At 31.7% G+C, this 57,671-nt stretch carries 53 protein-coding genes, 2 tRNA genes and 1 pseudogene (1 of these 56 running past the window's edge); 29 read left to right on the top strand and 27 right to left on the bottom strand.

The window, feature by feature from the left end:
• Both HMPREF2715_RS00455 and pepF read left to right on the top strand, forming a co-directional pair.
• On the top strand, positions 1-96 hold the 3' portion of the coding sequence (locus HMPREF2715_RS00455) for a competence protein CoiA (protein WP_070581479.1). Its footprint begins 864 nt before the window's first position; the window shows 96 of its 960 coding nt (coding positions 865-960); the start codon falls outside the window, past its left edge; it ends in the stop codon at positions 94-96.
• Positions 97-160: 64 nt separating this feature from the next.
• Positions 161-1,969, top strand: coding sequence for an oligoendopeptidase F (pepF, locus tag HMPREF2715_RS00450; protein ID WP_070839131.1), 1,809 nt, complete (start codon positions 161-163; stop codon positions 1,967-1,969).
• A 408-nt stretch (positions 1,970-2,377) separates the two neighbouring features.
• Here pepF and yjbH read toward each other — a convergent pair whose 3' ends face one another.
• The 3 genes from yjbH to HMPREF2715_RS00435 all read right to left on the bottom strand — a co-directional run bounded on the left by yjbH (position 2,378) and on the right by HMPREF2715_RS00435 (position 4,233).
• Entirely contained in the window at positions 2,378-3,175 is a 798-nt protein-coding gene (gene yjbH, locus HMPREF2715_RS00445; RefSeq protein WP_070581477.1) for a protease adaptor protein YjbH, read from the bottom strand.
• A gap of 23 nt (positions 3,176-3,198) precedes the next feature.
• A complete protein-coding gene (locus HMPREF2715_RS00440; protein ID WP_070441354.1) occupies positions 3,199-3,564 on the bottom strand; it encodes a truncated hemoglobin YjbI in 366 nt (121 codons plus the stop codon).
• 87 nt (positions 3,565-3,651) lie between these two features.
• Positions 3,652-4,233, bottom strand: a complete 582-nt coding sequence (locus HMPREF2715_RS00435; protein WP_070581476.1) for a CYTH domain-containing protein — start codon at positions 4,231-4,233, stop codon at positions 3,652-3,654.
• A 245-nt stretch (positions 4,234-4,478) separates the two neighbouring features.
• Between HMPREF2715_RS00435 and HMPREF2715_RS00430 the strand changes: the two genes are divergently transcribed.
• The 7 genes from HMPREF2715_RS00430 to fabI all read left to right on the top strand — a co-directional run bounded on the left by HMPREF2715_RS00430 (position 4,479) and on the right by fabI (position 11,551).
• Positions 4,479-4,826: a UPF0738 family protein gene (locus HMPREF2715_RS00430; RefSeq protein WP_011276223.1), complete on the top strand. Its 348-nt coding sequence runs from the start codon at positions 4,479-4,481 to the stop codon at positions 4,824-4,826.
• Positions 4,827-4,842: 16 nt separating this feature from the next.
• Positions 4,843-5,472 (top strand): GTP diphosphokinase, encoded by a 630-nt coding sequence (locus HMPREF2715_RS00425; RefSeq protein ID WP_011276222.1) that lies wholly within the window; start codon positions 4,843-4,845, stop codon positions 5,470-5,472.
• Positions 5,473-5,484: 12 nt separating this feature from the next.
• Positions 5,485-6,294, top strand: a complete 810-nt coding sequence (locus tag HMPREF2715_RS00420) for an NAD kinase (protein ID WP_070441351.1) — start codon at positions 5,485-5,487, stop codon at positions 6,292-6,294.
• The gene (locus HMPREF2715_RS00415) at positions 6,291-7,154 is read left to right on the top strand and encodes an RluA family pseudouridine synthase (RefSeq protein ID WP_070441348.1); all 864 of its coding nucleotides are present in this window, start codon (positions 6,291-6,293) and stop codon (positions 7,152-7,154) included. Before HMPREF2715_RS00420 ends, HMPREF2715_RS00415 begins: the two co-directional genes overlap by 4 nt.
• 21 nt (positions 7,155-7,175) lie before the next feature.
• A complete protein-coding gene (gene mgtE / locus HMPREF2715_RS00410) occupies positions 7,176-8,561 on the top strand; it encodes a magnesium transporter (RefSeq protein ID WP_070485483.1) in 1,386 nt (461 codons plus the stop codon).
• A gap of 9 nt (positions 8,562-8,570) precedes the next feature.
• The gene (locus HMPREF2715_RS00405; protein WP_070581475.1) at positions 8,571-10,415 is read left to right on the top strand and encodes a monovalent cation:proton antiporter family protein; all 1,845 of its coding nucleotides are present in this window, start codon (positions 8,571-8,573) and stop codon (positions 10,413-10,415) included.
• Between the two features lie 365 nt (positions 10,416-10,780).
• Positions 10,781-11,551, top strand: a complete 771-nt coding sequence (fabI, locus tag HMPREF2715_RS00400) for an enoyl-ACP reductase FabI (RefSeq protein WP_037535483.1) — start codon at positions 10,781-10,783, stop codon at positions 11,549-11,551.
• A gap of 121 nt (positions 11,552-11,672) precedes the next feature.
• Here fabI and cozEa read toward each other — a convergent pair whose 3' ends face one another.
• Complete coding sequence (gene cozEa / locus HMPREF2715_RS00395; protein ID WP_070441342.1) at positions 11,673-12,758, bottom strand: lipoteichoic acid biosynthesis protein CozEa; 1,086 nt, start codon at positions 12,756-12,758, stop codon at positions 11,673-11,675.
• Positions 12,759-13,045: 287 nt separating this feature from the next.
• Between cozEa and HMPREF2715_RS00390 the strand changes: the two genes are divergently transcribed.
• Positions 13,046-13,810, top strand: coding sequence for an esterase family protein (locus tag HMPREF2715_RS00390; RefSeq protein WP_070581474.1), 765 nt, complete (start codon positions 13,046-13,048; stop codon positions 13,808-13,810).
• Between the two features lie 179 nt (positions 13,811-13,989).
• Positions 13,990-14,499: a YjcG family protein gene (locus HMPREF2715_RS00385; protein ID WP_070581473.1), complete on the top strand. Its 510-nt coding sequence runs from the start codon at positions 13,990-13,992 to the stop codon at positions 14,497-14,499.
• A gap of 88 nt (positions 14,500-14,587) precedes the next feature.
• On the opposite strand, the gene ltaA is transcribed toward HMPREF2715_RS00385, so the two are convergent.
• Both ltaA and HMPREF2715_RS00375 read right to left on the bottom strand, forming a co-directional pair.
• Complete coding sequence (ltaA, locus tag HMPREF2715_RS00380) at positions 14,588-15,784, bottom strand: lipoteichoic acid biosynthesis MFS flippase LtaA (RefSeq protein WP_070581550.1); 1,197 nt, start codon at positions 15,782-15,784, stop codon at positions 14,588-14,590.
• Entirely contained in the window at positions 15,762-16,937 is a 1,176-nt protein-coding gene (locus tag HMPREF2715_RS00375) for a diglucosyl diacylglycerol synthase (RefSeq protein WP_037557760.1), read from the bottom strand. Before HMPREF2715_RS00375 ends, ltaA begins: the two co-directional genes overlap by 23 nt.
• A 415-nt stretch (positions 16,938-17,352) precedes the next feature.
• Here HMPREF2715_RS00375 and HMPREF2715_RS00370 point away from each other — a divergent pair, with 415 nt between their 5' ends.
• The 7 genes from HMPREF2715_RS00370 (at position 17,353) to HMPREF2715_RS00340 (ending at position 26,908) form a co-directional block, all read left to right on the top strand.
• Positions 17,353-18,837, top strand: coding sequence for a UDP-N-acetylmuramoyl-L-alanyl-D-glutamate--L-lysine ligase (locus tag HMPREF2715_RS00370; protein ID WP_070581472.1), 1,485 nt, complete (start codon positions 17,353-17,355; stop codon positions 18,835-18,837).
• Positions 18,827-19,078 (top strand): YueH family protein, encoded by a 252-nt coding sequence (locus HMPREF2715_RS00365; RefSeq protein WP_070581471.1) that lies wholly within the window; start codon positions 18,827-18,829, stop codon positions 19,076-19,078. The genes HMPREF2715_RS00370 and HMPREF2715_RS00365 overlap by 11 nt, the downstream gene beginning before the upstream one ends.
• Before the next feature lie 3 nt (positions 19,079-19,081).
• Complete coding sequence (locus tag HMPREF2715_RS00360) at positions 19,082-20,644, top strand: peptide chain release factor 3 (protein WP_070581470.1); 1,563 nt, start codon at positions 19,082-19,084, stop codon at positions 20,642-20,644.
• Between the two features lie 298 nt (positions 20,645-20,942).
• Entirely contained in the window at positions 20,943-21,740 is a 798-nt protein-coding gene (locus HMPREF2715_RS00355) for a TerC family protein (protein WP_070581469.1), read from the top strand.
• Positions 21,741-21,989: 249 nt separating this feature from the next.
• On the top strand, positions 21,990-23,906 hold the full coding sequence (locus tag HMPREF2715_RS00350) for a S1C family serine protease (protein WP_070581468.1): 1,917 nt from the start codon (positions 21,990-21,992) through the stop codon (positions 23,904-23,906).
• Between the two features lie 18 nt (positions 23,907-23,924).
• On the top strand, positions 23,925-25,283 hold the full coding sequence (locus HMPREF2715_RS00345) for a TrkH family potassium uptake protein (RefSeq protein ID WP_070581467.1): 1,359 nt from the start codon (positions 23,925-23,927) through the stop codon (positions 25,281-25,283).
• Positions 25,284-25,396: 113 nt separating this feature from the next.
• Positions 25,397-26,908 (top strand): bifunctional metallophosphatase/5'-nucleotidase, encoded by a 1,512-nt coding sequence (locus HMPREF2715_RS00340; RefSeq protein WP_070441306.1) that lies wholly within the window; start codon positions 25,397-25,399, stop codon positions 26,906-26,908.
• A gap of 83 nt (positions 26,909-26,991) precedes the next feature.
• On the opposite strand, the gene HMPREF2715_RS00335 is transcribed toward HMPREF2715_RS00340, so the two are convergent.
• Complete coding sequence (locus HMPREF2715_RS00335) at positions 26,992-27,594, bottom strand: CPBP family glutamic-type intramembrane protease (RefSeq protein WP_011276203.1); 603 nt, start codon at positions 27,592-27,594, stop codon at positions 26,992-26,994.
• Positions 27,595-27,610: 16 nt separating this feature from the next.
• Positions 27,611-27,787, bottom strand: a complete 177-nt coding sequence (locus HMPREF2715_RS00330) for a YkvS family protein (RefSeq protein ID WP_070441302.1) — start codon at positions 27,785-27,787, stop codon at positions 27,611-27,613.
• Positions 27,788-27,987: 200 nt separating this feature from the next.
• Here HMPREF2715_RS00330 and HMPREF2715_RS00325 point away from each other — a divergent pair, with 200 nt between their 5' ends.
• On the top strand, positions 27,988-28,977 hold the full coding sequence (locus tag HMPREF2715_RS00325) for a lipoate--protein ligase (protein ID WP_070441299.1): 990 nt from the start codon (positions 27,988-27,990) through the stop codon (positions 28,975-28,977).
• 47 nt (positions 28,978-29,024) lie between these two features.
• Here HMPREF2715_RS00325 and HMPREF2715_RS00320 read toward each other — a convergent pair whose 3' ends face one another.
• The 4 genes from HMPREF2715_RS00320 to HMPREF2715_RS00305 all read right to left on the bottom strand — a co-directional run bounded on the left by HMPREF2715_RS00320 (position 29,025) and on the right by HMPREF2715_RS00305 (position 30,740).
• A complete protein-coding gene (locus tag HMPREF2715_RS00320; RefSeq protein ID WP_070839128.1) occupies positions 29,025-29,576 on the bottom strand; it encodes an Ltp family lipoprotein in 552 nt (183 codons plus the stop codon).
• Positions 29,577-29,836: 260 nt separating this feature from the next.
• A tRNA-Ser gene (locus HMPREF2715_RS00315) sits at positions 29,837-29,925 on the bottom strand.
• 3 nt (positions 29,926-29,928) lie between these two features.
• Positions 29,929-30,003, bottom strand: a tRNA-Asn gene (locus tag HMPREF2715_RS00310).
• Between the two features lie 152 nt (positions 30,004-30,155).
• On the bottom strand, positions 30,156-30,740 hold the full coding sequence (locus tag HMPREF2715_RS00305) for a competence protein ComK (protein WP_011276196.1): 585 nt from the start codon (positions 30,738-30,740) through the stop codon (positions 30,156-30,158).
• Positions 30,741-30,954: 214 nt separating this feature from the next.
• Here HMPREF2715_RS00305 and HMPREF2715_RS00300 point away from each other — a divergent pair, with 214 nt between their 5' ends.
• Positions 30,955-31,173 carry an IDEAL domain-containing protein gene (locus HMPREF2715_RS00300; protein ID WP_070441293.1) on the top strand — a complete coding sequence of 73 codons (219 nt, stop codon included), beginning with the start codon at positions 30,955-30,957 and terminating at the stop codon, positions 31,171-31,173.
• 76 nt (positions 31,174-31,249) lie between these two features.
• On the opposite strand, the gene HMPREF2715_RS12170 is transcribed toward HMPREF2715_RS00300, so the two are convergent.
• Both HMPREF2715_RS12170 and HMPREF2715_RS00295 read right to left on the bottom strand, forming a co-directional pair.
• Entirely contained in the window at positions 31,250-31,351 is a 102-nt protein-coding gene (locus tag HMPREF2715_RS12170; protein ID WP_011276194.1) for an SAR1012 family small protein, read from the bottom strand.
• A 79-nt stretch (positions 31,352-31,430) separates the two neighbouring features.
• Positions 31,431-31,661, bottom strand: coding sequence for an NINE protein (locus HMPREF2715_RS00295; RefSeq protein ID WP_070441290.1), 231 nt, complete (start codon positions 31,659-31,661; stop codon positions 31,431-31,433).
• Between the two features lie 185 nt (positions 31,662-31,846).
• Between HMPREF2715_RS00295 and HMPREF2715_RS00290 the strand changes: the two genes are divergently transcribed.
• Positions 31,847-32,401, top strand: a complete 555-nt coding sequence (locus HMPREF2715_RS00290) for a GNAT family N-acetyltransferase (RefSeq protein ID WP_070441287.1) — start codon at positions 31,847-31,849, stop codon at positions 32,399-32,401.
• 99 nt (positions 32,402-32,500) lie between these two features.
• On the opposite strand, the gene HMPREF2715_RS00285 is transcribed toward HMPREF2715_RS00290, so the two are convergent.
• Positions 32,501-33,439 carry a 1,4-dihydroxy-2-naphthoate polyprenyltransferase gene (locus HMPREF2715_RS00285; RefSeq protein WP_070441284.1) on the bottom strand — a complete coding sequence of 313 codons (939 nt, stop codon included), beginning with the start codon at positions 33,437-33,439 and terminating at the stop codon, positions 32,501-32,503.
• 177 nt (positions 33,440-33,616) lie between these two features.
• Between HMPREF2715_RS00285 and HMPREF2715_RS00280 the strand changes: the two genes are divergently transcribed.
• Genes HMPREF2715_RS00280 through menB form a run of 4 tightly spaced genes read left to right on the top strand, consistent with a single transcriptional unit; the run spans position 33,617 to position 38,245 of the window.
• Entirely contained in the window at positions 33,617-34,984 is a 1,368-nt protein-coding gene (locus HMPREF2715_RS00280) for an isochorismate synthase (RefSeq protein ID WP_070441282.1), read from the top strand.
• Positions 34,974-36,644 carry a 2-succinyl-5-enolpyruvyl-6-hydroxy-3-cyclohexene-1-carboxylic-acid synthase gene (gene menD, locus HMPREF2715_RS00275; RefSeq protein WP_070678333.1) on the top strand — a complete coding sequence of 557 codons (1,671 nt, stop codon included), beginning with the start codon at positions 34,974-34,976 and terminating at the stop codon, positions 36,642-36,644. The genes HMPREF2715_RS00280 and menD overlap by 11 nt, the downstream gene beginning before the upstream one ends.
• Entirely contained in the window at positions 36,631-37,434 is an 804-nt protein-coding gene (gene menH, locus HMPREF2715_RS00270; RefSeq protein ID WP_070441276.1) for a 2-succinyl-6-hydroxy-2,4-cyclohexadiene-1-carboxylate synthase, read from the top strand. Before menD ends, menH begins: the two co-directional genes overlap by 14 nt.
• Positions 37,427-38,245 (top strand): 1,4-dihydroxy-2-naphthoyl-CoA synthase, encoded by an 819-nt coding sequence (menB, locus tag HMPREF2715_RS00265; protein ID WP_011276187.1) that lies wholly within the window; start codon positions 37,427-37,429, stop codon positions 38,243-38,245. Before menH ends, menB begins: the two co-directional genes overlap by 8 nt.
• A gap of 102 nt (positions 38,246-38,347) precedes the next feature.
• Here the strand turns inward: menB and HMPREF2715_RS00260 are convergent, their stop codons facing one another.
• A complete protein-coding gene (locus HMPREF2715_RS00260) occupies positions 38,348-39,511 on the bottom strand; it encodes an aminotransferase class I/II-fold pyridoxal phosphate-dependent enzyme (protein WP_070839125.1) in 1,164 nt (387 codons plus the stop codon).
• Between the two features lie 126 nt (positions 39,512-39,637).
• A complete protein-coding gene (locus HMPREF2715_RS00255) occupies positions 39,638-40,645 on the bottom strand; it encodes an acyltransferase family protein (protein ID WP_070441270.1) in 1,008 nt (335 codons plus the stop codon).
• Between the two features lie 240 nt (positions 40,646-40,885).
• On the opposite strand from HMPREF2715_RS00255, the pseudogene HMPREF2715_RS00250 reads away from it, so the two are divergent.
• Together HMPREF2715_RS00250 and HMPREF2715_RS00245 are read left to right on the top strand one after the other, a co-directional pair.
• Positions 40,886-41,324: pseudogene (locus HMPREF2715_RS00250) on the top strand (TspO/MBR family protein).
• A gap of 180 nt (positions 41,325-41,504) precedes the next feature.
• On the top strand, positions 41,505-41,924 hold the full coding sequence (locus HMPREF2715_RS00245) for a MarR family transcriptional regulator (RefSeq protein WP_037535525.1): 420 nt from the start codon (positions 41,505-41,507) through the stop codon (positions 41,922-41,924).
• A gap of 284 nt (positions 41,925-42,208) precedes the next feature.
• On the opposite strand, the gene HMPREF2715_RS00240 is transcribed toward HMPREF2715_RS00245, so the two are convergent.
• The 4 genes from HMPREF2715_RS00240 to HMPREF2715_RS00225 all read right to left on the bottom strand — a co-directional run bounded on the left by HMPREF2715_RS00240 (position 42,209) and on the right by HMPREF2715_RS00225 (position 48,852).
• On the bottom strand, positions 42,209-46,291 hold the full coding sequence (locus HMPREF2715_RS00240; RefSeq protein ID WP_070678330.1) for a glucosaminidase domain-containing protein: 4,083 nt from the start codon (positions 46,289-46,291) through the stop codon (positions 42,209-42,211).
• Between the two features lie 252 nt (positions 46,292-46,543).
• Entirely contained in the window at positions 46,544-46,966 is a 423-nt protein-coding gene (locus HMPREF2715_RS00235) for a GNAT family N-acetyltransferase (protein WP_070441264.1), read from the bottom strand.
• Between the two features lie 140 nt (positions 46,967-47,106).
• Positions 47,107-47,577, bottom strand: a complete 471-nt coding sequence (locus HMPREF2715_RS00230; protein WP_070441261.1) for a DUF2538 family protein — start codon at positions 47,575-47,577, stop codon at positions 47,107-47,109.
• 18 nt (positions 47,578-47,595) lie between these two features.
• Positions 47,596-48,852 carry an LCP family protein gene (locus tag HMPREF2715_RS00225; protein WP_070441258.1) on the bottom strand — a complete coding sequence of 419 codons (1,257 nt, stop codon included), beginning with the start codon at positions 48,850-48,852 and terminating at the stop codon, positions 47,596-47,598.
• A gap of 452 nt (positions 48,853-49,304) precedes the next feature.
• Between HMPREF2715_RS00225 and HMPREF2715_RS00220 the strand changes: the two genes are divergently transcribed.
• The gene (locus tag HMPREF2715_RS00220; protein ID WP_070839122.1) at positions 49,305-50,480 is read left to right on the top strand and encodes a serine hydrolase domain-containing protein; all 1,176 of its coding nucleotides are present in this window, start codon (positions 49,305-49,307) and stop codon (positions 50,478-50,480) included.
• Positions 50,481-50,543: 63 nt separating this feature from the next.
• On the opposite strand, the gene rihC is transcribed toward HMPREF2715_RS00220, so the two are convergent.
• The 6 genes from rihC to HMPREF2715_RS00190 all read right to left on the bottom strand — a co-directional run bounded on the left by rihC (position 50,544) and on the right by HMPREF2715_RS00190 (position 56,193).
• The gene (rihC, locus tag HMPREF2715_RS00215) at positions 50,544-51,443 is read right to left on the bottom strand and encodes a ribonucleoside hydrolase RihC (RefSeq protein ID WP_070441252.1); all 900 of its coding nucleotides are present in this window, start codon (positions 51,441-51,443) and stop codon (positions 50,544-50,546) included.
• Positions 51,444-51,585: 142 nt separating this feature from the next.
• On the bottom strand, positions 51,586-51,876 hold the full coding sequence (qoxD, locus tag HMPREF2715_RS00210; protein WP_011276176.1) for a cytochrome aa3 quinol oxidase subunit IV: 291 nt from the start codon (positions 51,874-51,876) through the stop codon (positions 51,586-51,588).
• On the bottom strand, positions 51,873-52,478 hold the full coding sequence (gene qoxC / locus HMPREF2715_RS00205) for a cytochrome aa3 quinol oxidase subunit III (RefSeq protein WP_037535537.1): 606 nt from the start codon (positions 52,476-52,478) through the stop codon (positions 51,873-51,875). The genes qoxD and qoxC overlap by 4 nt, the downstream gene beginning before the upstream one ends.
• Entirely contained in the window at positions 52,468-54,456 is a 1,989-nt protein-coding gene (qoxB, locus tag HMPREF2715_RS00200) for a cytochrome aa3 quinol oxidase subunit I (protein ID WP_070581460.1), read from the bottom strand. Before qoxB ends, qoxC begins: the two co-directional genes overlap by 11 nt.
• A complete protein-coding gene (qoxA, locus tag HMPREF2715_RS00195) occupies positions 54,456-55,580 on the bottom strand; it encodes a cytochrome aa3 quinol oxidase subunit II (RefSeq protein ID WP_070441247.1) in 1,125 nt (374 codons plus the stop codon). The genes qoxB and qoxA overlap by 1 nt, the downstream gene beginning before the upstream one ends.
• Positions 55,581-55,875: 295 nt before the next feature.
• Positions 55,876-56,193 carry a DUF5011 domain-containing protein gene (locus HMPREF2715_RS00190; RefSeq protein WP_011276172.1) on the bottom strand — a complete coding sequence of 106 codons (318 nt, stop codon included), beginning with the start codon at positions 56,191-56,193 and terminating at the stop codon, positions 55,876-55,878.
• 262 nt (positions 56,194-56,455) lie between these two features.
• On the opposite strand from HMPREF2715_RS00190, the gene HMPREF2715_RS00185 reads away from it, so the two are divergent.
• Positions 56,456-57,601 (top strand): globin domain-containing protein, encoded by a 1,146-nt coding sequence (locus HMPREF2715_RS00185; protein WP_070581459.1) that lies wholly within the window; start codon positions 56,456-56,458, stop codon positions 57,599-57,601.
• The last annotated feature ends 70 nt before the right edge of the window (positions 57,602-57,671 follow it).

The raw sequence follows: 57,671 nt of genomic DNA, 5'->3' as shown, positions 1-57,671 counted from the left end.
AAAGCCTTTCTTAAATTTAGACAGATGTACCTTAACACTATTTCTATGGATTGTGTTGTCTCAGAACTCATTAATCATTACATTAAATATAGTTAAAACGTGCAATTTATAGGGAATAATGAGAAAATTATAACATTAGTTATTATAGGAGGTTTACTATATGAGTCAACAATTAACAAGAGAAAAGCAAGAACGTAAATATCCAAATGATACGTGGGATTTAACAACGATTTTTAAAAGTGATGAAGCTTTTGAAGAAGCATTAAAAGAGGTTGAAGGTTATCTAGGTAAAGAAGAGCAATTTAAAGGGCACTTAGCAGATAGTGCTGATACATTATATGATGCGCTTGCATTAGAAGATGAAATTGGTACTAAACTAGAGAAAGTATATGTCTATGCACATTTAAAACAAGACCAAGATACTTCAAACGATAAATATACAGGATTCGAGTCACGCGCACATCAACTTATAATTAAAATTAGTTCAGCATGGAGTTTCTTAGTACCAGAAATTCTTCAAATTGATGAAGATAAACTTCAATCATTTATCGAAACTAACGACAACTTAAAACGTTATGAATTTGATTTAAAACTTATCAATGAAAAACGACCACACATTTTAGATGCCGAGCAAGAGAAATTACTTACTGAGGCTCAAGATGCCCTATCTACACCAAGTAATGTGTACGGTATGTTTAGTAATGCAGATTTAGAATTTGAAGATGCAGTAGATAAAGATGGTGAAAAACATCCATTAACACAAGGAACTTTTATCAAATATTTAGAATCTGATGATCGCGAGTTACGTCAATCAGCATATAATAATTTATATAAAGCTTACGGTGCTTATAATAATACTCTAGGTTCAACATTAGCAGGGGAAGTTAAGAAGAATGTCTTTAATGCTCGAACACATAACTATAAAACAGCTCGTGAGCGTGCGTTAAGTAATAATCATATACCAGAAGAAGTTTATGATAATTTAGTAAAAACTTTGCATAAATATTTACCGTTATTGCACAGATACACGAAACTAAGAAAAGAATTATTAGACGTTGATGAGCTGAAAATGTACGATTTATATACGCCAATGGTTAAGGACGTTAAATTCGAAATGCCTTATGAAGAAGCAAAAGAATGGATGTTAAAAGCGTTAGAACCTATGGGTGAAGAGTACCTTGATGTAGTAAAAGAAGGTTTGAATAATCGATGGGTCGACGTTTATGAAAATAAAGGCAAACGATCAGGCGGTTACTCATCTGGTGCACATTTAACTAACCCATTCATTTTATTAAATTGGTCAGATACTGTATCTGATTTATATACGCTAATTCACGAATTTGGTCATTCAGCACATAGTTATTTCAGTCGTAAACATCAACCATCTAATTCTAGTGATTATTCAATCTTTGTTGCTGAAGTTGCATCAACTTGTAATGAAGCATTACTAAGTGATTATATGGATAAACATTTAGACGATGAACGTCGTTTATTATTATTAAATCAGGAACTTGAAAGATTCAGAGCGACTTTATTCCGTCAGACTATGTTCGCAGAATTCGAACATAAAATTCATCAAATTGAAGAAGCAGGCGAACCATTAACTGCAACACGTATGAATGATGAATATGCTAAATTGAATAAACAATACTTTGGTGATGTTGTTGAAACAGATGACAATATTAGCAAAGAATGGTCAAGAATCCCTCATTTCTATATGAATTACTATGTATATCAATATGCTACCGGATATAGTGCAGCACAAAGTTTAAGTCATCAAATTTTAACTGAGGGTAAACCTGCAGTTGAAAGATATATTAATGAATTCTTGAAAAAAGGAAGTTCTAATTATCCAATTGAGATTCTGAAAAATGCCGGTGTGGATATGACTTCACCAGAACCTATTGAGCAAGCTTGTGAGGTCTTTGAACAAAAATTAGATGCTTTTGAAAAACTTATGAAAGCTTAGAATGACTGTATCCGTTTACAATATGTCAAGTTTGTGACAATTTTGAAATAAGGGGTCTTTAATATTGAAATACCTATATTAGCGTGTTATATTATGAGCATGAAATTAATCACATAACAAACATACCCCTTTGTTTGAAGTGAAAAATTTCTCCCATCCCCTTTGTTTAGCGTCGTGTAATCAGACACGGCGTTTTTTTATGCTCTTTTTTAATAACTACCACTATCAATTAATTCCCCATTGTTGATAAATTTTATCATTGTACTTCGACGCCATTACTATACATTGCAATTGATTTATATAACAATAATAGAAACAGAGTCGTTCAATTTTAAATTGATGGGTACACAAAAATAAGCCATCCAATGCATGAATATAATCATCATTGAATGGCTATTGTTAGCTATCCTATATTCTAGGCATTTTTGATTGCCAAAAATCTCCTTCAGGATATTGAAGTTTTTCTACTTTTTGTTGTAACGCCAATTTCTTAAGTTCTTTTGTCATTAACTTTTCGGGCCACTCATATATGGTCAATAGTTCTTCCATAGTAACGAGTTGTTTCTTTTGAATATAATGCTCAATTTTAGGTGGAAGATTTTTTTCAATTGGCGTACCCATTAATTCATTAATAATATATGTGTAAATGTGATATGGATATAATCCTTCTACTTTCAGGCCTTCCTCATGAATATCTTCACTGAAAAATACGAGTGAAGGTGCTTGCTCAATTTCCATTTCTCGAGCAATGTGTAAATCTATTTTTAAACTTTCGGTTAATTTGCTTTTTTGTAAATCTTCTTTGAATTCATTGTAATCTAAACCTGCATTAATGATGCAGTCACAAATCATTTCTTCCGTAATAATATCCTTCTTAGGAATAATTTCATTTTGCATTAAATGGATGAAACGTTCCGCTCTTAAACGACCTTGTAATTCAGCCGCTTTATAAGCTAAGGCGATATTATCAAAATCAGATGTACTTTGTGCTTGGCACTTAGTAAGTACTTTCAATGAAGGGTTTAGAATATGTCTGATACGGATATATTGATTATATTCAATTCTTAATTTAGAAATAATCGCTGATAATTTAAAGCAATCTGTATTAAATGGATCAAAAAATGAATAAATTTCAATTTTATTTACAGGTGACAGATTAGCATCTTCACGACTTCTATTGTCTACAATTTTTAGTTCTTCAGCCATGTTTTACTCACCTTCAATTATATTTAGGAATTTACCATGTGGTTTGCGGTTAGACGTAAACGTTCATATAAATAGTCTCCAACACCAGCTGGAAACTGTGCTTCGGTTATTGCAGTATGCATATTTTCTAACCATGCATCTCTCTCATAAGTTGTAATTTTAAATTCCATATGTCTTTTTTTTAACATCGGATGTCCATGTTCTTTAGTATATAGGTTCGGTCCACCTAGAAATTGAGTGAGAAATTGCTTTTGTTTTCTACTCGTTTCAGCAAAATCTCCAGGGAACAAATGATTGATTCTGTCATCTTTCTCAACTAGAGCATAGAAATGATCAATCATATTATAAAGTGCTGTTTCACCTATAATATCGTATGGCGTTTTAGACATAATATCACCAATTTCCGTTAATATATTACTAATATAACATGAATTTTTACATTTAAAAGTAATTTGACTTTTTACAGCGACGTACTGCTACTTGTCAATTTGATTCTTATAGTCAAAGAAACGTTGAACTTTATTGTTAGGTACGGTGTGCTTAAGATTAAATTCTTCTAATAAACTATGGAATTTTTTCAATCCATTGTTATAGTCAGTAACTTCAAATTCTAACTCATAATCAACTTTGTCGAAATAATCACTTCGATCTAATACTAACAATTCATTTTTATAGTTCGTTTCTAAACGAGCTGTTCTCAATGCGCCTAATATAGTTAATTCATTGTCATTAATACCATATGATTCGACAATTTCTCGTATATCTTCTGGTAGTGAGTTATTGGATATTATATCACCTGTTTTAGGTATATATTTGACCATATGATTATATTCCATCAAACCTACGTCGGCTGGCACTTTTAAGGTCATTTCATATGTGTCGTTTTTAACACGGATTCGTAATGCAGATTTATGATCTCGCAATATGAAGTTAGGAGTATCAATATAGTAGTTTATTTGAATAAAAGGTTCTTTATGTTCAAAAAAAGTATATTTAAATTTATCGTACACATCTTTACTTAGTAATTGTTTGAATTCTATTTCATTATTTGCTGCCATAATTTGCACCTCTAAATCCATTTATTTTAGTTCATTATGACTGAGTTATATAAATATTTAAAGTAATTATATATGAATGAAAGAGTAAATCTGAGTACATAAGTATAGTTTATAAATTGATTTGATTTGTCACAACATAATGAGCTTCGTTCAATAGTGTATAGACGAGTAAGAAGTGCATTTCAAACGTGTGTTATACAGTTAAATTATGTTAAACTAATAAAGAATAATAAGGAGGAACAAGCATGCGTATTTATGTAAATGAAATTAAAATTAAAGATGATGGCATTTATTGCTACTCAGAAGATCCAACTGATGGATTAGTAGAAGTAGGACAAATGCTTGTTGATAGTGATAATTACGGATTTGCCTACTTATTAGATGACGGACAATCATATGATTACTTGATTTTCGTTCAAGAAACATGGTCCATGTTGCATGAGAATAGAGGCAAGAAACTAATAGTAAACGATGACTTGGTTTTAGAACATTTTCAAGAGGAATTAGATTACATACTTGAGAATGTTGAAGGAAATAATAACTATGGTAAGGAGTTTGTTTCAGCTGTTGAAGAAACTTTTGACCTAAAGTGAAGCGGAGTGAAACAATATGAATCAATGGGATCAATTTTTAACACCATATAAACAAGCCGTTGATGAATTAAAGGTAAAATTAAAAGGTTTGCGTAAGCAATATGAAGTTGGAGAAGATGCTTCACCCATTGAATTCGTTACTGGTCGAGTAAAACCAATTACGAGTATTATTGATAAGGCGAATAAAAGGGGGATACCATTTGATAGACTACGTGAAGAGATGTACGACATTGCTGGTCTTAGAATGATGTGTCAATTTGTGGACGATATCGATGTGGTTGTTAATATGCTTAGACAACGACAAGATTTCAAAGTGATTGAGGAACGTGACTACATCAATAACACAAAACAAAGTGGTTATCGTTCATATCATGTGATTATTGAATATCCAATTGAAACATTAAACGGTCAGAAAGCTATTTTAGCGGAAATACAAATACGAACATTAGCAATGAATTTCTGGGCTACAATTGAGCATACATTAAGATATAAATATGACGGGGATTATCCAGCGGAAATTCAGCATCGTCTTGAGCGTGCAGCTGAAGCGGCATATCTTCTAGATGAAGAGATGTCTGAGATTAAAGATGAAATTCAAGAAGCACAGAAATATTATTCTCAAAAACGTGCAAAAAAACATGACTAATGAGGTGTGGGGATGCGTTATACTATCTTGTCTAAAGGTGATTCAAAATCCAATGCTTTAAAGCATAAAATGATAAATCATATGAAAGATTTCCACATGGTAGAAGATTCCGTTAATCCAGAAATTGTTATTTCTGTAGGTGGAGATGGAACTTTATTACAAGCCTTTCATCAATACAGCCACATGCTTTCTCAAGTGGCATTTGTAGGTGTACATACAGGACATTTAGGTTTTTATGCTGATTGGTTACCTCATGAAGTTGAGAAATTAATTATTGAAATTAATAACTCTGAATTTCAAGTCATTGAATATCCATTATTAGAAATTATTGTCAGATACAATGATAATGGTTACGAAACACGTTATTTAGCTTTAAATGAAGCAACAATGAAAACGGAAAATGGTTCAACACTTGTAGTTGATGTGGGCATTCGTGGTAAGCAATTTGAACGTTTTAGAGGTGACGGTTTATGTATATCAACTCCTTCAGGTTCAACTGCTTATAATAAGGCATTAGGTGGAGCACTAATACATCCCTCACTTGAAGCTATGCAGATTGCAGAAATAGCCTCTATCAATAATAGAGTATTTAGAACAGTGGGTTCACCACTTGTTTTGCCAAAGCATCATACATGTTTAATTACACCTGTTAATCATGATACCATTTTAACAACAATTGATCATGTTAGTTTAAAACATAAAAATGTCAATGGTATTCAGTTTAGAGTGGCTAATGAGAAAGTGCGTTTTGCTAGATTTAGACCTTTCCCATTTTGGAAAAGAGTACATGATTCTTTCATTGAAAGTGAAGATGGACGATGAAATTTGAATACGTGATACAGCATAATGAAATGCTTAAGTCTTTTTTGCAGCGTCATCAATATTCTAAAAAGACAATTAGCGCCATTAAACATAATGGCGCTTTAATTATTAATAACAGTCATGCAACTGTCAGAAAAATGATGATGCCAGGTGATGAGTTAACTATTGCGTTACCTGATGAAACACCTAGCTCATATTTGATTCCATCACGTAATCCAATTGAAATATTGTATGAAGATGATTATTTAATTATTGTGTCAAAACCAAACTATTTAAATAGCACTCCGTCAAGAGAACATCCGCACGATAGTTTGATAGAACGTGTACTTTATTATTTAAATGTTGGTCAGTTAATCGATACATTGATCGTACCGCATATTGTTACACGTTTAGACCGTAACACTAGAGGCATTGTAATATTTACTAAGCATGGGCATATCCATCATTTAATGACGACGAGTGCAATAGATAAAAGGTATATGTGTGTATGTTATGGTCAAATGCTATTGAATGGTGTTATAGAAGAACCGATTGCTAGAGATAGCCAGAGTATTATTACTAGGAAAGTTGATGCTTCAGGAAAATACGCAAAGACTTCATATGAAACAGTAATGGCCAAACCTGAAGCGAGCTTATGTGAAATTAAATTACATACTGGAAGAACGCATCAAATACGCGTTCATTTTAATTATATAGGACATCCTCTTGTTGGTGATGATTTATATGAAGGAAGTCATCCTGAAATTCATACGCAATCTTTACAATGCTATAAAGTGACATTCATACATCCAATTTATAATAGAGAAATTGAGATAGAAATAGATTATAAATGGCTACAAAACATTTTTGCAGAATTATAATAAGATTTGGAGGTGTTGACGTTGTCATTAGAAACAGAAAATAATGACTATAATACTGACGAAGTGTATAACCAAAATTTGTTAGATGATCTATTAAAACAAGACGATATTGATCGTTTTAGAGAAGAATTTCTAGCAATGCACGAATATGAACAAAGTGAATATTTTGAAGACACTACGAATGAAAATAGACAAAAGATATTTGAATTTTTATCACCTCAAGAAGTAGGGGAATTCTTTGAACAATTAGAAATAGATGATGAAGCATATGAGGACCTTTTTGATACGATGAATGCACATTATGCTAGTAAAGTTTTAGAAGAGATGTCTTCGGATAATGCTGTAGATATATTAAATGAACTTTCGAAACCGAAAGTAGCTAGTTTGCTAACGTTAATGAACCGTGACGATGCTAATGAAATTAAGCATCTATTACATTATGAAGAAGATACAGCTGGCGGTATCATGACGACGGAATATATCTCATTAGATGCCAATACTCCAGTTAAAGAAGCATTAATGTTAGTAAAAGAACAAGCACCAGATGCCGAAACGATTTATGTTATTTTTGCCATTAATACCGATGGACAATTAGTTGGAGTATTATCTTTAAGAGATTTAATTGTAGCTGAAAATGATGCATATATAGAGGATATAATGAGTGGGCGTGTGATTAGCGTTAATGTAGCAGATGACCAAGAAGATGTAGCTCAAAAGATGAGAGACTATGACTTTATTGCAATGCCAGTAATAGATTATCAACAACATTTACTTGGTATTATTACAATTGATGATATTCTAGATGTTATGGATGAAGAGGCAAGTGAAGACTACTCTCGTTTAGCTGGGGTATCTGATATTGACTCAACAAATGATTCTGTTGTGAAGACTGCTACTAAACGATTACCGTGGCTTATCATTCTTACATTTTTAGGAATGATTACCGCTACTATATTAGGTGGTTTTGAGGCAACATTATCACAAGTTGCATTATTAGCTGCATTTATACCTATTATTAGTGGTATGTCCGGAAATTCTGGTACACAATCACTTGCGGTGTCTGTACGTAATATCTCTACTGGGGAAATTGATGAACAAAGTAAATTTAAGGTTGCATTGAGAGAAGCGGGAAGTGGCTTGCTTTCAGGATTAGTTTGTGCCACTGTTTTATTTATTATCATCGTTGTTATATATAGACAACCATTTTTAGCACTAATAGTTGGAGGCAGTCTTACTATTGCAATGACGGTTGGTACGTTAGTTGGTTCTATGATTCCGTTATTTATGAATAAACTGAATATTGATCCAGCCGTAGCCAGCGGACCATTTATTACAACAATTAATGATATTGTAAGTATGTTAATTTACTTTGGTTTAGCAACAACATTCATGTCATATTTAACATAGGGGGACAAAATGGAGTTCTTTTCACTAGTCATTGTAGTTCTAGCAGCATTTTTTACACCAATTATTATAAATAGACTGAACATCAATTTTTTACCAGTGGTTGTAGCCGAAATCATCATGGGTATTATTATTGGACAGTCTTTCTTAAATCTAGTACATAAAGATAGTATGCTTAATATATTATCAACGTTGGGCTTTATCTTTTTAATGTTTTTAAGTGGTTTAGAGATTGACTTTAGCACTTTTAAAAAAGATAAGAGAAATCGACAAGGTACGAACAAACATGAAAAAGATGTACCAAGCCATCTTAATTTAGCGCTAACCGTATTCGCATTTATTATGATTATATCAGTAATATTAGCTTACGCGTTCAAATGGTTAGGACTCGTAGATGATGTGTTATTAATGATAATTATCATATCAACGATATCACTAGGTGTCGTAGTGCCTACTTTAAAAGAAATGAATATAATGCGTACAACTATCGGTCAATTTATATTATTAGTAGCCGTATTGGCTGACCTAGTAACGATGGTACTGTTAACTATTTACGGTGGTATCAATGGTAGTGGTAATGGTTCAGTTTGGCTTTCAGCAATTTTACTTGTATTTACTGCTATTTTCTATATACTAGGTGTTGTATTTAAGCGTATGAAATTTTTACATCGCTTAATTGGTGGTACTACACAAATAGGTATAAGAGCAATCTTTGCATTAATTATTCTATTAGTTGCACTTGCAGAGGGTGTAGGTGCTGAATATATACTAGGCGCATTCTTAGCTGGTGTGGTTGTATCCTTACTGAAACCAGATGAAGAATTAGTGCATACACTCGATTCATTTGGATACGGGTTCTTTATACCAATCTTCTTTATTATGGTTGGTGTTGATTTAAATATTCCGTCATTAATTAAAGAACCATCATTATTATTAATTATTCCAGTGCTCATTCTAGCTTTTATTATTTCAAAATTAATTCCAGTTTTCTTTATTAGACGTTGGTTTGATAATAAGACAACGATAGCATCAGCATTTTTACTTACTTCAACATTATCATTAGTTATAGCATCTGCTAAAATTGCAGAGCAATTAAATACAATATCATCTGAAATGTCAGGCATTTTGATTTTAAGTGCAATCATCACGTGTTTGTTTGTACCGATTATTTTCAAGAAAGTGTTTCCAATTCCAGATGAGGCTAATCGTAAAATTGATATTGCATTAATTGGCAAGAATCAATTGACGATTCCAATTGTGCAAAACTTGTCACCACACTTATATAATGTGACATTATATTATCGCAAAGATTTAGGAGATAAGCGTAATTTATCTGACCATATAACTGTTGTAGAAATAGCGAATTATGAAGAACAACTCCTAGAAAGATTAGGGCTATTCAATCAAGACATCGTAGTTTGTTCTGCTAATGATGATAGTCTTAACCGTGATGTGGCAAAATTAGCCAAAGCACATGATGTTAAACGCGTAATTTGTCGACTTGAAAATAGTAACGAAGATGAAGAAATGAAAGGTGAAGGTATTGAAGTATTCAGTAATTTCATTAGTAATAAAATCTTCCTACAAGGCTTAATTGAAACACCAAATATGTTAAACATTTTAAGCAATGTTGAAACATCATTGTATGAAATTGAAATGTTAAATCATCAATATGAAAATATTCAACTACGTAATTTCCCATTTGGTGGAGATATTATCTTCGTTCGAATTATTCGTAATAATGAATCAATCGTGCCTCATGGTGATACACAACTTAGATACAAAGATAGACTTATCGTAACGGGTTCAAAAGAATACGTAGATGAATTAAAATCAGATCTAGAATTTTATTATTGATTTAGAAAAATCAATAACAGGCGTCAGGGGTGGGACAGAATTCTTTTTAAATTCATGGTCCCACCCCAACTTGTTTATCTTGTAAAATTTCTTTATAAAAATCTTTCTTTCTAGGGCACCGCTCGAGAGGATGACTATAACTGAGAATACGCAATTTTTTGGCTCTCTCAGTTCAGTCAGCTTCTGCGAATTTGAAAAATAGCATCATTATATTATTTATGGACCAAGCTCTCATGTATGACCAGGTAATAATATTGCTTTATCATTATGAAGCAAAAATGGTAAAATGATAACGTTAGATTAGTCTACATTGTTTGTACAGTGAGATTAAGATATAAAAAACGATGATTAAGGAGTTATTTCGAATGATTAATCTTGAAAATAAAACCTTCGTAATTATGGGTATTGCTAATAAACGTAGTATCGGATTTGGTGTTGCAAAGGTATTAGATCAATTAGGGGCTAAACTTGTTTTCACATATCGTAAAGACCGTAGCCGCAAAGAATTAGAAAAATTATTAGAACAATTAAACCAAGAAGATCCAAAATTATATCAAATCGATGTTCAAAAAGATGAAGATGTAGTAAATGGTTTCGCTAAAATTGGCGAAGAAGTAGGCAATATTGATGGCGTTTATCACTCTATCGCATTTGCAAATATTGAAGACTTACGTGGACGTTTCTCTGAAACATCACGTGAAGGTTTCTTACTTGCGCAAGATATCAGTTCATATTCATTAACAATTGTTGCGCACGAAGCGAAGAAAATAATGCCAAACGGTGGTAGTATTGTTGCAACAACATACCTTGGTGGTGAATTTGCCGTTCAAAACTATAATGTAATGGGTGTAGCTAAAGCAAGTTTAGAAGCTAATGTTAAATATTTAGCTTATGATTTAGGCCCGGACAACATTCGAGTAAATGCTATTTCTGCTGGTCCAATTCGTACATTAAGTGCTAAAGGTGTTGGTGGTTTCAACACAATCCTTAAAGAAATTGAAGAACGTGCACCATTAAGACGAAACGTGGATCAAGAAGAAGTAGGTAAAACAGCTGCTTACTTATTGAGTGATTTCTCAAGTGGCGTAACTGGTGAGAATATCCATGTAGATAGTGGTTTCCACGCAATAAAATAATAAATTAATTCAATTACTTGGTGTGTATAGCACCAAGTTTTTTTGTTTACAAAAAGAAGTGAACTTGAATGCATTGTAAATTCAAGTTCACTCCTGAAACGTTTTTTAAATTTATATTAATCTAGTCTTTAACGTCGCTATTAGCTTTATCAATAATGCGTTGACGATATTTAAAGACATTGCTCGCAATAGTCTTAAGTACTGCATAGAGTGGTACGGCAATTAAAATAAGTGTGAAACCACCTAAATCTCCTGCGGCTAAAATAACAACAATTATTGTAAGTGGGTGAATACTTAAAGATTTACCCATAACATTTGGTGTAATCACATTACCCTCAAGTTGTTGAGCGATTAATGTAACAACACAAACCCAAATAAATGTAGTAGGACTATCTATGATACCGAGCACAGCTGCAGGTGCAAATGATAACCATGGTCCTAAGAAAGGTATTAGGTTAGCTACACCAGCAAATAGTACTAATAAAGGTGTATATGGTAAACCAATAATGGTATAACCAATATATAAAATGACACCTAAAATAACACTTACAGTCACTTGTCCTTGAATGTATGATTTTAATGTGAAGTTTAAATCTTTCATTAAGTCGACTACAAATACTTTACGTTCTCCCTTGAAAAATTTAGCAAGAGCAGGAATAAATTTTTCATGATCTTTTAACATGTAAATTAAGAAGAACGGTACCATGATAAGTAAGAAGACAGTTGAAATAAATGACGTTAAGTATGTAAATGAATTAGCCAAAATTCCAGTCATACTATCACCAATTGATTTTACAGCAGAATTAATTCTATCTGTTACATCGCTTGGAAGTTTATCCATTTGCGTAAGTGAGAAGTTAACAATTTGTTCAGCTTCTTTTTGCAGTGATGGTGTTGCTTTGATTAAACTATTCACGTTAGAGATAATAATTGGTGCTATAAATGCGACTACGATAGCAATAATAGCAATTAAACCAATAAAAATTGTAGTGATACTTGCCCAACGCGGGAAACCCCACTTTTCAAGAATACTTTGGAAAGGTAAGCAGATATAGAATAAAAATCCGCTAATCATAAATGGAAGAAATACAGAACCGATAATGGTTACAATAGGTGCAAAAACACTTTGTACTTCCATAAACAATTTAATTAGCACGAACAAGATAACTAGGGCAATTCCTGTTCGGAACCAAACTTTGTTAAGCATAAGCTTACGTCCTCCTATTTTCATTTGATCATTATTTAATTAGTATATATCAATTAAGACGCGTTAAAAAGGGAAATTTTGACTTCTAGAGAGATACACTGAGATTAATGAAGTTCATATTTAATATTGTAATTAATAAATATAGAGCTACATTTTGAAAAAAGTGTTATAACTATGTATAAATTACCAAATTTCGTGAGTATGAAACATTAGATTTTTATCAGAGATTTAAAAGTCATCATTATCTTGATACAATAAGTATATTCTATTTAGGGGGCGTCAATATTATGTCGAATTTCAAATCAGGCAAAATTAATAAATATATATTACATAGTAATATCTTAGAAAGAGATGTTACATTATCAGTATATTTGCCTGAAGATTACTCTGAATTATTTAAGTATCAAGTCATTATATGTTTTGACGGGCTAGATTTTTTAAGATTTGGAAGACTTCAACGTGAATATGAACGGTTGAGAAGAGAAGATGAAATTCAACGAGCCATTATAGTTGGATTTCATTATGAAGATGTTGATAAACGTAGAGAAGAATTTCATCCACAGGGTACTAGAAGTCATAAAACCGTACAAGCTATTGGTAAAGAATTGCTGCCATTTATTGATAAGACGTTTCCAACTTATAAAGTAGGTAATGCCAGAATTTTAATAGGAGATAGTCTTGCTGGTAGTATAGCACTTTTAACCGCATTGACTTACCCAACTATTTTCAGTCAAGTAGCAATGCTTAGCCCGCATTCAGATGAAATTGTAATAGATAAATTTAATAAGTGTATACAATATAGTGAATTGTCTATTTGGCACGCTATTGGTTTAGAAGAAGAAGATTTTGCTTTGCCAACAACTGGAGAACGTGCAAACTTTTTAACACCAAATAGAGATTTAGCAACAGTCATTAAAGACAAAGAGCTCACATATCATTATTTAGAATTTGAGGGTGGACATAACTGGAAATCTTGGAAACCGCTATTATCAGACATACTTAAATATTATTTAAGCGATGAAGTAATTACACAAGAGTCAAATGAAGTTTAATTACTTGTATTTTTAATAGTATCATCAATGCTAAGATTTAATTGAGATAATTAAATGTACAATACTACGAAATAAAATGTTTAGATAATGTAAACATTTTCAAAAAATTCTGCTAACTAATAACGTAATATATAGAATTTTGCTATAATAGTAATATGTTAAACAAAGGAGGAATTTCAATGAATATAGGATTAGCATTAATTCCGTCAAAATCATTTCAAGATGAAGTGAATGGTTATCGTAAACGTTATGATACTGAGTATGCACGTATCATGCCTCATATTACGATCAAATCACACTTTGAAATCAATGATGATGAATTAGATTCAGTAAAAGAAGAAGTTAAAAAAAGATTAGAAGGTTTTGGACCTGTAGATGTTCATGCTACAAAAGCTTCAAGCTTTAAACCAACTAACAATGTAATTTATTTTAAAGTTGCTAAAACTGATGAATTAGAACAACTTTTCAATTTATTTAATACTGAAGATTTTCATGGTGAAGCTGAGCATCCATTCGTGCCACACTTTACGATTGCTCAAGGTTTAACAAGCCAAGAATTCGAGGATATATTTGGTCAAGTAGAATTAGTAGGGGTAGACCTTAAAGAAAAAATTGAAGAACTATCATTATTACGCTATGACGAAGAAGAGGATAAATGGAAAGTGATTGATTCTTTCAAGTTAGCGTAAAATTAAATAATATGTAAAATAAAAATCTAGCTAATGTACAATGTATGATGTACATTAACTAGATTTTTAGTATTTTATCTACTTTTTATTAGAAACGATTTGCTTTGCCTCGATACTTTACAAAATAAACACCGTAGAATATCGCTAATACTAAAAAGATTGTTGCAGAAAAATAAAATGTATTATTTAAACCATTAGAAAACTGAGCGATTAAGCCTCCAAATAAAGGACCTATCATAGAACCAAATCCTTGAACACTATTAAATACGCCCCAAGTTTCTTCTTGTTCAGCGGGTTCAATTTGCCCTGCCATAAATGTATTCCATGCAGGCAATAATATCCCATACATTAAACCTATAAATATCGCTACAATCCAAACGATAAGGATATTTGTTACTAAAGATAAACCAAAGATAAACGCTGTGAATAGTATAAAGCCTGTAAAAATAACTGCATACATAAAGCCGTTACTATTTTTATCAATAATCTTAGATAAAAATAACATTGCAAAGGCACAACCGGCGCCACCTATAGCGATGGCAATGGTATACTCAATAGTACTTACGCCTACTACCTTTGTAGCATATGTAGGTAGTATAGGTAGTAATGCTGAAATAGAAGCACCTTGTAATAAAATACCAGGGAATAACACTAAGTGACGTTTCATAACATTAACGATTTGTTCTAATTGTTCACTAACAGGTTTAGTATTGTAATTTGTTAATTTAATATCAACAAAATAATACAATACCCATGCAATGACTACAACAAGTGACATCATAAATGCAAATCGAGTAGGATGTAATTTAACTAGAACATTCATAAATGCCCATCCTACGAGTAATCCTAATAACCAAGCAAAGTAAACATAGCCCATTTGTTTACCACGTTGTGCTTCCTCTACACTAGATAACATGATAACCCATATAGGACTAACAGCAATACCCAACATGATAGCACTCAAAATGATAACTATTGGATTAGTTGGGAACCAAATGACTAAGAATAAACTAATAAAAGCTAATAAAAAACCTAAGGTTAATACTAGCTTAGTACCAAATTTTTTCAAAAGAAATCCGATGACAAAATTCGTTGCCGCATCGGATATAAAGTGAATTGATAATGCCGCTGAAGTCACTGCAACAGCAATAGAGGTAACGGTTGGTAAATAATTAACGTAACTTAATACATACATTCCCCGTGCAAACTCCATTAAGAACAAAATAACGAGCATTATCTTGAAGTTCTTACTAATTCCTTTATTACTTAACGAAGAATCTGGCATATAAAGGAACCTTTCCATATATTTCTTGTTGTTGTGATGAACTGTCTAAGATATTTAATAAATCGGTACATAGTCTATAAGTTGAATGGTTAACCTTTTCTTCAGTCATTTTATTAGTCATAGCTTGTAAGCGGTACTCGTGATTTGTTAAATCAGAAACAATATCTATAGCTTCTTCAGGTGTATTCGCGATTTTGCCATATGATTTATCTTGGAAATATAATGCATTTTCAAGCTCTTGACCTGGAGCCGGATTCAAGAAGATCATTGGTAAACTACGTGTTAAACCTTCGGAAATCGTTATGCCACCTGGTTTTGTAATCATAAGTTGACTTGATGCCATCCATTCATTCATATGTTTTGTATATCCTAGAATAAGGACATTGTCATATGATTTAAATTGCATTTCTAAAGTACGTTTTAACCCTTTGCTACGACCACAAACCATTACGATTTGTGATTGTGGACTTTTCTGAAGGATGTTATCAATCATATAGTCAAATCCTTTTGATACACCAAATGCCCCGGCAGACATCAGAATAGTTGGTTTATCAGGATTTAAATTATGTTTCTTCAACCAAGCAACTTTATCGATGTCAGATTCAAATTTATCGGAAATAGGTATTCCAGTCACTTTTATATCAGAAGCAGGGATACCAACATTTACGAAATCACGTTTGGTATCGTCAGTAGCTACATAATATCTATGAGAGTTAGGCGTTATCCAGTTTTTTTGTAGACGGTAATCTGTCATAACAGTTGCGATTGGAATATTTATGTTAAATTGCTCTGTTAGCACTGACATTACTGGAGTAGGGAATGTCAATAAGATTAAGTCTGGTTTTTCTTTAAGTAGTAGATTGATTAATTTATTTAATCCATAATATTTATAAAAACATTTATCTAATTCATCAGGGCGACTATAATAAAAGTTTTTATACATATTTCTAAAATACTTAAAGCTATTGATATACCATTTTTTGCAAATAGAAGTTAAGATTGGGTGTGCTTCCATAAACAAATCATGCTCAATAACTGATAGATGAGACAAGTTCATTTCATTGAGTTGATTAACAACACTTTGTGTCACTTGTAAATGTCCATTTCCAAATGAGCCGGTAATAATCAATATCTTTTTATTTTGAGTAACCATTAATAGTCACCCTCCATTAATTTAAATTTAAAACACGCAATAACTTATTCTGATTTAACTATAGTAGCAATAAACATACTTGCATAGTTATCATAATATATATACCCTTTTTTGAAAGTATAAAATTCATTTATAGTGCATTATAGCATATTAAGGAATTTAACATCATCTTTATATAACTATCCTAGCATTAATAGATTTAAAAGTATTGAATTAAAGTGATATATATAGGAAATTTTAAAATAATTAACTATTAATTAATAATTCCTTCAATTATATTAATGAAATCTTTAGTTTGAGGTGTAAAACATATCAAGTTCGTATTAAATCTAATCAATATTTTAATGATTATAAATTTATCAACAACTTCAAAACGTGTATAATAAAATTATTGTAAAAAAAGGAGCGATACATTTTGAATGCGAATGAGTTGTTCGAAAAAATACGAGTTAAACAAGTAATAGGTACTTTAGATATAAATGTTACTGATATCACTACAGATTCACGTACCGCTAGTGAAGGGAGTATATTCGTCGCATCAAAAGGCTATACAGTTGATAGCCATAAATTTTGTCAAAATGTTGTTGATCAAGGTGCAAAAGTCATTGTGGTTAACCATCAACAAGACATTAACAGTGACGTGACGCAGGTTATCGTACCAGATACATTAAGAGTTGCTAGCCTGTTAGCACATACTTTATATGATTATCCTAGCCATCAATTAACTACAATAGGTGTAACAGGCACTAATGGCAAAACTTCAATTGCTACTATGATTCATCTTATTTATAGAGGTTTAGGTAAAGGAAGCGCATATTTAGGAACAAATGGTTTCCAAATAAATGAACATAAAACTAAAGGTGCCAATACAACACCAGAAACAGTGTCTTTAACTAAAAAGATTAAGCAAGCGGTTGATGAAAATGCGGAAGCTATGACTATGGAAGTATCTAGTCACGGTTTATCACTAGGGCGATTAAGAGGTGTAGAATTTGATGTTGCGATATTCTCAAATTTAACTCAAGACCATTTAGATTTTCATGGCACAATGGAAGCCTATGGACATGCTAAATCATTGTTATTTAGTCAACTGGGAGAAGACTTATCGAAAGAGAAATATGCAGTTTTAAATAATGATGATGATTTCTCCAAATATTTAGCATCAGTTACACCATATGAAATATTTACATATGGAATAGACCATGACGCTCAATTTATGGCTAAAAATATTCAAGAATCTTTACAAGGTGTTCAATTTGATTTCGATACGCCTATAGGTACATACAGTGTTAAAACACCATATGTAGGTAAATTTAATATTTCAAATATTATGGCTGCCATGATTGCCGTCTGGAGTAAAGGAATATCTATGGAAGATATCGTCAGAGTAGTTGAGAATTTAGAGCCAGTTGAAGGGCGTTTGGAAGTTCTAGATCCTTCGCTACCAATTGATTTAATTATTGACTATGCGCATACTGCTGACGGAATGAATAAACTTATAGATGCAGTAAAACCCTTCGTGAAACAAAAATTAATCTTTTTAATTGGAATGGCTGGAGAACGTGACTTAACTAAAACACCTGAAATGGGCGCAGTAGCTTGTAGAGCAGATTACGTAATATTTACGCCAGATAATCCTGCTAATGATAATCCAAAAATGTTGACTGCTGAACTAGCAAAAGGCGCAACTCATGATCGTTATGTTGAATTTGATGACAGAGCTGAAGGGATCAAACATGCCATTGATATAGCTGTACCGGGCGATACAGTTGTATTAGCTTCTAAAGGAAGAGAACCATATCAAATCATGCCTGGACATATTAAAGTGCCACATAGAGATGATTTAATTGGACTTGAAGCGGCATACAAAAAATTTGGCGGTGGCCCAAGTGAAAATTAAACAATTATCTATAAATGACGAAATTGTTAATGTTTACTTTTATATAATTGAAGATAAAAATCAAATCATGTTGGCTATTCCAGATATATTTTGGTCAATAGAACTTGATTTGGATATGGACAGTAATGAGGTTAAGGAAGAATTGGTAATGCAATTATTTGCTTTTATCGAGGAAAATGAAGCAAACAAAATTGCTTCGAATTTAACAAACTGGATTGTGAATGATTTTAAAGGAGATTAATAGATGAGTTTAAAAGAAGAAGTTGAATCAAGAAAAACGTTTGCCATAATATCTCACCCGGATGCTGGTAAAACGACACTGACTGAGAAGTTATTATATTTTAGTGGTGCAATTAGAGAAGCGGGTACAGTTAAAGGTAAAAAAACAGGTAAATTTGCAACTAGTGACTGGATGAAAGTGGAGCAAGAACGTGGTATTTCAGTAACGAGTTCAGTGATGCAATTTGACTATGATGATTACAAAATTAATATATTAGATACACCAGGACACGAAGATTTCTCAGAAGATACTTATCGTACTTTAATGGCAGTAGATAGTGCAGTGATGGTTATTGACTGTGCTAAAGGTATTGAACCTCAAACTTTAAAGCTATTTAAAGTTTGTAAAATGAGAGGAATTCCAATTTTTACATTCATTAATAAATTGGACCGCGTAGGTAAAGAGCCATTTGAATTATTAGATGAGATTGAAGAAACATTAAACATTGATACTTACCCTATGAACTGGCCAATTGGTATGGGTCAAAATTTCTTTGGTATTATCGATCGTGAGTCTAAATCTATAGAGCCATTTAGAGATGAAGAAAATGTTTTACATTTAGATGATGATTATGAACTACAAGAAGAGCATGCTATTCGTAATGACAGTGCATTTGCTCAAGCTATCGAAGAATTTATGCTTGTAGAAGAAGCAGGTGAAGAATTTGATAATGATGCGCTATTAAATGGTGAATTAACACCCGTATTCTTTGGTTCTGCATTAGCTAACTTCGGTGTTCAAAACTTCTTGAATGCATATGTTGATCATGCACCGATGCCTAATGCACGTCAGACAAATGAAGAAGTTGAAGTAAGCCCATTTGATGATGAATTTTCTGGATTTATTTTCAAAATTCAAGCTAATATGGACCCTAAACATCGTGATAGAATTGCATTTATGCGTGTTGTTAGCGGTGCATTCGAACGTGGTATGGATGTAACATTACAACGTACGAGCAAAAAACAAAAAATTACGCGTTCAACATCATTTATGGCTGACGATAAAGAAACTGTTAACCATGCAGTAGCTGGAGACATCATTGGTTTATATGATACAGGTAATTATCAAATTGGAGATACTTTAGTTGGTGGCAAGCAAAAATATAGTTTCCAAGATTTACCTCAATTCACACCGGAAATATTTATGAAAGTTTCAGCTAAAAACGTAATGAAGCAAAAACATTTCCATAAAGGAATTGAACAGCTTGTTCAAGAGGGAGCAATCCAATATTATAAAACGCTTCACACTAATCAAATTATTTTAGGTGCCGTTGGTCAATTACAATTTGAAGTGTTTGAACATCGAATAAAAAACGAATATAACGTTGATGTTGTTATGGAACCTGTTGGTAGAAAAATTGCGCGTTGGATTGAAAACGAAGATGATATTCAAGATAAAATGAACACGTCTCGTTCAATATTAGTGAAAGATAGATATGATAATTTCGTCTTTTTATTCGAAAATGAATTTGCAACACGCTGGTTCGAAGAAAAATTCTCAGAAATTAAATTGTATAGTCTTTTATAAGATTATGATTGAAAATAATGGGTATTTAAAAATATCTCTTTAAATAGACAATTTGTTAAACGTTAATTGTTTATTTATATTAAGTATAGTGTATAATACACTTAACAAATGAATACCTATGACAATCTGTCAGAGGGGAGTAACTTGAAGACCATTAACTACTTGATGGTTAGCGCTTTATCGTCATTACGAAGTATTATCTTCCGGTAAAGTGGGCATTTATTTGCTAAGTGAGACCTTTGCTATTATTTAGCATAGGTCTCTTTATTTGTATTAAAACAAAAAGGAGCTGTCCACTATGGATCCGAGTTTAATTTTACCTTACCTATGGGTAATTCTCGTTCTTGTATTTTTAGAAGGGCTATTAGCAGCTGATAATGCGGTTGTAATGGCTGTTATGGTAAAACATTTACCACCTGAACAACGTAAAAAAGCGTTATTTTATGGTTTGCTAGGTGCATTTGTATTCCGTTTTCTTGCCTTATTCTTAATTAGTATTATCGCAAATTTCTGGTTTATCCAAGCACTTGGTGCCGCGTATTTAATTTTTATGTCAATAAGAAATCTCTGGCAATTCTTCCACAAAAAACATGAAGATCAACCTGAGGGTGACGACCATCATTTTGACGAGTCTGGCGTAGAGAAAAAAGTCGGACCTATGCAATTTTGGGGCACTGTTTTAAAAGTTGAATTTGCAGATATAGCTTTTGCAATTGACTCAATGTTAGCAGCGATGGCAATTGCTGTAACATTACCTGAAGTTGGCATTCATTTTGGTGGCATGGACCTAGGTCAATTCTCAGTAATGTTTATTGGCGGAATGATCGGTGTTATTCTAATGCGTTTTGCCGCTACATGGTTTGTTGACTTACTAAATAAATATCCTGGATTAGAAGGAGCTGCCTTCGCAATTGTAGGTTGGGTAGGTATTAAATTAGTTGTTATAGTACTTGCTCATGAAGATATAGGTATTTTACCTGAAGATTTCCCTCATAGTACATTATGGCAAGCTATCTTCTGGACAGTTATGATTCTTTTAGTCGTAATCGGTTGGTTAACGTCAGTACGTAGCAACAAGAAGAAAGCCAATAAATAGTATTAAATAAGTGATTCGAGCCTTTTAGATTTGATGTGTATCATCAAGTTTAAAAGGCTTTATTATTATAAATTGTGCAATTTAGTGATTTGATAAGAAAAATTCAATTTTGAACCTTCAATTCATTGCTAATTGGCGATATTGATATTAAACTTTAGTTAATGAATAAATTAAATAATGCCACAACCACAAAACATAATTTAACGTTAGCATGATAGATTGTGAGTTAGTCGATAGGAGTGGACACCTTTGGATAATGATAAAAAACACGTAATACCACGTGAACAGTATCGTCGAAAACGACATGAGTATTTCCATAATGAAGAACGCGAAGAACGATTAGAACGTGAGAGAGAACAACGTGAGAGACTTGCCAAAAAAGAGCAAGAACAAGCAAAAGTTAATGAAGAACGTGTTAAAGATAACATGCGAAAAGCAAGAATTGAGAAATTAACACAAGAAGAAATTCACCAGCAACAACATCTAGCTAAATTACGATCTGATAATGAATCTGATCAAGAATTAAATGATACTAACACGCATCATTTAACACTACCTGAAGAGCAACAACTAAAAAATGAACATAAAGAAAATAATGATAAGGTAACTAAACCTACTGACGAAGTGGAAAAACAAGAGAAAGAAGACAATAATTTTACTCCTTCCAAACATGCTGAAATAGAACCCAAATATAGTAGAGGTGAAAAGAATAAAGGAAAACAACAAGTTAATATTAATATAAGTGAAGTTAATCATCTTGATAAAAGTGAACAAACTAAAAAACAAAAAGAGACTAAATCATCATCGAAAGACGTTTTAGAAATAAATGAAAGTCGAAAAATTGAACAAAAGGAACAAAAAGCAAGTTCTAATGAAAATTCTAACCAGGAATTAAATTCACATACTAAAGATAAAAGCAATGAAGTTGAAGATAATCAAGACATAAAGAGTGCATCTAGTCAAAATTTAGCTCATTCTAATAAGTCAGAAGAAAATGAACACTCAGAAGATAAGCCTAAGAGCAATGATACGATGGACAAAGTAAAAGACTTTTTAAAATTGCATTGGCTTAAAATAGTCATAGTAGTTGCAATCATATTAATTGTTATACTAATTAGTGCAATTATCTCAACGATTAATCAAAATAGTAGTATTGAACAAAGTAGTAACAATGATACGAAATACACAACAACAATGAAGAATGCAGAAACAGCTGTTAAATCAGTGGTAACAATTGAGAATGACACACCTAAGAACATAACAACACAAACAATTGATAAAACAAATACAAACTCAAATAATGAAGTTGGTTCAGGTGTCGTCTACAAAGCTGTAGACGATACTTTTTTTATTTTAACCAATACACATATAGTTGGAAGTAATAAAAGAGTAAACATTACATATGATGATGATAAAACAGCTACTGCTACAGTTGTTGGGAGAGATATGTGGTCAGATATTGCAGTGCTTAAAGCAACGATAAAAAATAAAAACGTGCAGCCAATTAAAATAGGTCATTCAAAACATTTAAAGCTAGGTGAATCCATCCTAGTTGTTGGTAATCCACTTGGAAATGATTTTAAAAATACAGTGACGAAAGGTATTATTTCCGGATTAAATAGGGCAGTACCTGTCGACTTCGATAAAGATAATAAGAATGATGAATTGGTTAATACATTTCAAATTGATGCTTCAGTTAACCCAGGTAATTCAGGAGGTGCTGTCGTCAATAGAGTTGGAGAATTAGTAGGCTTAGTATCGTTAAAAATAAATATGCCTAATATTGAAGGCATGGGCTTTGCAATTCCAATTGATGATGCACGAGAAATTGCTGAGGAATTAGAGAAAAATGGTGAAATTCAATATCCTAATACTGGTATTGGAATTAAAAATGTTTCAGATTTATTACCTTATGAAAGAAATTTATTAAAAGTGCCCGAAGATGTTCAAAACGGAATCGTAGTAGAAATGTTAAAAGAAAATGGTTTAGGTAAAAAATCAGGTTTAAAAATTGGTGATGTAGTTGTAGAATTAGATAGTAAATCAATTCAAAATAATTTACAGTATAGACAAATAATTTTTAATCATAGACAAGACTTAAAAACATTGTCGGCTGAAATTTATAGAGAAGGAAAATCTCAAGATATAAAAATAAAATTGAAATAATGTTGAGGTGACAAATGAGTGTCTATTTTCAGTAAGTTATTTAAAAAATCTAGCCCTCAACAGGGGATAGTTTTATATTATTTGATAGCCATAGTTGTCGCTTTTTTATTATTAAACCTCCCATTTGTGCATAAACATGGTGTTGATGTTAGCCCAATCGATACGCTATTCGTTGCTGTATCAGGGATTAGTGTTACTGGACTATCTCCCGTTAACATAGTAGATACATATTCAACATTTGGCCAAATTATTATATTAATCATACTTAATATAGGCGGTATTGGCGTCATGGCGATTGGTACAGTACTATGGGTTGTGTTAGGGAAACATATAGGTATCCGCGAACGCCAATTAATAATGTTAGATAATAATAAAGATACAATGAGTGGAACCGTTAAGCTGATATTAGAAATCATCAAAACGATATTAACAATAGAACTTATAGGTGCATTGTTATTAGCTTTTTATTTCTATAGAGATAATCCAGATTTAAAAAATGCACTCATGCAAGGTTTATTTGTGTCTGTCTCTGCTACAACTAACGGTGGACTAGATATCACAGGGCAATCATTAATACCTTACGCTAAGGATTATTTTGTTCAAACGATTGTCATGTTTCTAATCGTATTAGGATCAATAGGATTTCCTGTATTACTTGAAATCAGAGCATATGTAAGGAATAGAGTCAGTCATTTTAGATTTTCACTATTTACCAAAATAACTACATGCACATATCTATTTTTATTTGTTTTTGGTGTTTTAGCCATATTAGCATTAGAACATCACCATGCTTTTAAAGGATTAAGTTGGCATCAATCCTTATTTTATTCATTATTTCAATCTGCAACAACACGTAGTGCTGGATTACAAACCATTGATGTAACAAACTTTAGTGATGCAACGAATGTAATTATGAGTATCCTCATGTTTATTGGTTCATCTCCAAGTTCAGTTGGTGGTGGTATACGTACAACTACATTTGCGATACTAATTCTCTTTGTAATTAATTTTAATAATAATGCTGAAAAAACAGCTATAAAAGTATTCAATAGAGAAATACATGTAGTTGATATTCAACGTTCATTCGCCGTATTTACTATGGCGTCAATTCTAACTTTCGTAAGTATGATTGTTATTCTCGCTACTGAAAAAACAAATTTAACATTTCTACAAGTATTCTTTGAAGTCATGTCAGCCTTTGGAACATGTGGTCTATCTTTAGGTGTTACAGACGATATTAGTGGACTTACTAAAGTAATACTAATGATATTAATGTTTATAGGTCGTGTTGGTTTAATTTCATTTATTATTATGATAGCTGGACGTAAAGAACCGGATAAATACCATTATCCTAAAGAACGTGTTCAAATTGGTTAAATAGATTAGCATTCACAGAAATTATTAATTCTGAGAATGCTTTTTTGATTAGAAATAAATAGCAACTACAGATTAATAAATGTTAAACTAGCTTTAAATAAGGGGTGTGTAAATTGGAGAAAAATGAACATATAAATATAGATATCTTGGCAACATCCGATATGCATAGTCATTTTATGAATGGAGATTTTGGATCAAATATATATCGTGCTGGTACCTATGTTAAAAATATTAGAGAAAACAATGATAAAGTCATTTTATTAGATAGTGGGGGAAGTGTAGCTGGCTCATTGGCTGCGCATTATTATGCTATTGTCGCACCCTATAAACGTCATCCTATGATTAAATTAATGAATGCTATGCAGTATGATGCTAGTGGTATAAGTCCGGATGATTTTAAATTTGGATTATCATTTTTGACTAAAGCAGTATCACTATCAAGGTTTCAATGGTTATCTGCGAATATAGAATTTGCATTAACAAAGGAACCATACTTCTCAACACCTTATATAATTAAAGAATACGATAATGTTCGAATCGCAATTGTAGGTTTAACTGCAGATGGATTAATGAAAAACGAATTCGCTGAAATGGAGAAAGAGGTTAGTATTGAAAAAGCACTATTATCTGCTAAACGCTGGATTAGATATATACATGAAAGTGAACATCCTGACTTCTTAATTGTAATCTATCATGGAGGACTATATAAAATAAATCAAACGAATACAAGACATAGAAAAGGTTCTCATGAAGCGGAAAAAATAATGAAGGAAATAGGTGTGATCGATTTAATGATAACAGCGCACCAGCATCAAACGATTATAGGTAATGATTTTGAAACAGTGTATGTTCAAGCAGGACAAGATGCTCAAGAGTTAGTACACGTCAAAATTAAATTTAAAAAACGTACGAACTCGTTCGAAAAAGAAGATATTGAATCTACAGTAATTAATTTAAGTGAGTATCCAGAAGATCAGGAATTACTTGAGACAACGTATTATGATCGTAAAGCCTTAGAACATTGGTCAAAGGATATTGTTTCAGAGAATAAAGTCGATTTACAAGTTAATGGCTTGGAAGACTTACTAAGTAGTCCACACCCATTTATACAATTATTACATGATAGTCTACATTTAGCCTATGAGAATAATATTACTTGTATTAACGTGCCTAAAAATGGCGAAAAGGGATTAAAAGGTATAGTGACTAATGAGGGTGTTTATAATGCTTATCCACATCCTGATAAAGCAATAGATATAACACTTAGAGGCCATCAAATTAAAAAGATGCTTGAATATACTTATTCTTATATTCAATTTGAGCAAGATCAATTAAGTATGACTATTATTGATGAAACATTATGTACATTGTGGCAAGGATTTGATTATGAGGTAGATATGTTAGCGCCTCGTTTTGATAGAGTTAATATAAAAAATATTGAGTTAGATGAAAAGTATAGAGTTACAATGACAGATTATTGTTATAGAAATTATCGTCAATACTTGGAAGATGAATCAATACTTCATTCCACATATGATCGACCGATGAGTTCACTTATCGCTGAAAAGCTAAATCAACCTAATTATTATTTAAAGTTGGACTCTAATTTTTCAGTAACGTATTAAAAATAGTACTCATATAAGTAAACGTATTTAAATTGTAACTTACTTCAAAAAAACTTTTCTTAGTTAAAACTAAGAAAAGTTTTTTATCCATGAAATATTAATAATAGTATAATTGCCACAATTTGTCCTAAAGAGGTAGTTACGATGCGACGCGTATATTGATAACTCAATGATAATACTAATTGAGCTACAAAAATAAATGCTACTATCCACCATTTATCTAAATAAATAAATAAAGAACTAGAACATAATGCAGTAATCAAGATGATTAACCAAGTAGGCAATTTAAATTGAGTCAGTTCTTTTTGCAAAACAGTTCTCATGTATAACTCATGACAAGGAATTACAAAAATTAACGTCACTAACATTTGCCATTTGAAATAAACACCTGTTCTTGATAATTCTTTAATAAGTTCTGCATATGTTATTTGTGGTGAAAGTAATGAAAAAATTAATTGTATTATAACCAAGACGATACCTGTAGCGATACCAACTCCGATAGAAGTTAAAAGTCTTTTAGATTCTATGTCCCTTTGGTAAAATACATAACTAATGCCTGCAATTAACATAATACCAGTGTATAGATACCAGTATTCTTGATGCTCTCCCCACATAACAAATAAAATCAAATGGAATACAATGAAACTTGCTATAAACCAAATTAAAGCTTTTGATATATTTTTCATTTTAATGTATACCTTCTTATTCAACGATAGTATATCGTCTATGATTAATAACTGTTTTTTCTGGTAAGTCTAATTCATTGAAGTTATCCATAATTGTTAAGTCTACAATAACTGAATTGTCATTAATTTTCTCAACACGGCCTCTTAAACCGTCATAAAATTCTACGATATTTCCTACTTCTGCAACAGTCATACGGAGTCCTCCTAAATTCATAACTAGGCTATATTGTACTAAAAATTTGCATAATAATAAACAAATATATGCTAAAAATGGCAAATAATATTTTAATTATGAAAATAATGTCAAATTTGAGTAAATAATTGGCAAAATAACTAAATATAAGGCATAACTAAACTAAGGGCATATACGAGAGAGTCAAAGGAGAGATATAGATGAAATTTGTAAGCAATAATAATATTATTGATCCTACAATTAACCTTGCCATGGAAGAGTACGTGTTAAAACATTTACCTTCGGATGACAGTTACTTTCTATTTTATGTAAATGGACCGTCTATCATTGTCGGAAAAAATCAAAATACTATAGAAGAGGTTAATAAACAATATGTAGATGAAAATAACATACATGTTGTACGCCGTATTTCAGGTGGTGGCGCTGTATATCATGACCAAGGAAATCTAAATTTTAGTTTTATTACAGATGATGACGGTAATAGCTTCCATAATTTTAAAAAGTTTACAGAGCCAATTGTACAAGCACTTCAATCAATGGGTGTAGATGCTGAAATGACTGGTCGTAATGATATTCAAGTAGGGCAAGCTAAAATTTCAGGGAATGCCATGGTTAAAGTTAAAGATAGAATGTTTAGTCACGGTACATTAATGTTAAATAGTGACTTGGGAGAAGTACAAAATGCATTGAAAGTTAATCCTAAAAAAATTCAATCTAAAGGTGTTAAGTCAGTGCGTAAGCGTGTAGCAAATATCGATGAATTTTTAGAAGAATCGATTTCAATTGATGACTTTAAACAAATCATTCTAAAAACAATTTTTGGTGAACATGAAGTTGAAGAATATAAGTTAACAGACGAAGATTGGAAGAATATAGAAGCATTAAGTAATGAGAAATACCGTACCTGGGAATGGAACTACGGTCGAAATCCTAAGTATAATTTTGAACGCGATGAAAAATTTGAAAAAGGATTTGTACAAGTCAAATTTGATGTTAAAAAAGGCAAAATTGAACATGCTAGAATATTCGGAGATTTCTTTGGTGAAGGTGATGTAACAGAGTTGGAGAACGCACTTGTAGGTGTGTTGCATGATTACAATCACATTAAAGAAGCAATGGAAGAGTTTGATTTCTATCATTATTTCGGCGCTATTGAAAAAGAAGATATTTTAAAATTGATGTCTTATTAATATAACTAAGCGGCTATATAGGATTTAACCTATAGCCGCTATATTTTTTATTTATTTAAATGATCTATAGCATATTGCGCTTCTTCTTGCGTGAACTTTTCACCGTAGCTAGAAGTGAGTTGATCATAAATTGCATCATTAGACATATCTTGTTGATTTGCATAATCCTTAGCTTTTTCTAAAGCATTTTTCTTATAATCAACTTTAAGATTATCAATTGCATATTGAGCAGCATCTTCTGGGAATTTTTCTCCTGCATCAGATGTTAATTGATCATAAATACCTTGTTTAGACATGTGCATAACATCAGAATATGTCTTAGCTTTATTAAGAGCCGATTTTTGTTCTCTAGTAGCATCAGAATCATTTGAACTTTGTTGCTCAGTATTATTAGAATTAAGACTATTATTAGAATTACTAAAAGAAGCAGTACAAGCTGATATTCCTATTATGATAAGGATTAATAAAACTAGGCAACCACCACAACCACCACATCCCCATAACCATCCTTTTTTCTCATTGGACTTATGCTGTTGGTAATCTTGAAATTGTTGCCATTGTCTTTGCGCTTCATTGCTCTCAAAATGTCGATCAGCCATTATTTAACATTCTCCTTTAAAATTTATATTTTATACAAATAAGTATATTATATAAATTAGACATATGGAACGAAATATTTTTAAATTTTAAAGTTTTAATATTTTAAATTAATGTAAGTTTTAACATTAAATTAATGCTAAAGAGTAAATTAATAATTTAATAGATAATTTATTTGAAAATGCAAAAGGAGTAAATTAGATTTTATGAGTGGAAAATAGAAATGTAAAAAACCCTCCAATAAATGGAGGGTTTAAAATGACGGAAACGGAGGGATTCGAACCCTCGCGCCGCTCTCGCGACCTACACCCTTAGCAGGGGCGCCTCTTCAGCCAACTTGAGTACGTTTCCATATGGCTCCGCAGGTAGGATTCGAACCTACGACCGATCGGTTAACAGCCGATAGCTCTACCACTGAGCTACTGCGGAATAATATGTATTTATATAATGTATCTCTATGAGCACAAATATTATTATATCAATAAACTTAAAATTTGCAAGGGATTATATTTAAAAAATATACGGAACATTTACACTATATTAATATAAAAGTCCCGTATGATTTAAAATTAAACGTAAAACTATTTATCTTGTAATAGTGAATAATGTGAAAGTGCTTCGAAAATATTTAAAGTCGTTTTTTCATAATCAATTGGCATTTCTGGATTGTTTGACTTCATACGAGATTGTTTATCGACCATGTAATAATAAAAAATGCAGTTAGAGTATTGGTGCCAAATACTGTGGTAGGAAACATTAAGTGTTAATGTTTGATGATTTGCAAAAATAATTTTACATTTTCGATTTTTAAGAGGCTTAATTTCATGTACATAATGCATATTAATCCACATGTTTTCTTCTAAACGGTCTGAATGCGTAGGGAAAAAATAAGTGGGGAAGAGAGGAGTCAATAAAATAGGTGGTTTACTAGTAATGCCGGCAATTCGTTGTGTTTCGGATTTCTTACTAATATAGCTATTACCATAAAATTTACATGAGCGTTCGACGATTTTTTGAGTTTTGAATGGGCTTGAAACTATTGTAGAATCATATTTCCATATTTCAGATCCTTTTGTTTGCTCATAATCATCAATGACGGGTTTGATTATCATATCTCCTTTTCGAATAATATATACAGTATTTTGGCTTTGAGAAATATTTGTCATCTCTTAACCTCCTTAAATTTATATCATTATTAAGCGCTAAAAACTCAACGATTAATAATATAAATTTATTATATAAAATTTTTATATGTTGTCAAGGTAATCATTACATATAAAATTACACTTATTTTTTGCGAAAAGTCAGAATATTCTATTGATTTAAAAAATATAAGCTTGTATACTATCCTTATACAAAAAAAGAAAGGCAGTGATTACAATGAATCACAAAACGAATGTCAAAAATACGACACTAGAAGATTTTGTAACGACAGTTAATGATTTAGGCGTTGAGCTAGTCATTGAAGAGGCGCTTCGTCAAGGACGAAAGAAACAGTTAATGAAATTGATTGATGATGCGTTGATTAATAAGAACCAGGAAGATTTTATTAACTTTACTAATGAATATAAAAATCTGGAGGCATTTCTCAATGAGTAAATTAGGATCCTGTAACTCATTATAAAAGGTCTATTCACTACTTAAATCAAAGTTAGCGAATAGACCTTTTTATATTTTATTTTTGACCACCGTTTGATTTTCCCTCAATTTTATTACGAATCCATTTTACTAAATATCCTGTTATAACAATTCTAAGTACGCGTTTGATAATATTCATACTAGCTTACTCCTTTTTTTATGTTTATTTGAGTTTACCCGTTCTACACATTATTAAAGATAATTTCTAAAATTACTGATTAAATTTTTGGATGGCGGTTATTTGGTATAAATATATAGCCATTTTCATCAGCTTTAGTTGTAAAGATTATGATAATACCATGGATAATTGAAATAATGGTTGGAATAGTAGTCCAAAAGAACACTAAATGAAGCACGCCTTGCCACACTTTGTCTGCGTAAAATTTATGAATGCCGACACCACCCAAAAATAAAGAACATAATACATATAATGTTTTATTAACTCTCATAACTATGTTACCTCCTTAATCTCATATTTTAAGCATTTCAAAAATTAAATCAAATATTACTGAGGTGATTGAAAAAAATGATTATAATTACAATTAAAATGTTTTAATTTGCTGCAATTAATTTATTAATATTTGTAAATTTTATATAATAAAGTTAACAAATTTATGGAGAGGAGAATGGTAAATTGATCAGAAAAGCACGTCCGAGCGACAGTAAGCAAATAGCGGAATTATGTTATATCATTTGGCATGATATGGAACTAGATATTGTACAAGAAATCACTAAAGAACGTGTTATTCATGCAATTGAAGAAAGTATAGTCAATATTAATTATAGAACGAATTATAATAACATTTGGGTATATGAGCAAGACAATCATGTTGCAGGATGCATCATAGCATATAAGGGTGATAAAGAATTAGAGTTAGAAGCAGCATGGAATAAATTGCCGTTGGAAGAGGACATAAAAGCAATAGGTACGCCATTACCTTTGAAAGAATCTAAAGATGATGAATGGTACATTGAGGCTGTTGCAACATTCTCGGAATATAGAGGACAGGGTATTGCAACTAAATTATTTAATTATCTAATATCTACATACCCGGATAGAAAGTGGAGCTTAAGTTGTGACTACGATAATCCAAGAGCTAAGAAATTATACGAACGTTTAGGTTTTAAATGGACTGAGGATATAGAGTTGTATGGCCATCAATATTTACATATGGTCTATTCATCATAGGCAAAAAATAAAACGGAGGAGACAGAAACTATAATTAGTTTCATTGACTCACTCCGTATCATCTTACAATGAAATATTTTAAATTTATCTGAGGATATATTAAATGCCACCTAATAGGGCACTAATATAAATACCTAAAGCGTATAATACACCAAAAATTGTGTTTGTTTTTCCAGTTGCAGCCATAGCAGGCATCATACTTGCAGGTGTATCATTCTTTTTGAAACGACGAATGGCTTTAACTGGCATAGGGAATGATAACAAGACAAGTAGATAAAATAGTGAACCACCATCTACAAATAATGCAGTATAGACAACGAAAACGTATGCAATGATATACATAACTGTCATAAATGTAATTGAGGCGCGTTTACCTAATAAAATAGGTAGAGTTTTACGTCCACTCGCTTGGTCTTTGACTCTGTCGCGTATATTATTAGCCATGTTAATTAGACCAATTGTAATTACTATTGGAATACTAATCCAAACCACAAAGCTATTGATATTGCCAGTTTGTATGAAGAACGCTAATAAAATAATAATCATACCCATGAATAAACCAGAAAACAGTTCACCAAAAGGCGTCCAAGAAATTGGCATTGGACCACCTGTATATAAATAGCCAATTGCCATACAGACGATTCCTACTGGAATGATCCAAAATGAACTATTCGCTGCTAAAAAGATACCAAGCAATGCAGCAACGATATAAAAAGCAATTGCTAGATTCATGACAAGTTTTGGACTCATACCATTTCTTACGATAGCACCACCGATACCAACGGAAGTGTGATCATCTAAACCTTTTTTAAAGTCATAGTATTCATTAAACATGTTTGTTGCAGCTTGGATAAGTAAACAAGCGATTAACATTGCAATAAATAACATGAATTTGATGTTATCTTGACTACCTAATAAAAAAAGTTTTGCAGTTGAAGTACCAACTAAAACTGGTACAACAGCAGCAGTTAAAGTATGAGGTCGCATCAAATGCCAATATTTTCTAACAGTAGAATATTGTTGATATTGATTTGCCATAATTTAATCTACCTCTTATTGTATTTTTTTAACATATGTATTTTAAAGGAATAGTAAATAAAGGTCAATCAAGGTAAAATATTTCTCTAGAAGATTAAGCAATTATGCCACCATAAATAGTTAAAAATGATACAATATTGTAATGAGAAAAAATAGATAATGAAAGAAGTGAAATGAATGGCTGCGAATATAAAGGAAGATGACATTATTGAGTCAATATATGAAAGTAACAAAAGCTGGGTATCTGTTGAAGTGAAAATTGATAGAGAACTTACACCTGATGAATTATTCAATTTAACAGAATCTCAGGCAGGAGATCGCTTTTATTTTCGCTTAAATGATAATACGTCTTCATTTTTCGGCTATCATGCTGTTCAAAGATTCAAAAATAACTTTGATAATAAGCAATCGATCTTTCGTGAGTGGGAAAAATTTAAAAAAGATATTGAATTGGTACACCCGGATATAGAAAAGCATCATTTGAAAGTCATTGGTGGATTTCAATTTTCTAGCCATAAATCTGATGATGAATGGCGTGAATTTGGCATTAATCATTTTGTGATACCTCAAGTTTTAATATCAAATATCGGACAAACTACTTATCTGACATATACAGTTGAAAGAGCCCAATTTGATATTGAACAGTTTAAAGAAGTAGTAAATTACTTTGAAGAAACTCAAATTGCTAAAGCTGAACCTGTTGAAACAATGGGGAATATCTTACGAATGGAAGATATCTATGTTGATGAGTGGAAAGAACTCGTTAGGGATGCGATTGCTCAGCTTGATGAAACTAAAAAAATCGTTCTTGCAAGACGTCGTATGATTAAATTTGATAAACCAATTAATATACCTTATGTGCTTAATCGAGCATTACAAAGTGAAAGAAACAGCTATTTATTCATTTTAGAATCCAATCAATCTGTATTCTTTTCACAAACGCCAGAACAACTTTTAAAAGTAGAAGACGGTGTTCTATCTACAAAAGCTGTAGCTGGTACAATTAAGCGATCTAACGACATAGACGAAGATGAAAGAAATATACAAGCATTTCTAAAAGATAAAAAGAATTTAGGTGAACATGATTTTGTAGTTAAAAGTATTCTAGATGACATAACGCCTTATGTTGATAACATTGAATATAATCATTCACCTAATATTTTAAAAAACGACCATCTATATCATTTATATACTCAAATTCAAGGTCAGTTAAAAAACAATTCCTTTATAGGATTAATTGATGAAATGCATCCTACACCAGCTTTAGGTGGCTACCCTAAAAATGAAGCACTTAAATTTATTGAAGAAAATGAATTTGGAACACGAGGCTTATATGGCGCACCAGTTGGTTATATCGACATGAATGATGATTGTGAATTTATTGTAGCAATACGCTCAATGTTAATAAAACAAAATCAAACCACGTTATTTGCAGGGTGTGGTATCGTAAAAGATTCTGACCCTGATAGTGAGTTAGCTGAAACTGCAGTTAAATTTTCACCGATGATGAATGCTTTAGGAGTAGTGGATAAGAATGAATCATAATGACGCACTAACAAAACAAGTATATACATTTGCTTCGGAGTTATATGCCTATGGCGTACGTGAAGTTGTAATTAGTCCCGGCTCAAGATCAACGCCATTGGCCATTGCTTTTGAAGCACATCCTAATATTAAGACATGGATACATCCTGATGAACGTAGTGCAGCGTTTTTTGCTTTAGGCTTAATAAAAGGTAGCGAACGCCCTGTAGCTATTTTATGTACCTCTGGCACTGCGGCGGCAAATTATACACCAGCAATTGCAGAGAGCCAAATCAGTCGTATACCTTTAATTGTATTAACAAGTGATCGTCCACATGAATTAAGAAGTGTGGGGGCACCACAAGCAATTAATCAAGTTAATATGTTCGCAAATTATGTTAATTTTCAATTTGATATGCCTGTAGCAGATGGTACTGATTACGTGCTAGACGCAATTTATTATCAAATGCAAATTGCAAGTCAGTATCTATATGGTCCACATAGAGGTCCTATTCATTTTAATTTACCATTTAGAGAACCATTAACACCTAACTTAGAAAGACAAGAGTGGCTAACATCTTATTCTAAAAAGCTGCCGCATTATCAAAAAAATATTAATGTTCAAGACATCAGACATATATTAAAAGAGAAAAAAGGGTTAATAATAGTTGGTGATATGCAACATCAAGCTATCGATCAAATACTTACTTATGCGACCGTGCATGACATACCTATACTTGCAGATCCATTAAGTCAATTACGTAAGTATAATCATCCAAATGTGATTACGACATATGATTTATACTATCGTGCAGGTCTCGACTTAGATGTTGATTTCGTAATAAGAGTTGGTAAACCTGTTATCTCAAAAAAATTAAATCAATGGCTTAAGCGCACAAATGCATATCAAATTTTAGTGCAGAATAATGACAAGATAGATGTATTTCCAACGCCACCGAGTATTTCATATGAAATATCTGCAAATGATTTCTTTAGAAATCTTATCGAAGAAACAGCTGTCGATCGAAAAGACTGGATAAACATGTGGCGAACACTTGAATCACAGGCTAGAAATACAATCGATAAACATATGACAAATGCAACAGATGAAGCGGCATTTGTAAAAATATTAATTGATAAATTAACTAAAGACGATGCTATTTTTGTAAGTAACAGTATGCCAGTTCGTGATGTCGATAATCTACTTTATAATAGTGAAGTTGAAGTATATGCTAATCGCGGTGCAAATGGTATCGATGGAGTTGTATCAACTGCTATTGGAATGGCTGTACACAAGAAAATCACTTTGATAATCGGCGATTTAGCATTCTACCATGACATGAATGGTCTTTTAATGGCTAAAATTAATAATATTAATTTAAATATTGTTTTACTTAATAATGATGGTGGCGGTATATTCTCATATCTTCCACAAAAAGCATCTGCTGAAGCATATTTTGAACGTTTGTTTGGAACGCCGACTGGATTGAATTTTGAGTATACAGCCTTGCTTTATGATTTTACATTCAAACGATTTAATAATGTGGCAGATTTCACTCAAGAAAAGCTATCACATATGAATTCACATATTTACGAAATGGTAACAAATCGAGATGACAATATGTCACAACATCAAATTCTATATAAGAAATTGAGTGGTATTCTAAATGTTACACTATAACTTCTATCAATCACAAAATAATTCAAATCAGTTATTAGTACTTTTACATGGCTTTATTAGTGATAGTCGTACGTTTAATGATGATGTTCAATATTTTTCACAAGAGGCTAATGTTCTTACAATCGATTTACCAGGGCATGGACAAGATCAATCACCAATTGATGTAACTTGGGACTTTCCATACATTACGACACAATTAGATGAGTTATTAGATATATACAAATCTTATGATATTACTTTACTCGGATATTCAATGGGTGGCAGAGTGGCATTGTATTATGCGTTGTACGGGAAATGCTCTTTGTCAAAATTGATAATTGAAAGTAGTTCTCCAGGAATTAAAGATGAAAATAATCGACATGAGCGTCAACAAATAGATGCAGCAAGAGCAAAAGTATTAGATATTGCTGGGTTAGAGGTATTCGTTAATGATTGGGAAAAATTACCATTATTTTATACGCAATATGAACTAGATAAAGATAAAAAGTCGGCTATAAGAGAAATGCGATTATCCCAAGATCCACATAAATTAGCAAAAGCTTTGCGTGATTATGGCACTGGTCAAATGCCTAATTTATGGGAACAAATTGGTAATATTCAAATACCTTGCTTTATTTTAACTGGTGAATTAGACCAAAAATTTGTGAAAACTGGACAAGCTATGAATAAGGATATGAAATACAGTCAAATCCATACTTTTTCAAATGTAGGTCATACAATTCATGTGGAAGATAAAGCGGAATTTGATACAATAGTATTAGGTTTTTTAAAGGAGGAGCAAAATGACTAGACAGTGGGAAACACTTAGAGAATATGATGAAATAAAATATGAATTCTACGAAGGAATTGCTAAAGTAACGATTAATAGACCTGAGGTAAGAAATGCATTTACACCTAAAACAGTAGCTGAGATGATTGATGCATTTAGTCGTGCACGTGATGATCAAAACATTTCTGTAATCATCTTAACGGGTGAAGGTGACAAAGCATTTTGTTCTGGCGGTGACCAAAAGAAACGTGGACATGGTGGCTATGTAGGCGAAGACCAAATCCCACGTTTAAATGTATTAGATTTACAACGTTTAATCCGTGTCATTCCTAAACCAGTTATCGCAATGGTTAGAGGTTATGCCATCGGTGGTGGTAACGTATTAAACGTAGTATGTGACCTAACAATCGCTGCTGATAATGCTATTTTCGGACAAACAGGTCCTAAAGTAGGTTCATTCGATGCTGGTTATGGTTCTGGTTACTTAGCAAGAATCGTTGGTCATAAAAAAGCACGTGAAATTTGGTACTTATGTCGTCAATATAATGCACAAGAAGCTTTAGACATGGGCTTAGTTAATACAGTGGTACCATTAGATCAAATCGAAGATGAAACAGTTCAATGGTGTAAAGAAATTATGAAACACTCTCCAACAGCTTTACGTTTCTTAAAAGCTGCTATGAATGCGGATACTGATGGCTTGGCTGGATTACAACAAATGGCTGGAGATGCTACATTACTTTACTACACTACTGATGAAGCTAAAGAAGGTCGTGACGCGTTTAAAGAAAAACGTGATCCAGACTTTGATCAATTTCCTAAATTCCCATAAATCAGTAACGGTAATATAAAAAAGTATAATTTTAGGACACTTATATAGTGATAAACTGATTGACAGTTAACCACTATTTTAAGTGTCCTTTTTTAATTAAAGTTATATACTGTAATTTGCTTTTAAGAATCTTTCTAATCGACGCATACCCTCTTTTAAAACATCCATGTCATATGCATAAGAGATACGAATATAACCTTTACCCATATCGGTGAATGATGATCCGGGAACCATTGCTACGTGTGCTTCTTCAAGCACTTTGACGCAGAAATCGAAATCATCAGAAGTATAGTTACGAATACTTGGGAATATATAAAAAGCGCCTTCTGGTTGAGCATCCAATTCGAAACCCAATTCTTTTAATTTACTTACTAAATAGTTACGACGCTCTATATAAGCTCGGTTCATATATTGAGGCGCATCTAATCCTTCATTAAGTGCAGCAATACATGCGATTTGTGACGGTACATTTGCACATATACAATTATATGCATGCATAAATGTTAACTTTTCAATTAGGTACTCAGGACCTAGTAAGAAGCCTATACGAATACCGGTAGCGGAGTGAGACTTACTTAACCCACCAATAAGTAATAGTTGATCACGAATTTCCTCAAATTCTGCAAATGAGACATGATTACCTTTGAAAGTATTTTCTGCATAAATTTCATCGCTAATAATAAAAATTTCTTTTTGTTTCAAATAATTTACAATGTCTTTTACTTCATCACGTTCTAATATCACACCAGTTGGATTCGTAGGATAATTAAGCAAAATTGCTTTTGTTTTATCAGTGTAATGTTGCGCAATTAATTCTGGAGTGATTTTAAATTCTGTATTTGTAGTATCTATATAAATAGGCTTACCACCTAATGTTTCAACTAAAGGAATGTAGCCTGCATAAATAGGTCCTGGAATTAATATCTCATCTCCAGGTTCGATAATACTTCGCAATGACGTATCAAGTGCTTCACTCGCACCATTCGTAATAATGATTTCCTCTTCACTATAATAAAAACCGTACTTATTTTTGAAATAATTACTTATTGTCTGTCGAGTTTCCGGCAATCCCTTATTGTGTGAGTAACTAGTTTTATCTTCTTTAATCGCATTGATGTATGCCTCTTTTACCATATCTGGCATAGGAAAGTCGGGTTGACCAATCGTTAAATTCACACAATCATCAATGTGCTTCATACGATTAGAGAACTGACGTATACTTGGTGCTCTTAAAAATTTGGAATTCGTATTTAAAGATAGTTTCATTTTTTACACCTCAAAAAACCAAATTATAGTAACTTTAAATGTTACTACAAAATTTTAGAATAATCTTATAATAACATATTTTTTAGTCACCATAATTTGGTAAGTCCTTTTGTATTTAACTTTTCATTATCCTCTAAAAGAAGAAGGTTTCTTTAAATTAATCAAAGGATTCGTCCATTTACAAACAAGGTTCGTCGATAGTAAATATACAATTAATACTGAAATGAGAATTAAATAACCGTAAGTGAATACTGATATATGATCTTTAAAAGGATATATTTCCAATCCTCTAACTATACCTATAACTAAACCATGTAATAAATAGACGTACATTGTGCGATTTCCTATATAAGTATAAACACGTTTATGATTACTCATTAAATTGAGGAATGAGAACATAGCTACAAAGATAACGAAGTATAGCAATAGTCTTTTCAATGGGCTGTACACATTTTCATTATTATTTTCAAGTGAAGTATAGGGACTACTACCTAAAAGCCAATCTGAATTGATTGGGTGTATATAGTAGACGATGAAAAATATAATAAGTACAATGATTGAAATTAGCCTTAATTTTTTATTTCTCAATAATTGAGTATGAGCTCGCGTTGTTAAATAACCAACATAAAAAATCGGGAAAAATACGATTGTTCTTGAAATACTCATATAACCATTGATATCATCAGAAAAACCTGCAAGTATTGAAATAATCAAAGCGACAGGTAATACATAATATGCTTTATAGCGACGTACTATGACAAGGATGACATGGAAACAAAATAATGTAAGTAAGAACCACAAAGCAAATACAGGATTAAAAGGGTCCATTTGAATTGCATCACTTTTACCAGTTACAAAATAATAGATAGAAAAGAATGCATAAAATATAGCGTAAGGTGCAATTAACTTTTTAGCTACATTCTCTAGGTAATGTGGTTTATCTAAATGTTTCGCAAAGTATCCAGAGATAAATAAAAACGATGGCATATGGAAACTATAAATTAACAAATATAATGCAGATAAGTATTTACTTTCAGAAGTATAAGGTTGAATCATATGACCGAATACGACTAAAAAGATAAGGATGGCGCGCGCGTTATCGAAAAAGTAATCTCTTTTTGTATCCATCGACATACGATTGTCTCCTTTTTTAATTAATAACTGTATTTAATTTAGTATATATTAACATTGAAATGCAACAATTTAGGATGAAATGTTGGGTAATAACTATTATTTGTATGTAAATTCTATTTGATTTTAAAAAAATAGATTTAAATATGAATAGTATTTGCATAATAGGAAGAGCAAGTTATCACATTAAAGGAGTGGATTAATATTAACACGTTAAAAGACATCATTAAGCTGATACATCCAATGGTAGGTGGGAGTATCATCGGTCGAATCATAGCAAAGGAATCACAACAGGACTACAAAATTTTAGAAAACCACCATTTTCTCCACCTACAAAAACATTTCCGATTGTATGGCCAATATTATATTTATTAATGGGCGTTTCTTATTTAATCACTACTAAAAATAAAAAAAGACAACTCGAATTAAAGTGACACATTATACGCAGTTAACTTTAAACTATTTGTGGTCGATACTTTATTTTAAAAAGAAAGTAAGAGGTATTGCATTAATTGAAAGTATCATGTTGTTTATCTCAGTAGTTGCTAATGCAGTATCAATGTTTAAAATACATCGAGTGACTGGATTATTACAGATTCCATATGTACTTTGGTCTGCATTTGCAAGTTATTTAAATGCAGGTAATTATTACCTTAATAAGGACAATCCAAACTATAAATAGCAATGGAATATATCAATGATTCATAGTTTAAATATATATTCAGCGAGATGCTTTAAAACTTAATGAAATTAAAATTGAATTATTTAGAATTGTATTGTGACAAAATATTGAAAGTACATGACATATAAAAAAATCATAGTATAATAGTATTATCAATTATAAATGTGGAGTAGAACAACAATGTATAATCAACTAGAAAAACTTATTACACTAACTAATAATGACCTTAATTTGGTTAATAGACGTTTTGGACAGCGTACAGATATTACAAATGATCAATTAGAACTATTGAGAATTTTATATAGTTATGATCGATTGTCGCAATATGATTTAACGATGAAGATTAGTAGAGAGCAATCCATTGTATCTAGATGGATTAAGAAATTAGTGCAAAAAGGATATATAACTAGTCAACAGTCTCATGAAGATTTACGTTGCAAAGACTTATGCCTAACAGAAGAAGCTCGTAATTTGATTCAACAAATCAATACGGCAAGATGTGAGTTAATAGAAGCGCGTTGTCAGTGTCTAAGTAAGGAAGAAATACAAAGTTTAAATCAACTATTAGATAAGCTAAATAGTCGTCACATATATATTTAAATAAATGAGTCCTATTGTCTTAATGAATTTAGCCAAATGATCATTATAGCGATAGGGCTTTTTTAGTACAGTTAAATGGGCACAAGAATATAATTTTTAATTGAATATTTAAAATTGTACGAACTAGCAACATATATATAATAAAATAATTATAAAAAGACAATTTCTATAGTGTATCAATAGAAATTGTCTTTTTAATTTGTCCAAGAACTTAATGTCCTAGAATCTTGGTTATTCAAATGAGAATTTTATGTCTCATTCATTTTATTAGTAAATATAGTTATTTATTTGCTATAGCTTGAGATATCAAAATATTTACCAACAGCTTTAATTTCATTATAAAGTTGTTTTAAATATTGAGCGTTAGAATTAGCCCAATTAATATCAGTTGCATATTGGTGTGTAGCAGGGTGGTCTGGATTCCAACGCATTTTATATAGCGTATTTTGGCCTGCTTTAATATAGTCTTTACCTATAAATTTAGCACCACCAATAATCGCTTTAGATACTGAATTCCAACCAGCTTGCTTAGCATAATTAATACCTTTATATAGTGGATTAGCATCAAAAGCGGCTATACCAAATACATTATGATATTTTGTAGCACTATTAGTAGTAACATAGTTATTTACGATGTTTGCACCTTTAGCTAATTGAGATTGACCATTACCAGTTTCAATTAATGCATGTGCAATTAAGTAAATTTCATTGATACCTGAAGTAGCAGCAGCTTGACTGAATGCTTGACCTTGATTTTCAAGAACACCTTTACCTTTAAGTAATTGATTCAAACTTGCTACAGAAAGATTTTGCGGGCGATCTAAGCGTAAGAATTGGTATTTAAGCGTATCATCTTTAGCTAATTTTTCTGTGTTCATAGCGTTTTTAATTTCACTATAAGTTGCGTTTGACCAACCATAACCATTTCTTTGAACTTGTGGTGGAGCCCCGTACGCATTTTGTTGAAGTGATACAGCTTGATTTAATGTTCTATATGATTTTGAATATTTAACTAATTCTTTTTTCAAATCAGTATCTTTAATCCATACATATTTGCCATTACTTAATTTACCATAATACCAAGTTTTACCATTAACGACTTTACGAATTGTTACTTGGAAAATTTGTTCATTAAAAGCTTTTAATGAAGTTGCTTTAGCTGTACTAGGGTCATCATAGTAATAACCATTAGTTGTGTTGATAATAAATTCATATTGATATTTTTCACCATTATCTGATGAAGTATTTGATGAAGTTAAGTCATTCTTAGCAATCCAACCAGTTTTACCGTTAACAGTACCGTATAGATAAGTTGTGTTTCCAATAACAACTGATTTAGATACTTTAATTGATTTATTAGCTAAATCTTTATTATCTAAACGTTGTTGGTTTGTACCCCACGCAATTGAGTATAGACCATTATTTTTGTTGTTAATTTTATAAGTACCTGATGTTTTTTGTTCAGAACTAGAGTTTTGAACTTTCAAGTCTTTGACATTGAACCAACCTAAAGGTGTATTTGTCGTAGTATTTTGAAGTAACACATAAGTATTACCATCAATTGTTTTTTCTTTAGAAACGTTGAAAGTACGATTAGCATACTTAGTTGCATTTTTACCTGTTTTATCATAAACAGTTGCACGTGCACCGCTGTTGTTCGCATTAACTTGAGCTACTTTTGACACAGTTTGAGTTGATGCAGTAGATGGTTTAGTAGCTTTAGTGTTTACAGCAAATTTAGCATTTACTTTAGGTGTTTGTTTAACATCAGTTGATTTAATCCAACCCCAAACATTGTTGATTACACCGTGTAAGTACGTTTCGTTACCAACTTTAAGGTTATCAATTGATTTTAACTGTTTACCACTTGAAGGTACTGTAGCTTTAACTTGTTTAGCTGTTCCCCAAGGTGTGTCGTAAATATTTGCATTTCCATTAATATCGTAATAAGTGGCATTAGTTTTGTTAGGTGTTGTAGTTTTAACAGAAATTTCTGAAACAGGTACCCAACCACGTGAAGTATTACCATTATAATCAGAAATTAAGTAATAATCTTTATTGTTCAACGTAGCTTTCTTAGTTATGTTGTACGTTTTTCCACCAATAGTTGCGTTAGCTTTCACATTTTTATCATAAACAGTTGTATACGTTCCTTTATTCTTAGTAGAAACCTGACCTAATGTATTCTTAAGATTCGATACTTTTAAAGTATTATCTACAGTAGGTGTTTTACTTTCAGAAGATGGTTTAGTTATATTAGATAGAAATGCTTTGCTAACCCATCCATTTTTACCATTTAAAGAGCCATATAAATAAGTGGCTGTGCCAACTTGTTGAGACTTTGTTGCTTTAAATGGTGCTGTATTAGATTTTAAAACAGTTCCAGCTACTTGATTATAGTTACCCCATGGCACTGTATATAGCGTAGCACCTGATTTTATATTATATGATTGGTTTATTTTTACAGGAGATTTTACTGTATTATAAACGGTTTCTCCTTGCTTAACCCAACCGTACACTTTACCACTATTGTAGTCAGATAATAGATAATACTTATCTTTACCAAGTGTGGCAGATTTAGTTACAGATAAAGTGTTATGAACTTGGTTGGTAGCTTTACCTTTATCATCATAAACTGTTGTGTAAACACCACTATTATCAGTTTTAATTTGAGCTAAGCCACTATTTGACTTAACAGTTAATTTTGGTGATGTAGTAGTGGAACCATTATTACTTGAACCACCTTTATTGGTATTAGATGAGCTACTACTTGAAGTAGTACCCCAAGGTGCTACTTGGCCTGTTTTAATTAAATATTTTTCATTAATTAAATCGTATAATTCATTATAAGTATAATTATGGCTTTGTAGGTAAGCGTGTGGGTCAGAATGGTCTGTACCACCTAGGAATCGACTAATTGCATAGTGAGTCCAAACTGTACCTTGACCATCATTTTCAGCACTATTAGGTGTTAATCCATAATATTGTAATTGTGTTGCAGCATAATCTGCATAGTTATTCATTGATTTAGCGAATGAAGCATAGTCATGTGTATGAACAATTTCAACATTTATAAAACGATCATTAGCATTTGGACCCGCACCCCATGATAAGTAGTCAGTAGGGGCAGTTTCTATAATACGGTTACCGTCTACAAATGCATGAACGAAAGCTGAGTTGTAATTGTTTTTCATGTAATTAATTTCACCATCAATAGTTGAGTTATCATTAGCCGTTTCATGAACTACAATACCTTCAGGTTTACCTACACCATTACGATATCCATATTTAGGGAAATAAGATGAATAATTTTCTTCGATTTTAGATGCTTGTAAGTTATTCGAACGAATATAATTGTTGATTGATGAACTTACTTGTGGTTTATATTTCGGTAAAGATGATGTAGTTGCTTTAGCTGCATAACGTTTAACTGTTTTTACTGAAGTTGCTGGACCACCTTTGCCACCAACAGATCTAAATTCAGAATAACCTGATTGAGTACTGTTAGATGTAGATGTTTGAGTTGTTTTTGATGCTGATGCATTCTTAGTATTAGCTTCTTGTGATGTTTTAGCTTGATCTACGTTTACTTGAGTTGCATTATTATCATTATTACTATAAGTACTAACTTTCTTATCACTGCTTTGCTTAGACTCTATTTGGTTGTTAGACTGAGTCACTTGATTAGATTGTGATGGAGTAACAGATGATGAATTCAATTGATTTTTATTTGATGAAGTTAAACTATTCTCTTGTTGTGAGTTAGAACTACTTTCATCAATTTGATTATTAACATATTGTGTAGTGTTTTGATTAATATTAACAGATGTATCATCATTTGACTGAACTTGAGATGATGGTAAAGTGTTTTTAGAAGCTTGCAATGTTTTCTTATTAGCATCAGTATTACTTTGTGTGTTATTGATATTAGTATTTTGATCAGATTTATTTGAAGATGAAACTTCTTGCTTGCTATCTTTAACCTTAGCTAGCTCACTATTTGAATTAGTAGCGTTTGTGTTAGCAGTACTTTGATTTTGCGTACTTTGTTGATCTTGTGAAGTCTGTTTTGTTGTAGTTAAATTATCTAATTTAGCATCATACGTTTTGCTTTCTGTAGCAACAGATGCTTTAACATCAGAAGGATTTTGATACGTTTGTACCCCTGATACACTTTGAGCTGAATTAGTTACTTCTTTTTTAGCTTGCTCAGCATTTTCTATATTCTGTTGATCATCAATAACATTATTTGTATTATTCGAATTTTGATTCACTTCAGCTGCATGTGCATGTTGTGAAGTAAATGCAGCACCAAATAATGTGATCGCAATCATCGAAGGAAATTTTAAATTAAACTTTTTGGTCATTTTGTTACTCCTCGTTATTATTAATATTACAAATTCATTATAGTATTTAAATTAAGGCTATGATTAGATTTAACTTATTTGTAAACTAACTTTAATACTTTCTTACATATAGTAAACAAATTATGATTTTACTAAGGAATACATTACGAAGCACAGATAATTTAAAATACATTAGTTTAAGCTACTATTAAAAAAATGAGATAGTCTATTTAATTAATTACAAGTACTCTATGAATTTAGAATATAAATAGTTTAAATATTCTTATACATTTTTATATGATCGATATTTTCCTCAATAAAAACTGGGCCCGTTTGAATATAATCTAGTTTCTCATAAAAGCCTTGAGCTTGTACTTGAGCATTTAAAACTAATTGATTGTATCCCTTATCTTTTGCAAAACGTTCAATAGCGTGCATCATTGTTTTGCCATACCCATCTTTTCTATAAGGTTTTAAAATAGCAACTCTTTCTACTTTTGCTGCGTTGTTATAAGGTCTAAATCTCGCACATGCAAAAGGTACATGATTTTTGTCGTAGCCAATAATATGTGTAGATTCTTCCTCAAATGAATCTAATTCATTTTCCAAGGGAACACCTTGTTCTTTCACAAATACTTCTCTTCTAATAAAAAAACATTCTGATAACATATCTTTGTTTTTTACTATTTCAAACATCTTAATTCCCCCATATATATGTAATTATTAAAAGTTACAAAAATTAAATTTATAAAAGTATAAAGTTATTCTATATGATTTAAAGATATAAAAAACTCCTTTTTACAACAAATTTGTAAAAAGGAGTGGAAATTGTTTTATTATAAGGCTTCTTGGCGAACAATCGCACTGTACTGCCAAAATATTCTCATTTGAGCAATATTCCAATTATTCATGCCCATTGTAAAACCTGAAGGCTTGAATAATGTTACATCAGTAACTTCTAATGCTGCCGCAATAAGATATTGAAGAGGAACGCTAATACTTTGCATTGTCTCAGTAATACCATTTTCATCATAAACCCATGAGAACGGTAAATCCGATTCAAAAACATCTACTTTATTGAAGATTTCTGGTAAAGCAAGAATGTAGCACGCACCACTTACAATTGGATTAACAGAATTTTCACCATAGTAGACTAATAATGCTTCAAAATTTTCACGATGTTCATGATTAACGTAAAAGAATTCACTTCTAAATAATGCCATGTCTTTGCTATGAATAATTTGTTGCTCTAAAACATTAAACATACCATTAATGTTAGCAGCTTTTTCATATGTTTTACGTGACATAGTTTGTACTCCTCTCAATTAGTAAATTTGATTCATTTGATCTTGATTGTTATTGAATGAATCAGAACTATTTGTCTGATTGTAGTTATCATTTTGAGTACTACCTTGACTACTTTGGTCAATACCTTCATTTGAGTTTGAACTATTTTCTTCAGATGATTGTATATTATTATTGTTATCTGAATTTGTTGAATCATCGATGTTATCATCAGAAGAAGATGAATCTTTTTGATTATTTTTCAATAAAGACTGATCAAGAGGTGTAAGTGGTACAAGTGTACCGTAATGTTTAATAACGCGTTGATCTAAGAATTCATCCTTATTTGTTATTTTAGATAGTCCTAAATCAGAACGCAATATATTTGAATATTTCATAATACTACTAACGCTCGGATTATAATAGTAAATATTTTGTAAGTAATCATCTTTACCCTTGAGTTGAGACTTTTTAAATTCAATGTCATCAGATAAGTACATAGATGCTAGAGATTTGATTTCAGAAGAAGTTAAATTATGTTTCGCATTTTTCCCAACTATTTGTACTAAATCATCTAATTTATCATATGAATCAAGGCTCTTAGCTTTTTGGAATAATAATTTAATTAAATCCATTTGTCTTTCGCCACGTTTTAAATCAGAATCGTGATGTCGTGTTCTTGCAACGGCTAGCGCTTCATCACCATTAAGTTTTTGATAGCCTTTTTTAATTTTAATTCTACCGCTATCGTCTGTATTAGGCTCATTTAAGTCGTAAGGAACGTCATAATAAATACCACCAAGTTCATCAACTGCCTCAACGAAGGCATCCATATTTACTCGTACATAATAATCAACAGGAACGTTTAATGTCGCCTCGACAGAATCCATAGCAGCTACAGGTCCTCCGTATGCATGTGCGTGAGTTATCTTGTCGTAATAACCAACTTTTGGTATATAACTAATCGTATCACGTGGGATACTAAGTAATCGTATTTGACGCTTTTCAGGACTGAAGGTAGAAAGAATCATAGAATCCGTTCTTGAATGTTCTGTAGTTTGGCCATTTTTACGACGACCTTCATTATCATCAATTCCTAAAAATAAGATTGAAACTGCATCTTTAGAAGGGTTTACTTTTCCTTCACGTATGTTTGATTGACGCTTCGAATCAGATTTATCATATGAGGCTTGCATTGCACTTTCAGAAGTTTTATACAAATTGATGATAAAAATTACAGGAACAACGATTAGTACTAGTGTAAGTAGCATCATAAAATATTTTAAAAATCGGTTCATAGCATTTGCTCCTATACATATTATCTTTTATAAGAGATTTTATGATTTGAAAAATAAAAATTGTTACATTTTTATTTAACATGAAGTATAAAATCAAAAATAAATTTATATTTTTTGCTTGTATTCAAAGTTGTAAGGATGGTGTAATTATATATAATGTATACTCTCATAGCCTTAAATTGTATTACTTTTTGGAGAGAATTACAACTTTAAGTTTAATACAAAATTTACATTATTAAAATAGAATTTACAAAAGATGGTTAAGCAATATTAGATAATACTTTATCATACTAAAGTACGATGTAATAAAAAATTATAACTGTATGATTAAAGAAAGATGAATTCAATGGTGTTGTGTTATATAATATAAAATATTAAACGAATAAAAAATGATTTAGATAGAATAGGTTTTAATTTAGATATACTTCTATATTAGACGTAAGAGGGACTCCATGAAAAATAACAAATTAAAAATTATAGCTTTTATTTTAGTATTAATTGTTTTAATACTTCTCATTATATTATTCGTCATTAAAATTACTAACTATAGTATTAAGGACAGTGAATATAACAATGTTAATGATAACAAGGCTTATATAGAACATCGTGATAAAAACTATAAAACAGTTGATAAGCACAAAACGGTTCAAGCAAAAGATGATAATATTGAACAAATTAATACGTATTTAAAAAATGTTCATTTCAATGGATCAATTACAGTTTTAAAAGATGGAAAATTAATGCTTGATAAAGGGTATGGTTATCAAAATATTAGCAGTAAGAAAAAAAGCAATGCAAATACGATGTATTTAATTGGATCAGCTCAAAAATTCACTACTGGCTTAGTACTCAAGCACTTAGAATTATCAAACAAAATTAATATTAATGACCCTGTTACTAAGTATTTGCCGTGGTTTAAGACAAATAAAACAATTACATTGAAAGATTTAATGTTACATAGAAGTGGTTTATATAAATTTAATGCTAATCCTAATACAAAGAGTTTAGATGGGGCAGTTCATGATATTCAAAGAAGAGGGATTAATAGTAAATATTATCATAAGCATTTATATAACGATGCTAACTATCTAGTTCTTGCGCAAGTTATAGAAGCAGTAACACATCATTCTTATGTGGAAAATTATTATAAATTACTAGCAGAACCCTATCATTTAGAGCATAGTGCTTTCTTTAATGAAAAGCCTTATAAAAAGGATATGGCCACTGGATACAAAGTAAAAAATAATAAACTAAAAACGATGAATCCGAATGTATTAGGTCAATATTATGGTGCAGGAAATTTATTTATGTCTACACATGATATGGCTAGATTAGTTAATGATTTACAGCAAAATAATATTTTCAATCAAGCAGTTACAACATCATTACTTCAAGAAATTGGGAGCACTAAATATCCAGAATCTTATAGATATGGATTCTATTCGACTCCTCAAGTCAATCGAATTAATGGTGTGTTTTTCGGTCAAATATTTACGGTATATTTTAATGAAGATTATATTATTGTACTGGCTACGAATAAAGTTGATTATTCTAAAGTGTCAAATGAGTCAATTATTTCTCATATTTATTATCAATTACTTGGTCAAAATATTTATGAAACCAAATAAAGAGAGCTATAACGAAATGTAATAAAGATGCATTTTGTTATAGCTTTTTTTAATTAAAATGAATTATTTAATTGTGTCTTTAAATATTGAGCAGTAGTTCTTATTTAGACTTGAAGTAACAATTTTACAATTTGGATAGGGGGAGTCGTAATCAACAACTGTAGCTCCCTTGGTCAATGTGCCATGTAATTCAATTCGTACACTAGCTAGTATCGTTTCATAGCTTTCAGGATCAAGTAAATATAATACTGTGAAGACATCATATAATTTTAACCCTTTAGCGAAGTCTTTCTCTCTATAATGTTGAAAGATTTGATAGAGCATTGAACTTGTTCTACTCATATGTTCAAATGACGCTAAATAGTCATGAGTTAACAGCGATTGTCGTGCTAAATCAAGTCCAATCATAGTGATGGGAAGGTTACTCTCAAATACAATATGCGCTGCTTCAGGATCACTATAGATATTAAACTCTGCAAGTGGCGTTACATTACCTCGTCCTGAACTTCCTCCCATTAAGACAATTTCTTTAATATGATCTTTAACTTCAGGAAACGTACTTATCAATAGAGCAATATTCGTAAGTGGACCTAACGCTATAAGCGTAATAGGGGTGTTTGAATGTAAAAGTATCTCCTTCATTGCAGTTATTGAGTTAGTAGAAGCTAATTGGTCATTTGATATAGATGGGAAGTCGTATCCATCCATACCACTTTCACCATGAACTTGGCTTGCATCTATTGCTTTATTAATTAACGGTTTTGCAGAACCTCTGTGAACAGGTACGTCACTATTGAAGAAAGCTTTCAATTTCAGAGCATTAGCAGTCGTTTTTTCTATATTGACATTTCCATTGACTGTGGAAATCATTTTTACATCGAAGAATGGATGTAATAGGGCAACACTCAATGCAGCAGCATCATCAATTCCTGGATCAGTATCTATGATTATAGGTAAAGTCATTATTCAAATGCATCTCCTTCACAATAAATGATTTAAATTAAAGATAACTTAAATCAGGTATGAAATGAAAGCATAAAGAAAGAACCTGTTTGAAACTTTGACGAGCTTCATAACAGGTTCTTTGTGTGAGATAAATATTAAATTATAAGTGGTGAGAATGTCCACCTTGCATAACCCAATACGTACCAATAACAGTCACTAATGTGATGATAATCGCAAAGATAACTTTGAACGATTGTACTTGACCATCTTTACCTTCAGTTAAGTGCATGAACATTAATAATTGAACTGCAGCTTGAATAAATGCAAAGCCAAAGATGATTGTTGTTTTAGCATGGAATGTCATGTTTGTGTATAGAGTTACGAAAACTGCTAATAACGTCAAGACGATTGAGGCAATAAAGCCGACTGTATGTTTTACGATTGTATTCATCCGCTATACACCATCCCTATCATATATACGGCAGTGAAGATGAAGATCCAAACAACATCTAAGAAGTGCCAGTATAAACTTACAATGAATAATTTAGGAGCATTAAATTTATTAAGACCACGTGTAGCCACTTGAATTAATAAACAAATGATCCAACCAATACCTAATGATACGTGAGCACCGTGTGTACCTAATAGGATGAAGAAACTAGACCAATAAGATCCAATTTGTGGTGTTACACCTTCAGAAACATAGTGAGCAAATTCGTAAATTTCGAATCCAACGAACACTAGACCTAAAAGGACAGTAAGAATCATCCAGAACATCATTAAGTTTTGTTTTTCTTTACGCATGTAATAAATTGAAATACCACATGTGTAAGAACTAATTAATAAGGCAAACGTCATAATTAATACAAGCGGTAACTCGAATAATTCTGTTGTCATTTTGCCAGCATAATCGCCACCATGTTGCAACGTTAATAACGTTGCGAACAAAGTACCGAATAATGAGAATTCGGCTGTAAGGAAAATCCAGAAGCCAAGTTTATTTAATTGACCTTCGTGCGTACGTGAATCAACAGTATTTGTATCATGACTCATGACCTACAGCCTCCCTTTCTTTAATACGAGCTTCTCTTAAACGAGCTTCATTTTCAGCAACTTCAGAAGCAGGGATATGATAACCATGATCTTGTACGAAACTTTGGTAAACTAATGAACCAAGAATACCTACTAAGCAGATTGCAGCAGGGATTACAGTTTCGAAGATTAAGAAGAAACCACCTAATAACATGAATATACCCATAATTACACCTGTATGTGTATTGTTTGGCATATGAATGTCTTTATAATTATGGTTATCTAAATAATGACGACCATGTTCTTTCATATCAACAAATGTATCATAGTCATTCCAATCTGGAGTGATAGCAAAGTTGTATTTAGGTGGAATTGCAGAAGCAGTAGACCACTCTAAAGTACGTCCAAGACCATCCCAGTTATCTCCAGTAGCTTCACGTGGAGCTTTGATATGACTGTATACAATGCTTACTACTAAGAATAGGAAACCAACAGCCATTAATAATGCACCAATAGTAGAGATTAGGTTTAATAACCACCAACCATCAGAAGGCATATAAGTGTATAAACGACGAGGCATTCCGTCTAATCCAAGAATGAATTGTGGTAAGAAACATACGTTAAATCCAATCATGAATAACCAGAAACACCATGCATTTAGTTTTTCGTTTAATTTGTAACCCATCATCTTAGGATACCAGAAGATTAAACCAGCTAGGCAGGCAAATACAACACCAGTAACCAATGTATAGTGGAAGTGAGCTACTAAGAAATAAGTATTATGGTATTGATAGTCAGCTGATGCCATCGCTAACATTACACCTGTAACCCCACCTAATAAGAAGTTAGGGATGAAGGCTAATGAGAATAGCATAGGTGACTCGAACGTAATACGTCCTTTATATAATGTTAATAACCAGTTAAATAATTTAACCCCGGTTGGTACACCGATTAACATTGTTGAAATTGAGAAGAATGAGTTGATTAAAGCACCATTACCCATTGTGAAGAAATGGTGAACCCAAACTAAGAAACTTAAGAATGCGATACCAGCAGTTGCCCACACCATACTTTGGTGTCCGAATAAACGTTTACGAGCAAATGTTGGAATAATTTCTGAATAAATACCAAATGCAGGCAAGATAACGATATAAACCTCAGGGTGCCCCCATACCCAGAAGAAGTTTGCCCATAACATTGGCATACCGCCATCGGCAACTGTAAAGAATGCAGTTCCAAATACACGGTCAGTAGTCATTAATGCAAGTACAACTGTGAATACTGGGAACGCAAGAATTACGATTAAAGTCGTAATAAATGTTGTTACAGTAAACATAGGCATTTGCATGAATTTCATTGTTGGTGTTTTACATCTAAGTATTGTTACGAAGAAGTTAATACCAGTCATTAAAGTACCAATACCTGAAATTTGAATTGCGACTAGGTAATAGTTAACACCTGGGCCTGGACTAAATTCACCAGCTAATGGTGCGTAGTTTGTCCAACCAGCCGCTGGTGAACCACCAATAATGAATGAAAGGTTGAATAATATCATACCAACGAAGAATAACCAGAAACTAATGTTATTCATAACTGGGAACGCCACATCACGAGCCCCAATTTGTAGTGGAACGACTAAGTTCCATAAACCAAATACGAATGGCATAGCCATAAAGATAATCATGATAACGCCGTGCGTACTGAAGATTTCATTATAGTGATTTGATTCCAAGAAAGTATTATCTGGAATTGTTAATTGAGTACGTAATAGTAATGCATCAATACCACCACGAACGAACATAAGTACGGCACAAATTAAGTACATTAAACCGATTTTTTTATGGTCTACGGATGTGAACCATTCTTTGTAAAGATATTTCCATAACTTGAAGTAAGTAATTACTGCGATTAAACCAATAACTAGGAATGGCGCACCAATTTGTGCCATTGTAATCATCCAGTTACCTTTAACGAGCAATTGATCCCATGGAAAATTCATTAATGTCCACCTCCATGATCATTGTCTGCTTTGCTACCAAATTTAGACGCATTTTCGTCTTTTGCACTTTTACTGATTTTTTCCATTTCCTTAGAGTTATGATCTTCTTCTTTCTTGAATTCATTATCATAAGGATCATTGTTACCAAGAATCATAGGTTTCATACCATGACGCTTATAGTTAGCGTTAGTGATTTGAACCTTACGAGCTGGTTTTTGTGGTTTATCAGTAACATCTTTGTACAAGTCTTTCTCAGCTACAAAGTTAGGATCTTTTTGAACATAATTGTAACGTTTGTAAGCGTAGAAGATGTACTCTGGATCAGCTGCAGGGTCAACGAATGCCATATGCGTACCACTGAATGTCAATTCTTTATTAGGTGTACTTGGTAAGAGTTGTTTATCAAACTCATCTTGGCTAAGTGTTTTCTTGCTCTTAGCATCTTTAACCCAAGAATCGAATTCACTTTGGTCTACAGAGTGTACTTTAAACGTTTGGCGAGAGAAACCTTCACCATTGAAGTTTGAGTTACGACCTCTGAAAGTACCTGTTTGATCAGCTTGTAAAGTCCAATCCATTGTCATGCCAGTCATGGCATATTTTTGACCACCTAGTTGAGGAATCCAGAAACTTGTCATCGTATCCATAGATTGTAATTTGAATACTACAGGACGGTTTTTAGGAATAGTTAAAGTATTAACCGTTTCAACTTTTTGTTCTGGATAAGCGAAGAACCATTTATATCCAGCACTTACTGCGTATACAACCACTGGATCTTCCTTACTTTCTGGTGGTTTCTCATAATCGTATAAAGTTTTAACTGTTGGAATAGATAAAGCAATTACGATAATGATAGGTACCACAAACCAAATTGTTTCAATTAAAGAATTGTGGTGCATCTTACCAGTTTCGCTGTTTTTATTGTAGCTATACTTGAAAATAAAAATAGCGAACATAGTAAGTACAACAGCAACAATAACAAGCATGAAGATGATTGAATAGATAATCAAGAACTTCTGACTACTTGCTACTGGCCCTTTTGCATTAAATACTTCAACATTCGAACAACCACTAAGTAAAATTAGCGTGCCGAACATTAGAAGTAAAGACTTAAATTTTGACACTTTTTTGACCTCCTAATACTACAAATGTAGGGCTTATCATTAATTTTAGTTTATTACGCAATATTTACAAGTACTTATCCGAAAAAAATTATAATTATATATAGGAAACAACTAGAAACAATAGGAATGACGGGGAATGTAAGATTTGTTAAAATTATGTGTCTATTATGTGAAAAATGACAAATTTAAGTGATATACGCATATAGTTGAGAAATGTTATCATTTTCAATGTTTTCAAGTGTTTTTGACACAAAAAAAGATGAGATTATTCATCTCATCTCAAAAATTTGTCATATTATTTAACTTCTATGTATCGAGTTGAAGTTTCTTCTGCACCATCTGAATCAATGACATTATATTTCACTTTATATTTGCCTACTTTAGAAGTATCAACATGACCATCTACAGTGATCTTATGTGTTAAATCACCATCTTCTTTATCATAAGCACTAATTCCATTTAGTAGATTATAATTTTGGCCTTTTTCGATTACGATATCATTCACACCTCTAAGCTCAGGGGAGTGATTAGTTGTTGCTTCTGCACTTAAGTTGGGGGTAACTAGAGTTGCGGAGACGCCTAGCGCTGAAAGTGACTGGATTAGTTTATTCATTAAGTTAACCTCCGTTAAAAAAATAAAGTCATTGACTAATTTAATTAAACTATACAATATATTCTGAAAATAAACATCATACTATAGTCCTAATATATCGTATTATTTTAAGAATTTAAATAATAAGAGGAAAAATATATATTAAGATTATGTAAAATGAACAATTTGTGAATTTAATTACAATTGATTTAAAAATTTTGCAAATTGGAATAGAATGAATTTGGAAAGGTTTGAAATATTTAACTAAATGGGAGTGACTTTCATGTTAAATGAAAAAGAAAAAGGCATTATCAAAGAAACGGTACCAGTATTACAAGAGAAAGGCACTGAAATAACCTCATATTTTTACAATAGAATGTTCAATCAACATCCAGAATTAAAAAATATGTTTAACCAAACGAACCAACAAAAAGGATTTCAATCAACTGCATTAGCGCAAAGTGTTTTAGCGGCAGCTGTTAATATTGATAATTTAGGCAACATCATGCCTGTAGTTAAAGAAATCGCTTATAAACATTGTGCATTAGAAGTTCCGCCAGCAGGTTATGACATTGTTGGAGAAAATTTAATAGAAGCAATAAAGGCAGTAGTAGGACTAGAAGATGATCATCCAATCATACAAACTTGGAAGAAAGCTTATCAAGAAATCGCAGATGTGTTTATTCAAGTTGAAAAAGATATCTATGCTAGTATGCTTTGGGAAGGTTTCCAACCTTTTGAAATTGAAAAAATCGAACAATTATCTTCAGATATCAAAGCTTTCACAGTTAAATCTACTGACTATGATTTAAGTCAATTTACACCTGGTGAATACATCACTGTGGATGTAAGTAGTGAAAAAATGCCATATCGCGCAAAAAGACATTATTCAATTGTATCTGGAGAAAACGAGCGTTTAACATTTGCTGTTAAACGTGATGTGACAACTGACCATGAAGGTGAAGTTTCAACTATATTGCATGATGAATTAAAAGAAGGAGACAAAATTAATTTATCAGCACCTGTAGGTCCATTTGCGGTTGCAAATCCTGAAAAGCCTCAATTATTTATTGGTGCGGGTATCGGTGTTACACCATTAGTTTCAATGTTTAATGAAGTGGTTGTTAAAGATAGTAATGCTCAATTTATTCAAGTAACTGGAGATGTCAACGATACACCATTCACTTCATATTTAGAAAATATTAGTCAAAAATCAGACAAAGCAAAATATGAACTTTATGATCGCGAAAAAAATGGCTATTTAACTAAAGAATACTTAGAAAAATATATAAGTGAAAATACAGAGGTTTACGTTTGTGGTGGTGCTAAATTTATTCAATCTGTTATTGAAGTATTAAAAGCATTAGATGTTGATCAAAGTCCTATTCATTATGAAACATTTGTACCAAAATTAAGTGTTGCAGTTTAATATTGAAATAGATATTTATTAATAAGATTTTGTATAAATTATGGCTCTACGTCAAATCGGACTGATGAGT

The sequence above is a fragment of the Staphylococcus sp. HMSC062A01 genome, from assembly GCF_001836805.1.
Classification (GTDB): domain Bacteria; phylum Bacillota; class Bacilli; order Staphylococcales; family Staphylococcaceae; genus Staphylococcus; species Staphylococcus haemolyticus.
The sequence above is the reverse complement of the archived record's forward strand: the minus strand, read 5'-3'. Positions and strand labels throughout refer to the sequence as shown.

Excerpts from the sequence above, each read along its gene's own strand:
- menB (WP_011276187.1), top strand. The coding sequence starts at position 37,427 with ATGACTAGACAGTGGGAAACACTTAGAGAATATGATGAAATAAAATAT.
- HMPREF2715_RS00220 (WP_070839122.1), top strand. The coding sequence starts at position 49,305 with ATGAAAAATAACAAATTAAAAATTATAGCTTTTATTTTAGTATTAATT.
- HMPREF2715_RS00420 (WP_070441351.1), top strand. The coding sequence starts at position 5,485 with ATGCGTTATACTATCTTGTCTAAAGGTGATTCAAAATCCAATGCTTTA.
- HMPREF2715_RS00375 (WP_037557760.1), bottom strand. The coding sequence starts at position 16,937 with ATGGTTACTCAAAATAAAAAGATATTGATTATTACCGGCTCATTTGGA.
- ltaA (WP_070581550.1), bottom strand. The coding sequence starts at position 15,784 with ATGCCAGATTCTTCGTTAAGTAATAAAGGAATTAGTAAGAACTTCAAG.
- HMPREF2715_RS00430 (WP_011276223.1), top strand. The coding sequence starts at position 4,479 with ATGCGTATTTATGTAAATGAAATTAAAATTAAAGATGATGGCATTTAT.
- rihC (WP_070441252.1), bottom strand. The coding sequence starts at position 51,443 with ATGACTTTACCTATAATCATAGATACTGATCCAGGAATTGATGATGCT.
- HMPREF2715_RS00415 (WP_070441348.1), top strand. The coding sequence starts at position 6,291 with ATGAAATTTGAATACGTGATACAGCATAATGAAATGCTTAAGTCTTTT.
- HMPREF2715_RS00300 (WP_070441293.1), top strand. The coding sequence starts at position 30,955 with ATGAATCACAAAACGAATGTCAAAAATACGACACTAGAAGATTTTGTA.
- HMPREF2715_RS00255 (WP_070441270.1), bottom strand. The coding sequence starts at position 40,645 with ATGTCGATGGATACAAAAAGAGATTACTTTTTCGATAACGCGCGCGCC.
- HMPREF2715_RS00280 (WP_070441282.1), top strand. The coding sequence starts at position 33,617 with ATGGCTGCGAATATAAAGGAAGATGACATTATTGAGTCAATATATGAA.
- HMPREF2715_RS00295 (WP_070441290.1), bottom strand. The coding sequence starts at position 31,661 with ATGAGAGTTAATAAAACATTATATGTATTATGTTCTTTATTTTTGGGT.
- HMPREF2715_RS00330 (WP_070441302.1), bottom strand. The coding sequence starts at position 27,787 with ATGACTGTTGCAGAAGTAGGAAATATCGTAGAATTTTATGACGGTTTA.
- cozEa (WP_070441342.1), bottom strand. The coding sequence starts at position 12,758 with ATGCTTAACAAAGTTTGGTTCCGAACAGGAATTGCCCTAGTTATCTTG.
- pepF (WP_070839131.1), top strand. The coding sequence starts at position 161 with ATGAGTCAACAATTAACAAGAGAAAAGCAAGAACGTAAATATCCAAAT.
- HMPREF2715_RS00440 (WP_070441354.1), bottom strand. The coding sequence starts at position 3,564 with ATGTCTAAAACGCCATACGATATTATAGGTGAAACAGCACTTTATAAT.
- HMPREF2715_RS00325 (WP_070441299.1), top strand. The coding sequence starts at position 27,988 with ATGAAATTTGTAAGCAATAATAATATTATTGATCCTACAATTAACCTT.
- HMPREF2715_RS00235 (WP_070441264.1), bottom strand. The coding sequence starts at position 46,966 with ATGTTTGAAATAGTAAAAAACAAAGATATGTTATCAGAATGTTTTTTT.
- HMPREF2715_RS00225 (WP_070441258.1), bottom strand. The coding sequence starts at position 48,852 with ATGAACCGATTTTTAAAATATTTTATGATGCTACTTACACTAGTACTA.
- HMPREF2715_RS00260 (WP_070839125.1), bottom strand. The coding sequence starts at position 39,511 with ATGAAACTATCTTTAAATACGAATTCCAAATTTTTAAGAGCACCAAGT.
- qoxC (WP_037535537.1), bottom strand. The coding sequence starts at position 52,478 with ATGAGTCATGATACAAATACTGTTGATTCACGTACGCACGAAGGTCAA.
- HMPREF2715_RS00390 (WP_070581474.1), top strand. The coding sequence starts at position 13,046 with ATGTCGAATTTCAAATCAGGCAAAATTAATAAATATATATTACATAGT.
- HMPREF2715_RS00285 (WP_070441284.1), bottom strand. The coding sequence starts at position 33,439 with ATGGCAAATCAATATCAACAATATTCTACTGTTAGAAAATATTGGCAT.
- HMPREF2715_RS00320 (WP_070839128.1), bottom strand. The coding sequence starts at position 29,576 with ATGGCTGATCGACATTTTGAGAGCAATGAAGCGCAAAGACAATGGCAA.
- HMPREF2715_RS00435 (WP_070581476.1), bottom strand. The coding sequence starts at position 4,233 with ATGGCAGCAAATAATGAAATAGAATTCAAACAATTACTAAGTAAAGAT.
- HMPREF2715_RS12170 (WP_011276194.1), bottom strand. The coding sequence starts at position 31,351 with ATGAATATTATCAAACGCGTACTTAGAATTGTTATAACAGGATATTTA.
- qoxD (WP_011276176.1), bottom strand. The coding sequence starts at position 51,876 with ATGAATACAATCGTAAAACATACAGTCGGCTTTATTGCCTCAATCGTC.
- HMPREF2715_RS00190 (WP_011276172.1), bottom strand. The coding sequence starts at position 56,193 with ATGAATAAACTAATCCAGTCACTTTCAGCGCTAGGCGTCTCCGCAACT.
- HMPREF2715_RS00405 (WP_070581475.1), top strand. The coding sequence starts at position 8,571 with ATGGAGTTCTTTTCACTAGTCATTGTAGTTCTAGCAGCATTTTTTACA.
- HMPREF2715_RS00335 (WP_011276203.1), bottom strand. The coding sequence starts at position 27,594 with ATGAAAAATATATCAAAAGCTTTAATTTGGTTTATAGCAAGTTTCATT.
- HMPREF2715_RS00245 (WP_037535525.1), top strand. The coding sequence starts at position 41,505 with ATGTATAATCAACTAGAAAAACTTATTACACTAACTAATAATGACCTT.
- HMPREF2715_RS00230 (WP_070441261.1), bottom strand. The coding sequence starts at position 47,577 with ATGTCACGTAAAACATATGAAAAAGCTGCTAACATTAATGGTATGTTT.
- HMPREF2715_RS00425 (WP_011276222.1), top strand. The coding sequence starts at position 4,843 with ATGAATCAATGGGATCAATTTTTAACACCATATAAACAAGCCGTTGAT.
- HMPREF2715_RS00360 (WP_070581470.1), top strand. The coding sequence starts at position 19,082 with ATGAGTTTAAAAGAAGAAGTTGAATCAAGAAAAACGTTTGCCATAATA.
- HMPREF2715_RS00355 (WP_070581469.1), top strand. The coding sequence starts at position 20,943 with ATGGATCCGAGTTTAATTTTACCTTACCTATGGGTAATTCTCGTTCTT.
- menH (WP_070441276.1), top strand. The coding sequence starts at position 36,631 with ATGTTACACTATAACTTCTATCAATCACAAAATAATTCAAATCAGTTA.
- HMPREF2715_RS00240 (WP_070678330.1), bottom strand. The coding sequence starts at position 46,291 with ATGACCAAAAAGTTTAATTTAAAATTTCCTTCGATGATTGCGATCACA.
- HMPREF2715_RS00305 (WP_011276196.1), bottom strand. The coding sequence starts at position 30,740 with ATGACAAATATTTCTCAAAGCCAAAATACTGTATATATTATTCGAAAA.
- HMPREF2715_RS00385 (WP_070581473.1), top strand. The coding sequence starts at position 13,990 with ATGAATATAGGATTAGCATTAATTCCGTCAAAATCATTTCAAGATGAA.
- menD (WP_070678333.1), top strand. The coding sequence starts at position 34,974 with ATGAATCATAATGACGCACTAACAAAACAAGTATATACATTTGCTTCG.
- HMPREF2715_RS00185 (WP_070581459.1), top strand. The coding sequence starts at position 56,456 with ATGTTAAATGAAAAAGAAAAAGGCATTATCAAAGAAACGGTACCAGTA.
- yjbH (WP_070581477.1), bottom strand. The coding sequence starts at position 3,175 with ATGGCTGAAGAACTAAAAATTGTAGACAATAGAAGTCGTGAAGATGCT.
- qoxB (WP_070581460.1), bottom strand. The coding sequence starts at position 54,456 with ATGAATTTTCCATGGGATCAATTGCTCGTTAAAGGTAACTGGATGATT.
- fabI (WP_037535483.1), top strand. The coding sequence starts at position 10,781 with ATGATTAATCTTGAAAATAAAACCTTCGTAATTATGGGTATTGCTAAT.